A 57,671-nucleotide genomic window follows, 5' to 3' on the forward strand; every position below is an offset into this window, starting at 1 on the left:
AGAGTGGGCGTACGCCGGCATGTATGAGAGTGATGCAGCCAGGGCCGCAACATACGACGCTTGGCTGCATCACTACAATCATCACCGACCCCATACCGGGATCGGTGGTCTCACACCGTCAGATCGTGTTCACAACCTCACGAGGAACTACAGCTAGGCCAGGGGCGCGTCGCACAGGCGCTTGTACCAGGCGATCGCCGACTGGTCGGTGAGCGAGGCCACCTGATCGACCACGGCGCGCCTGGCGGTCGCCTCGTCGGGCGCGGCGCGGAGATCCGCGGCGTAGGCGGGCTCGAGTTCGTGCGCGCCGGTCTCCCACAGGGTGTGCAGCAGCTCGATCAGCAGGCCGCGCTGGCGGCGGTAGGTCGGCTGGCGACGGCCGCTCTGCATCACGAACGCGGCGACCACACCCTTGAGCACCGCGATCTCGGCTCGGATCTCGCGCGGCACGACCACGTCGGCGCCGTAGCGCGCGAGCGGGCGCCCGTCGGCTTCCTCGAGCGTCGCGCCGATCGCGACGCGGGCGAAACGGCCGATCATGTCGCTCGTGAAGTTCTTGAGCTTGGCCTGATCGCGCCGGGAGCCGTCCCAGCGGGTGAGCCAGTTCTCGCTCTCGGACATGCGGTCGAACGCGGCTCCCAGCTCGTCGGCGTCGAAGCTGCCCCCCGCCCACTCCGCGACGGCGCGGATGAGCGCGCCGTGCCCGGAACGGGCGGTGAGGAACTGCGGATCGATGTGCTCGGCCACGATCGCGTCCTCGAAGTCGTGCACCGAGTAGGCGATGTCGTCGGAGAGATCCATCACCTGCGCCTCCACGCACTTGCGGCGCTGGGGCGCGTCCAGCCGCAGCCACTCGAACACCGGAGCGTCGTCGGCGAAGTAGCCGAACTTCGCGCTGCCCGGTTCGGCCTCGGAGAGCGCCCACGGGTACTTGCAGCTCGCGTCGAGCGTGGCGCGCGTCAGGTTGAGGCCCACGCTCTCGCCATCGGGCGCGAAGTGCTTCGGCTCGAGGCGGGTGAGGATGCGCAGCGTCTGCGCGTTGCCCTCGAAACCGCCGAAGCCGGTCATCCACTCGTTCAGGGCCTTCTCGCCGTTGTGGCCGAACGGCGGGTGCCCGAGGTCGTGCGCGAGGCAGGCCGTGTCGACGACGTCCTGCGAGACGCCGAGGGCGACCGCCAGCTCGCGGCCGATCTGCGCCACCTCGAGCGAGTGCGTGAGGCGGTTGCGCGCGAAGTCGACGCCGGCGGTCGGGCTCAGCACCTGCGTCTTCGCCGCGAGGCGCCGCCACCCGCTCGAGTGCAGCACGCGTGCCCGATCCCGGGCGAAGTCGCTGCGGTGGCCGCCGTGATGCTCGGGCACGAAGCGCTCAGCGTCGACGGCCGCGTAGCCCGCCGGGAGCGCGGGATCAGCCACCGTCGGATCCCCCGTCGGTGCGCTCGGCCTCGGCGACGACCGCGCGGGCGGCGCTGTCGCTCGTGCGGCTGTCGAGCCAGCCGTCGGGCAGGTGGACGCGCTTGGGGCTGCCCGCCCGGCCGCGCTGCCCCTCGGCGCCCTCGCCCGGGTAGGGCATCGAGGCGTCCATCGTCGCGAAGATCTCGTCCATCTGCTCGAGCGACTCGACGGCCGCGAGAGCTCGGCGGGTGTCGCCGCCCACCCCGTAGCCCTTGTAGTACCACGCGACGTGCTTGCGGATGTCGCGGCAGGCGCGATCTTCTTCGCCGTCGAAGAACTCGACGAGCAGTTCGGTATGGCGACGCATCGCGTCCATCACGAAACCGAGCGGCGGCCGCGCCATCGAGGCCTCGGCCTCTTCGCGGCTGATCTCGCCCGCCTCGGCGCGGAACGCGGCGGCCAGATCGCCGAACAGCCACGGCCGCCCCAGGCAGCCGCGGCCGACCACGACGCCGTCGCAGCCGGTCTCGCGCACCATGCGGATCGCGTCCTCGGCGGACCAGATGTCGCCGTTGCCGAGGATCGGCACGCTGGTGATCGTCTGCTTGAGCGTCGCGATCGCATCCCAGTCGGCGTGCCCCGAGTAGAACTCGTTGGCGGTGCGGCCGTGCAGCGCTATCGCCGCCACGCCCGCCTGCTCCGCCGCCCTCGCCGCGTCGAGGTAGGTGAGGTGATCGGGGTCGATGCCCTTGCGCATCTTGACGGTGAGCGGAATGTCGCCCGCGGCCTGCACGGCGCCCGTGACGATCGCGTCGAAGAGGTCGCTCTTCCACGGCAGGGCGGAGCCGCCGCCCTTGCGGGTCACCTTGGGCACGGGGCAGCCGAAGTTGAGGTCGATGTGGTCGGCGAGATCCTGATCGACGAGGAAGCGCACCGCCTCGGACACCGTCTTCGGATCGACCCCGTAGAGCTGGATCGAGCGGGGCGTCTCGCTCTCGTGGTGCTTGATGAGGCGCAGCGACGCGGGCGTGCGCTCGACGAGGGCGCGGCTCGTGATCATCTCGCTCACGTACAGACCCGCGCCGTACTCGCGGCAGAGCCGGCGGAAAGCGGTGTTCGTGATGCCGGCCATAGGCGCGAGCACCACGGGCACGTCGAGTTCGAGCGGGCCGATGCGCAGGCGCGAGCCGGTCAGAGTCTGGGAAGTCATATCGGCCCCATTCTCTCATCACTCGGCGAGGCCGCGTCAGCCCTCGGCGGTCGGCTGGTCGACGGCGCCGCCGAAGCGGCGGTCGCGCGCGTGATAGATCTGGATCGCGCGCCACAGCTCCCGCCGCCCGAAATCCGGCCAGAGCGTGTCGAGGAACACCATCTCGGCGTACGCCGACTGCCACAGCATGAAGTTGCTGATGCGCTGCTCCCCCGAGCTGCGCAGGAACAGATCCACGTCCGGCAACTCCGGCACGTAGAGGTGGCGCTCGATCGTGCGCTCCGTGATGCCGCGCGAGCTCAGCCGCCCCGCCTCGACCTCCGCCGCGACCGCCCGCACCGCGTCGGTGAGCTCGTTGCGGCCCCCGTAGTTGACGCACATGGTGAGCGTGAGGCCGGTGTTCTGGGCCGTGGCGCGCTCGGACGCCTTCAACTCGCTGATCACCGACCCCCAGAGCCTGGGTCTGCGGCCGGCCCAGCGCATGCGCACGTTCCACGCGTCGAGCTGGGCGCGGCGGCGGCGCAGCACGTCGCGGTTGAAGCCCATCAGGAAGCGCACCTCGTCGGGCGAACGGCGCCAGTTCTCGGTCGAGAACGCGTACACGCTCAGGTGCTTCACGCCCGCCTGGATCGCGCCGGCCACCACGTCGAGCAGCGCCTGCTCCCCCATGCGGTGCCCCTCGACGCGGGGCAGCCCCCGACGGTTCGCCCATCGCCCGTTGCCGTCCATGACGATCGCGACGTGCTGCGGAGCGGGTCCGGCGAACGCGGGCGGCTGCTCGCCGGTCCAGTCGACCGGGACGAGGCTGTCGGGGGCGTGATGCATGGGGGAAAGTCTATTGGTGCGAGGATCCGAACGCCCGCAGCCCGCGCTCGAGGTGGAACTGCGTGTAGGCCGCCGCGATCCCGGCCGCCTGGCCGCGCTCCCGCTCCCCGCTCGCGAGCGCGGCGTCCCAGTCTCCGGCGAGCAGCGCGGCGAGCAGCGAGACCGAGCCCGGATCGAGCCGCGGCGATCCCGGCAGCCGGCAGTTCTCGCAGGTCACCCCGCCGAGCTGCACCGCGACCGCGGTGTGCGGCCCGGGGGCGCCGCAGTTCACGCACGCGTCGAAACCGGGCGTCCACCCCGCGAGGCTCATCGCCCGCAGCAGGTAGCCGTCGCGCACGAGATCGGCCGGGATCTTCGCCGCGGCGAGCGTGCGCAGCGCCCCCACTAGCAGCGCGTACTGCTCGCGCGACGGGGCCCCCTCGGCCAGGCGCTCGGCGGTCTCGACCATCACGCTGCCCGCGCGGTAGCGATCGTAGTCGGAGCTGATCGCGGGCCCGTAGGCGCCCAGCGTCTCGGCCTGCGTGATGGTGTCGAGCGTGCGCCCCTCGAAGCACTGGATGTCGGCCACCATGAAGGGCTCGAGCCGCGCACCGAACTTCGACGAGGTGCGGCGCACGCCCTTCGCGACGGCGCGCAGCAGGCCCCGTCCGCGCGTGAGCAGCGTGACGATGCGGTCGGCCTCGCCCAGCTTGTGGGTGCGCAGCACGACGCCTTCTTCGCGGTAGAGGGGCACCCGACCATTGTCGCACCCGGCGGTCGTCCGCCGGGTGCCGGCGAGTCGGGATCGCGCCCGCATCCGCGATCCGCGATCCGCCGGGATCCCGGCCGCTCCCCGCCCCGCCGCCGAGGACGCCCTGCGCCGGGCCGGGCGAGTGCGCGAGAATGGACGGGTGCTCGATCAGACGTTCCAGACGCCGCTCGCCGCCGACCTCGTCGCGGTGGCCGCCGGCAGTCTGCAGGGCGCCCTCTTCGCGGCGGGCTTCAAGCGCATCGACCTGCTCGGCGTCGCGTTCATCGGCGTGGCGACCGGCATCGGGGGCGGCCTGCTGCGCGATATGCTGCTCGGCACGACGCCCGCCGCGTTCTCGAACAACCTCTACCTGATCGTGTCGATCGGCGCCGCGTTGCTCGGCATGCTGCTGCCCCGCGTGTTCCGCCGCCTCGACCCGTTCATCTCGGCGCTCGACGCGATCGGCATCGGCATGTTCGGCGCCATCGGCACCACGAAGGCGCTCGCGATGGGGTTGCCGATCGTGCCCTCCCTCTTCATCGGCGTGGTCTCCGCCGTCGGCGGCGGCGCGCTGCGCGACGTGATGCTCAACCTGCCGATCGCCGTGATGCACGTCGGGTCGCTCTACGCGGTCGCGAGCCTGGTGGGGGTGTCGGTGCTCACCGTGCTGTTGGCCTTCGACGTGCCGGTCGTGATCTGCGGCGTCGTGTGCGTGGTCGTGACGACGGCCGTGCGGCTGCTCGCCGTGCGCTTCGGGTGGAGCCTGCCCGAGCAGCGCGCCCTCAGCCGGGTCAAGCTGCGCCGCCAGCGCCAGGTCGAGCAGGTCATCGACGAGGCCCTGCAGACGGGCGCCATCACGCTGCCGATCGTGCTGCCCGATCCCGATCCCGCTGCCGCCCACGACACCGACGACGCTCCCTCCGCCGCCGACGACGCCGGCGATGACTCCGAAGCCGGCGGGCCGCCGCCCGGCCGGCCCCGCCGGCCCCGCCGGTAGGCGCCCCGACGCGCGAAGGGGCGGCACCGCCTCCGCGATGCCGCCCCTTCGCCGCTGCGGGCTCCGCCGCGGGTCTCGTCGCCCTACGGGTGCACGATGATCTTCACCGCGGTCTCGTTGCGATTGATGAGGGTGTCGAAACCCTCGTCGATCAGGTCGTCGAGGGCGATGCGGCCCGTGATGAACGGCTCGAGATCCACCTTGCCCTCCTGCACGAGTTTGATCGTCGCGGCGTGGTCGCGCACGTACGCGATCGTGCCGCGCAGGTCGATCTCCTTGAGCACGAGCTTCTGCATGTCGAGCTGGGCGGGGTTGCCCCAGATCGAGACGTTCACGATCACGCCGGTCGGCTTCACCGCGTCGAACAGCTGATCGAGCACCGCGTTGACGCTGGTGCACTCGAACGCCACGTCGGCGCCGACGCCCCCGGTGATCTCGCGCACGCGGGCGATGAGATCCTCTTGCGAGGGATCGATGACGTGATCGGCCACGCCGGTCTCGCGCGCCTTCGCCTTGCGGGCGTCGCTCAGCTCGCTCATGATGACGGTCACACCCTCGGCCTTGAGCACCGCGGCCACGAGCAGCCCGATCGGGCCGGCGCCGCCCACGAGCGCGACATCGCCGGCGCTCGCGTCCGAGCGGCGAACCGCGTGGTGCGCGACCGACAGCGGCTCGATGAGCGCCGCCTGGTCGAGCGGGATGTCGCCGATCGGGTGCACCCAGCGGCGATCCACCACGATCTTCTCGCTCAGGCCGCCCCCGCCGCCCGCGAGGCCGATGAAGCCCATCTTCTCGCACAGGTGGTAGTTGCCGGCCCGGCAGGGGCCGCACTCGTCGCACACGAAGTACGGCTCGACCACGACCGAGTCTCCGACGGCGAGATCGGCGACCCCTTCGCCGAGGGCGCTCACCGTGCCCGAGAACTCGTGACCGAGGGTGACGGGCGACTCCTCGTGCGACAGCGGGTGCGGATGGCCCGGCGCGGGGCAGAAGATTGGGCCGTCGAGGTACTCGTGCAGGTCGGTGCCGCAGATGCCGCACCAGGCCACGTCGATGGCTACGGCGCCCGGCCGCAGCTCCGGCTCCGGTACCTCCTCGATCCGAATGTCCTTGCGTCCGTGGAAGCGTGCGGCTTTCATCTGGGTTCCCTCCTGATCGCGTGCGCACGGAACCCGAGACGACACCGGCCGATCGACGCCGGCCGCCGAGAGTTCCGTCTGGTGCTGGCCGAACCGGTCGATTCGGTCGCACTCGCCAGTCTACGCCGGTCGTCCGCGCGGAGTTCGGGATCGCGTGGCGCTCGACGGCCGCTCGGGATCGCGTGGCTCGCGGCCGGCCGGCATCGCCGAAGACGCGGGATCAGGACCGCGCGCCGCGCCGTCGTCCGAGCTTCGACTCGGCTTCGCGCCACGCGCGCTGCGCCGGCGTCTCGCCCCCCGGCGCCGCGGCCGAGCGATCGAAGCGCTCCATGCGCGTCGCGGCCCCGCCACGGCCCAGGTGCCAGGCGTGGGTGATCGCGAGTGCGAGCGCGTCGGCCGCGTCGGCGGGTTTCGGCGGGGCCGCCAACCCGAGCAACCGCGTGACCATGGTCGTCACCTGCGCCTTGTCGGCGCTGCCGTAGCCGGTCACCTGCGCCTTGACCTCGTTCGGGGTGTAGAGGGCGACCGGGATCCCGCGCTCCTCGGCGAGATACATGACCACGCCGCTGATCTGCGCGACGCCCATCACACTCGCCACGTTGTCCTGCGCGAACACGCGCTCCAGGGCGATGCCCGCCGGCTTCTCGCCGTCGAGCAGCCGCTCGATGCTCGAGCCGATGCGGTGGATCCTCTCGGGCAGCGGCCTGTCGGCGGCGCTGCGCAGCACCTCGACGTGCTCGAAGGCCACCTTGCGCGAGGCGCCGGCGGTCACGATGCCGACGCCGCAGCGGGTCAGGCCCGGGTCGATGCCGATGATGCGCATGCCGCTCCGTTCGTCGGGTTCGGGATCCCCGGGCCGGTGTCGCACCTGTCGGCGCGCCCGGCCCGGGCGGGTGAACCCCTACTCGTCGTGCTCGAGCTCGGCCTGCACCTCGGGCGACAGGTCGAAGTTCGAGAACACGTTCTGCACATCGTCGCTGTCCTCGAGGGCGTCGATGAGGCGGAACACCTTGCGCGCGGTGTCGGCGTCGATCTCGACCTTCAGGTTCGGCACGAACTCGACGTCCGCCGACTCGTAGTCGATGCCGGCGTCGACGAGCGCGGTGCGGGCGCCCACGAGGTCGCTCGCCTCCGTGAACACCTCGAACGACTCGCCGTTGGGGGTCGGCACGACCTCCTCGGCCCCGGCGTCGAGCACCGCCAGCAGCACGTCGTCCTCGGTGGTGTCGGCGGCCGGCACGGTGAGCACGCCCTTGCGAGCGAAGTTGTAGGCCACGCTGCCGGGATCTGCGAGGGTGCCGCCGTTGCGGCTGAGCGCCGTGCGCACTTCGGCGGCGGCCCGGTTCTTGTTGTCGGTGAGGCACTCGATCATCAGCGCCACGCCATTCGGGCCGTAGCCCTCGTACATGATCGTCGTGTACTCGACGGCGTCGCCCGTGAGGCCGGCGCCGCGCTTGATGGCGCGATCGATGTTGTCGCCGGGCACCGAGTTCTTCTTCGCCTTGTGCACGGCGTCGGCGAGGGCGGGGTTGCCCGAGAGGTCGGCGCCGCCGATGCGGGCGGCGACCTCGATCACCTTGATGTACTTCGCGAAGGCCTTCGCTCGACGCGAGTCGATGATCGCCTTCTTGTGCTTCGTGGTCGCCCACTTGGAGTGTCCGGACACGGGAGCTCCTGTTCCTGTCGGTTGAAGTTCAGTAGGTCATTCTAGGTTCGGCTCAGTCGGCCGGCCCAGGGTCGACCGGCCAGGCGGCCGCGATCGACGCGCGCACATCGCCGAGCAGCTGCGGCAGCGCCTTCGTCTTCGCGACGATCGGGAAGAAGTTGGCGTCCGAGGCCCAGCGGGGCACGATGTGCTGGTGCAGGTGCGCCGCGATCCCGGCGCCCGCGATCTGCCCCTGGTTCATGCCGAGGTTGAAGCCCTCGCACCCCATCACCTCGCGTGCCACGCGCATCGCGGTCTGGGTGAGGGCACCGATCTCGGCGACCTCCTCGGGGGTCGCCTCGTCGTACTGCGAGATGTGGCGGTACGGGCAGACCAGCATGTGCCCGTTGTTGTACGGGAACAGGTTGAGCAGCACGTAGGCGGTCTCGCCGCGCGCCACGATCAGCGCGTCCTCGTCGCTGCTCGCCGGAGCGGCGCAGAACGGACAGTCGCTGCGATCCGGCTGGTGGTGATCCTGCACGTAGACCATGCGGTGCGGCACCCAGAGCCGCTGCATGTCATCGGGGGTGCCGACGGCAGCGGTCTCGCGCAGCGACTCTACTCGGTCCACGCCGTCGACACCTGCTCGTGGGTCTCGATCGCGCGGACGATGCGCTCGATCGCCTCGTCGACGGGCACACCGTTCAACTGCGAGCCGTCGCGGAAGCGGAAGCTCACCGCGCCCGCCGCCCGATCGTCCTCGCCGGCGATGAGCTGGAACGGTACCTTCGCCTTCGTGTGCGTGCGGATCTTCTTCGGCATGCGATCGTCGCCGTGATCGACCTCGGCGCGCACGCCGCGCTCCCGCAGCCGCGCGACGACGCCGTCGAGGTACTCGCCGTACTGCTCGGCCACCGGGATGCCCACCACCTGCACGGGCGAGAGCCACACCGGGAACGCCCCCGCGTAGTGCTCGAGCAGGATCGCGAAGAAGCGCTCCACCGAGCCGAGCAGCGCGCGGTGGATCATCACCGGCTGCTTGCGGGTGCCGTCGGCCGCAGCGTATTCGAGTTCGAACAGCTCGGGCTGGTTGAAGTCGAGCTGCACGGTCGACAGCTGCCAGGTGCGGCCGATCGCGTCGCGGGCCTGCACCGAGATCTTCGGGCCGTAGAACGCCGCACCGCCGGGATCGGCGACGAGCTCGAGACCCGACTCCTCGCCCACCTCGCGCAGCGTCTGTTCGGCGACCGCCCACTGCTCCTCGGTGCCCACCGACTTCTCGGGATCCCGCGTCGAAAGCTCGAGGTAGAAGTCGTCGAGGCCGTAGGCGCGCAGCGTCGCGAACACGAACTCGAGCTGGCGCTTGATCTCGTCCTTCACCTGCTCGTCGGTGACGTAGATGTGCGCATCGTCCTGCGTGAGCCCGCGCACGCGGGTGAGACCCGACAGCGTGCCGCTCTTCTCGTAGCGGTACACCGTGCCGAACTCGGCGAGGCGCAGCGGCAGCTCGCGATAGCTGCGCGCACGCGCCCGGAAGATGAGGTTGTGGAACGGGCAGTTCATGGGCTTCAAGTAGTAGTCCTGGCCCTGCTTGACCACGTGGCCCTCGCCGTCGGTCACCTCGTCGAGGTGCATCGCCGGGAACATGCCCTCCTTGTACCAATTGAGGTGCTGGCTCGTCTCGAACAGCGTGCCCTTGGTGATGTGCGGGCTGTTGACCACCTCGTAGCCGTTCTTCAGCAGCTCGCTGCGCATGAACGTCTCGATCTCGTGGCGGATGATGCCGCCCTTCGGGTGGAACACCGCGAGACCCGAGCCGATCTCGTCGGGGAAGCTGAACAGGTCGAGCTCGACGCCCAGCTTGCGGTGGTCGCGCTTCGCGGCCTCCTCGAGACGGGTCTGGTACTCGCGCAACTCGTCCTTCGTGGGCCACGCCGTGCCGTAGATGCGCTGCAGCATCGGGTTCTTCTCGCTGCCGCGCCAGTAGGCGCCCGCCGAGCGCATGAGCGCCCAGCCGTTGCCGATCACCCGGGTGCTCGGCACGTGCGGGCCGCGGCACAGATCCTTCCAGCACAGCTCGCCGGTCTTCGGATCGACGTTGTCGTAGATGGTGAGCTCTGTTCCGCCGACCTCGACGCTCTCGTTGTCGGAGCCCTGATCCGCACCGCCCTTGAGGCCGATGAGTTCGAGCTTGTACGGCTCGTTCGCCAGCTCCTCGCGGGCCTCGGCCTCGGTCACCACACGGCGCACGAAGCGCTGCCCCTGCTTCACGATCTTCTGCATCTCGGACGAGATCGCCTTGAGATCTTCGGGGGTGAACGGCTCAGCCGGATCGAAGTCGTAGTAGAAGCCGTCGGTGATGGGCGGGCCGATGCCGAGCTTCGCCTCGGGGTTGATGCGCTGGACCGCCTGTGCGAGCACGTGCGCCGCGGAGTGGCGCAGAATGTTCAGCCCGTCCTGCGAGTCGATCGCGACCGGCTCGACCGTGTCCGTCTCGGTGACCGTCGCCGCGAGATCCTTGAGCTCGCCGTTGACGCGCATTGCGACGATCGAGCGATCGGTGAACAGGGAGAAGCCATCGGCCACTGGGGCACACTCCTTCGAGACGGAAGCACTAACCCCACGATTCTAATGGGTGAGGCGCCGCACCCCCTGAAACGACGAAGGCCCCCGATTGCTCGGGGGCCTCCGGCCTGCGGTGGGCGATACCAGACTCGAACTGATGACCTCTTCCGTGTGAAGGAAGCGCGCTACCAACTGCGCCAATCGCCCGCGTGATCCGGATCAGCGATCCGTGCCAACCCGAACGATAATACACGGATCGAGGGGCCTCCGTGCCACCCGCAGAGCGAACCGCGTGATCTCGCGGCTCGCACCCGCGCCGGGGCTCAATCGCTCGGGCGTGTCGTCACCGGGGCGAGGTCGCTGTTGAGCTGCTGGTCGAGTTCCGAGCTGAGCTCGCCCAACTGCTTGAGCTGCGCGCCGAGCCCGTTGTAGTAGTCGATGTCGGCCTGCAGCGTCGCGAGCGTCTGCTCGAGCGCATCCCGTCGCTGCGCGAGCTCGTCGCGAATGCGGTCGAACTCCTCGGGCGCGTCCGAGAACTCGTAGCGCTCGTTGCGGGCGCCGAACTCGGCGGCGTCCTCGTTGAAGCGCCGAACCTCGTCGTCGTACGCCGCCTTGCGCGCCTCGATGTCGCCCCGCAGCGCCGTCATCTCGGTCTCCAGGCTCTCGGCCTGCTGCTGCAGGTCGACGAACACCGAGTGGTACGTCTCGAAGATGTCCACGAGCGCACCCCGATCCTCGAACCACTGCGCGTAGTGCTCCTCGAGCCAATCCGGCAGCTCGCGCACCTCCGTGCCGAGCACCGAGTGCAGCTCGTTCGCGAAGGCCGCCTCCGACAGGTGCTCGTACACCTCCATGCGCTCCCGCAGGCGCGGATCCTGCTCGGCCAGCTCCTCGTACGCCGTGCGCAGCCGCGGGGCGAGCATCGCACGGTCGCCCTCGCCCAGCCGCGCGTAGGTCGCGTGCAGCAGCTCGTGCGCGGCGGTGACCTCGACGATGCCCTCCACCCGATCATCGGTCACGTCGAACAGGTGGATGCGCTCGCCCGTGTAACAGCCGAGCACGTGGCCGTGCTCGGAATGATCGACCTCCGAGCACTGCTCGTTGAAGTTCTGACTGCCGTCGATCGTCGGCTGCGTCGCCAGGAACACGCGTTCACCCGACGAGGTGAGCGCGAGCTCCCCCATCACCTCCACCACCCGAGGATCCGGGTCGAACCCCGCCGCCGCGAAGTGATCGCGGATCTCCTGCCGGTGCGAGAACGCGAACACCGCGGCGGCGGCCACCAGCAGCACGCACAAGAGGCCGATCCCCCGTTTCAGAGCCGACCGCCCGCGCTTCCCCATGCAGATAACGCTAGCGGCACTCCACCCGCCGGGGGTGGATTACCGCCCCGAAAGACGACGAATGAAGAGAAAACGAGACAAAACCCAAGCGGGTGCAGGCGGCGCGCCCGGGCGTCCGGGCCTGATTTGCGTCGCACACCCGACCCGCATATAGTTGTTCAGGTCGCCACGGCAGCGGAAACGCGAAGCGGGGCGATCGTGCGGATGTAGCGCAGTTGGTAGCGCATCACCTTGCCAAGGTGAGGGTCGCGAGTTCGAGTCTCGTCATCCGCTCCAGTGGCCGAGTTCATCTCGGCCGCTTGTGGTGTCAACCACCACCACGGTGGCGTGGCCGAGAGGCGAGGCAGCGGCCTGCAAAGCCGTATACACGGGTTCGAATCCCGTCGCCACCTCGCCGTATAATTCAATAGCCTCAACAGGCGCGATTGGCGCAGCGGTAGCGCGCTTCCCTGACACGGAAGAGGTCACTGGTTCGATCCCAGTATCGCGCACGGCAAGGCCCCTCCTCGGAGGGGCCTTCTTCGTGCGTTCCCCCGGGATCTCGCGCAGTGCCCTCGCGGATCCCGCAAACGCTGGCGCGTTTGCACTGTGGCATCCGCGCTGGTTCGATCCCAGTATCGCGCACGGCAAGGCCCCTCCTCGGAGGGGCCTTCTTCGTGCGTTCCCGCGGGATCTCGCGCAGTGCCCTCGCGGATCTCGCAAACGCTGGCGTGTGTGCCCTGAGAACTCGGTGCTACGCGCGCGTCTCGCGACGCAGCACCAGCTCGAGTTTTTCGAGCAGCAGGTCTGCGTGGTTCGAGGTGAACGGCAGCGGTGGGCGGATCTTGAGTGTGGCCGCGGCCGGGCCGGACGCGCTGATCAGCACTCCTTCGTCGCGCAGGGCGTTCACGACACGAGCCGCGAGTTCGGGGTCCGGGCTGAGCCCGGCGTCGCGGCTGCCCAGGTCGGCCGCCAGGAACAGTCCCGCACCGCGCACATCGGTGATGCGCTCGTAATCGCCCATGAGCGACTGCAGGCCCGAGAGCAGCTCTCCCCCGACCCTGGCGGCGTGTTCGACGAGGCCGTCCTGCTCGATCACGTCGAGCACGGCGGTGGCGGCGGCGATGCTCACCGGGTTGCCGCCGAACGTATTGAAGTACCGCACCTCGGAGCCGAACCTCTCTTGCGCGGCGACCGTGCCGACGACTGCGGAGATGGGTACCCCGTTGCCCATCGGCTTGCCGAGCACGACGAGGTCGGGCACGATGCCGTGGCGTTGAAAGCCCCACCACTCACCGGTGCGCCCGAATCCGGGCTGCACCTCGTCGGCGATGTAGAGCCCCCCGGCATCGTGCACGGCCTGCACGACGGGGGCGAGGAACCCGGCGGGCTCGACCTGCACCCCGTCGCTCGAGAAGACCGAGTCGAGAATAACGGCTGCGACCCCGTGACCGCGTTCGTTGAGGTCGGCGATCGCGGCGCTCACGGAGTCGAGCAGCCGCGTTGCGACCTCGTGGGCAGGTGCGCGCGCGGTGTCGATCGATGGGATGAGCGCGACGTGGTCTCCGACCGGGTTGTTCGGTCCCAGCGACGGCGAGACTTGAGCGGCGGCGTGGGTCGTGCCGTGGTACGCGTGCTCGGTGACGATGAGACCCCGATTGCCGGTGCCGTACCGGGCGGTCCGGATCGCAAGATCGACCGCCTCGCTCCCCGTGCACGCGAAGGTCACCCGCTCGAGAGGGGCGGGAAACTTGGCGACGATGCGCTCGGCGTAGTCGACGACGGGGTCGGTGAGGTAGCGGGTGTGGGTGTTGAGCGTGGCGATCTGGGCGCCGACCGCTGCGGTGACCGCGGGATGACTGTGGCCGATGGCGGGAACGTTGTTGTACGCGTCGAGGTAGTTTTCGAAACCATTTTGCGCGCGGTGAACGGCCTCATCGAGGCGGACTCCGGCGACATCACGATCGCCGGGGTCCGCCTGAGCGAGGCGAGCCCCCAGCGACGCGCCGAGGCGCGACGCACCGCCGCCACCGTCTTCCAGAAGATCCATCTGGTGCAGCGCCGCACGGTGCTGCAGAACGTGTGCGCAGATCGGAAGAGCACNACGACGGGGTCGGTGAGGTAGCGGGTGTGGGTGTTGAGCGTGGCGATCTGGGCGCCGACCGCTGCGGTGACCGCGGGATGACTGTGGCCGATGGCGGGAACGTTGTTGTACGCGTCGAGGTAGGCGCGGCCGTCCATGCCGCGCAGCCAGAGCCCCACTGCGCTCTGCACCGCCACGGGTTCGCGGTAGAAGAGCCGGTAGGAGGGGCCGAGCACGCGGTCGCGACGGTCGAGCAGGCGTTGTGTGGCGGGGTCGAGCCCCGCCCCGGTCGCGGGATCGTATGCGTTCGCCATGTGAACTCCGGACTGCCTGCGCGTGGTGGCCACCGCAACTCCTCTCAGAATAATTGATCATCAATCATTGCCAGGGTGGCATGATTCCCTGCGACCGTCAAGGCGAGCGCGCCCGGGTTGCTCACCACTTCGGATAAGGTGTTGCTCGAACTCCAGCGGAAGGCTCACTGTGACCGAGACGACATCCTCCACGCCGGCGGCGGCCGAACTTGCCGCAGGCCGCATCCGTGAAATGATCTTCGCGGGTTCGATCGCCCAGGGCTCGCGGCTGCGGGAGATCGCGCTCACCGAGATGCTCGGAGTGTCCCGCCGCACGGTGCGCGAGGCGCTCCTGCTGCTCGCGGAGCAGCGACTCGTCGTGCACGAACGGCACCGGGGCGCCATGGTGCGCACGTTCTCAGCGCGTGACGTTCGCGATCTCTACACGGTGCGCCGCACCTTCGAGCTGGAGGGCGCGCGCAACGCGCCCTTCGCCTCGGAGGAGGCCCGCATCCGGCTCACCGCCGCCTTCGAGAGGCTTCGCGAGGCTCTCCACGCCGGCGAATCCCGCCGCACGGTCGCCGCCGATCTGCAGTTCCACGGCGCCGTGGTCGGGCTCACGGGCAGCGACCGGCTCATGGGTTTCTACGAGCAGATGAGCGCGGAGATGGAGATGGTGCTCGTGATGATCCGCGATGACGAGGAAGAGCGCGGCGCCACGGCCGAGCAGCTGGTGAGCGAGCACCAGGTGATTCACGACTCGCTCATGGCGCGCAACGTGGTCGAGGCGCAGCGCGCGGTGCTCGCCCACATCGACATCTACGAGCAGCTCGTGCTCGAGATCCTCTCCGAGGCGACCCTCGCCGCGTAGCTTTGCCCATCAAAGTGATCACCCTCGGGCGTCCCTTGTGTGTATATTGATCACCAATCATGGCTCAATGTTCACCGACGCAAGGACGTTTGCATGACTTCTCGGAATCCTTCACCCCGCACGCTGACCATTCCCCGCAGCGAGTCGACGCGTCTACTGCGCGAGCACTACGGCATCGAGGCGGTGGGGCTCACGCCGCTCCACAGCGAGCTCTCGACCGTGGTCGGCGTCGACCTCGCCGACGGCACACGACGCGTGTTCCGGGCAAGTGCGTCAAGCCCGCGGGAGCTGGTGCTCGCGCACTGGCGGATCGGGGCAGCGGATCGCCTCGACGACTCCGGCATCCCCACCGGCCGCTCGGTGCCGGCGCTCAGCGGCGAGAAGGTGGTGGAGGCGGAGACCTCGGACGGCCCTGCGGCGCTTCACGTCGGGGAATGGCTCGACGGGTTCATGCTGAGCGCTGCGCTTCCGACGCCGTTTCTCATGCGTGCCGTGGGCGAAGCGGCGGCCCGGGTGTCTGCGGGGCTGGCCGATTGGCCGGCCCCTCCGGCCGAGGTGGCGCACCCGTGGGAGCTGCTGCGCACGGTCGAAACGATTCAGGCGACGGTGCATTCGGTGACCGATCCTGCTGCGCGACGGCTGGTCGACGAAGCGCTCGCGCGGTTCACTGCGACGGTGGAGCCGCGCCTGGCGGATCTGCCTCACCAGGTCGTGCATCACGATCTGCACGACTCGAACATTCTCGTGGACACCGCGAGCGAGCGGGTGACCGGCGTGCTGGACTTCGGCGACATGGTGTGGGGGCCGCGAATCGCCGATCTCGCGATTCCCGGCACGCACGGTGCGCGATCCTCCCTCGACCCGACGTCGGCGTTCATCGAGGTCGCGGAGGGGTGGGGGCGCGTCTCCGCGCTGGAGCCGGAGGAGATCGATCTGGTGTTCACCGCGGGGCTCGGTCGGCTCGCGGTGAATCTGAGCGTGTGGACGGATCGCGCGAACACGGAGCGCGCCGAGTACGCGCGGGCGCGTTCGGCACGCACGGCGAAGACGCTGCGGCGCCTGCTCGCCGCGGATGAGGCGACGGTGCGGGCGGAACTCCACCGCCGCCTCGGCCTTCGATAGATCTCCAGTCCCCGGCCCGCTCCCCCGGCGGTGCGGCGGTCACGAGACGGCGCGGGCGGGAATCGCGGGCCGCGCAGCCGCCCCGCGGCCTCAGTGCGGGTACGCCCGCCGCGCAGTGCAGCTCTCAGATCCGAAGATGAGTTTTGTATAGAGCAATTGCCTTGATTGATCATGACTAAATGGTTACGATGATCTCGATTCCTTCGAAGATGAAGGGATGCACCGTTACGCACCTCAGCTCGAGTGCGGAACCAGAAAGGAACCGTCCAATGAAGGCCAAAGCCGCTGTTGTCAACGCCGGAGGCGCAGATTTCGACATCGAGACGATCGTTCTCGACGAGCCGAAGATCGGAGAGGTCCTCATCCGGGTGGTGGCCTCGGGCATCTGCCACACCGATGTCGTTGCCCGTGATCAGGGCTGGACGTGCCCGCTCCCCGCTGTGCTGGGGCACGAGGGCTCGGGCGTCGTCGAGAAGGTCGGCGAGGGCGTCGTCGGTCTTGCGGCGGGCGACCACGTCATCATGACGCCTTCGCACTGCGGACAGTGCGATCAGTGCCGTTCGGGCCGCCCCTTCGTGTGCGAGCGTTTCTTCGAACTGAACTACTACGGCAAGATGGACGACGGCACCTCGCGCCACCACAACGAAGCCGGCGAAGACCTCACCAACTTCTTCGGTCAGGCATCGTTCGGCACCTACACGATCGCGAACTCCCGCTATGTCACGAAGGTGGACAAGGACGTGGATCTCGAGCTGCTCGCACCGCTGGGCTGCGGCGTCGAGACCGGCTCGGGAGCGGTTCTCAACAGGCTCCGCCCGGAGGGCGGCTCGAGCATCGCGATCTTCGGGGCGGGATCGGTGGGCCTCAGCGCGCTCATGGCCGCAGCCGCGGTCGGCTGCGGCACGATCATCGCGGTCGACGTGCTGGAGAGCCGTCTGGAGCTCGCGAAGGAGCTGGGGGCCACGCACGTCATCAACCCCAAAGAGGTCGAGAGCGTGCCCGACGAGATCAAGAGGATTCTGCCGAAGGGTCTGAACTACGCGGTGGAGACCGCCGGTGCTCCGGGCGTGCTTCGGACGGCAGTGGATTCGCTCGGCATCCGCGGTGTCGTTTGTCAGATCGCCGCCCCTCCCCTGGGTCAGCAGGAGACGCTCGACGTCAACGACATCATGCTCTCGAACAAGACGATCACGGGTGTGGTGCAGGGCGACAGCGTTCCCGCAGTGTTCATTCCGCGCCTCGTCGAGCTCCTGAAGCAGGGCAGGCTTCCGCTCGAGAAGATGGTCACCTACTACGACCTGGACGACATCAACCAGGCGGTCGAAGACGGCCTGTCGGGGAAGACCACGAAGGCGATTCTGCGCATGAAGTAGGTCGCCCCGGGCCCTCGCCATCGAGAGAGCCCCGGGCGCCTCCTCCGGGCGCTCGGGGCTTTCCCCGCGGGGCGGGAGGCCCCTAGCGCTTCTTGCGCGAGGCCTTTGCGGCGGTGGCGAGCTCGAGCCCGATCTGGCGCGTGTCGCCACCGGCGAGCGCAGTGGAAACGCGGATGTGCGGGCCGCCGGCCCCGTGCAGCTGGAACGCGCTGCCCGGCGCCACGCCGATGCCCTTCGACGCGAGGTAGACGAGCGCATCGCTCTCCGACCGGACCGGGATCCAGATGTTGAAGCCCCCGCCGCCCGTCACGTGGATGTCGTGCTCGGCCAGCACCTCCAGGATGATCCTCTGGCGCCGCGCGTACTCCTCCTTCGCGAGGAGGAGGCTCTCGGAGCGGCGCTCATCGGAGAGGAGGAGACGCAGGAGGTCCTGGTTCACCCTGCTGATCTCGAACCCGCCCACGCGGCGCCGATGCGCCTCCTGGATGAGCTTCGGCGCCCCGACGAGCACCGCGACGCGGATGTCGGGGTGGATGTCCTTCGCGAACGACCGCATATACACCGTGTGCGCCGGCGCCCACTCGATCGCGGACATGGCCGGCACGGGCAGCAGGTCGCCGTAGTAGTCGCCGTCGAGGATCCACACGTCGTTTCGCTCGCAGAGCTCCGCGATCGCGCGGAGGCGCGCACGAGAGGTGGAGATGCCCGTCGGGTTGTGCACGCGGGGCTGCAGCACGATCGCTTTCGCGCCGTCGCGAATCGCAGCGGCGACCGCGGACAGTACCGGACCCTCGGCGTCGAGGGGCACTGGAACCGGCTGCAGGCGACCGCGCTCGAGCAGGTCGAGATACGGCGCGAACTCGGGTTCGGCGACGATGACCCTGGTCTGAGGCGGCCCCACCACCGAGAATATCTCGAATAACGCACCCAGAATATGGGTGCTGAGCAGGGTGTTGCTGTTCGTCGGGTTCACCGGGAGCACCGAGCGGAGGGCCCGCGCGAGCTCCGGGTCCAGCGCTTCGGCGGGGTAACCGGGGTAGCTCGGTGCTTCGGCGAGTTCGCGCAGTGTCGGTCGGATGTCGACGAGGAGCTCGGGGTCGGGAAAGCCGGTGGACAGATCGAGAGGGAGGTCGGAGCCGACCACGTGCCGAAACTGACGCCACGGGGTCGGTGGCTCGGGATCCACCACGAACGTGCCCTGCCGTCCGCGCGTCTCGAGCAAGCCGTCGGAGACGAGCAACTGCCACGCTGCGCTGATCAATCCCGGGCTGACGTTCAGATGCTGTGCCAGCTGACGCGTCGTCGGAAGCCGCTCATTGGGGGGGATGAGCCCGGAGGAGATCAATTGCGCGACGGTCGCGGAAATACCTTTTGCAGACAGGTCCGTCACCGAATCCACGATGCGCTCTAAGACTTCCATGAGCTAAATCATGTCCGACTGGTGCGGGGATTACAAGCTGAGCGCGTATTGATCAGGACAAAGCTTATTTTTGCTCTTGACAAACAAGTTCGAGTCCGTTTAGCTATCCCACAAGTCATTCCGGCCGGGGCGGCGAAGAGCTCGCCGGCAGCGCTGACAGCCCGTCAGACGAACCGGAGCGCGGATCGACTTGATGCGTCAGCACACCCCGTCGGGCACAGGCTCGACCGGGGCACGACGAAGCGGAGCGCCTCCGGGCGCTGCGCGAGAACCGAGATCACCACCGAGCCGCAAAGCCGCGGCTCCCAGAGAAAGGTGCGCACCGTGGCACACGATTTTACTGTAGCGAAGAGCCCCTGGGGCGAAGACGACGAGATCGGCGCGCTGAACCACATCACGCCGGAGTCCCGCGCCGAGGTCATGAGCCGAGTCGACGGATCGCGCGTGTTCGATCTTTCCTGCGACTACTTCGTCGGCATGCCGACCTGGAGCGCGCTGGGCGACCCGGCCTACCAGATCTACAAGACCCACGACCCGGACGGCGACGTCGTCACGAACCCGATCGGGCTCGACGACGAGGCGAATCGCCTGACGAGCTACACGGGCGACGCGGTTTCCATGTACACCCACTCGGGCACCCACATCGACGCCCTGAACCACTTCGGCTGCCACGGAGAGATCTACAACGGCTACCACGTGCACGAGCACATGGGCAACCGCACGTGGGATAAGTGCGGTGTGGACACGATCCCCCCGATCATCGCCCGCGGCATCATGCTCGACATTCCTGCGCTCAAGGGCGTCGAACAGCTTCCCGCATCGTACGGCATCGGCAGGGACGACCTGCACGCCGCGGCCGAGCGCCAGGGCGTCACCGTTCAGACGGGTGACGTGGTCATCATCCGCACCGGTCGCTTCCAGGAGTGGCCGAACGCCGAGGCCTTCCTGACGGACGAGCCCGGCCTGAACCTCGACGGAGCCAAATGGCTCGTCGAGCAGGGCGCGATGCTCATCGGCGCGGACAACGTCGCGATCGAGCAGATGCCCACGGTGGAGACCAACACCTGGTGCCCCGTGCACATGTACCTCTTCAACGAGGCCGGCGTGCCCGCCATCGAGGTGCTCAACTGCGAAGAGCTCTCCGCGGAGAAGGTCTACGAGTTCGCGTTCATAGGCCTGCACCTCAAACTGCGCGGCGCGTCCGCCTCGCCGATCCGCTGCATCGCCATGCCCTTCGCCGAGACGGCCCGATGAGACTCGGCGCACCGAACGAGGAGCGTCTCCGCCGCTGGATGGAGGCGTTCGCCTCGGCGGATGCCGGCGGCACCCCCGGCGGCGGGGTCTCCCGACCGGCGGCATCCGACGTCGACAGGGTCGCTCGAGATCGTTTCCGCTCCATCGCCGAGGAACTCGGCCTCGAGGTGCGGGTCGACGACGTGGGCAACATGTTCGCCCGCCGATCCGGCCGAGACCCGGAGGCGCTCCCCCTCGTCATCGGATCCCATCTCGACACCGTGGTTCCCGGTGGCCGTTTCGACGGCATCCTGGGTGTCGTCGTGGCGCTCGAGACCGTCGCGCTCATGAACGATGCCGACATGGAGACGCTGCATCCCATCGACGTGGCCAACTGGACCGGTGAAGAGGGCGCGCGTTTCCCGCCATCGATGCTGGGATCCGCCGTCTCCGCCGGTCTGCTCACGGGCGAGGAAGCCCGCGACTGCGTGGACGCTGACGGGATCCGGCTCGGCGACGAGCTCTCCCGCATCGGCTACCTCGGCGAGCCGCGGAACCGGCTGACCGAGTTCTTCGCCGCACTCGAGGTGCACATCGAACAGGGCGTGATCCTCGACGAAGCCGAGCTCGATGTCGCCGTCGTCGAAACGATCCGCGCGGTGCAGTGGTACCGGGTCCGGGTGACCGGCACCGGCGGCCACGCGGGCGGCCCCGGACCGGAGGGCCGCAAGGAGGCGCTGGTCGCAGCGGCGCGCATGATCGCGGCCGGCCGCGACCGGGCGGTCGAGACCGGACGCGTGCGGACCACCGTGGGAACCATTCAGGTGGCGCCGGGATCCAACAACGTGGTGCCGCACGAGGCCACGTTCAACATCGATCTCCGAGATGAGACCGGCGAGGCCGTCGAAGCGTACTTCGCGGGGCTCGCCGAGGTGTTCCGCGGCATCGCCGACGAGGAGGGCGTGCAGGTGGACATCGAACACGTCTGGGGGATCCCCGGCTTGCCCTTCGACGCATCCCTGAAGGAGCTGTTCCGGACGACGGCTGAGGCGCGAGGCATCGAGACGATCTCCATCGACGGCAACATCGGTCACGACAGCGCGAATCTCACGCTGATCGGGCCGACCGCGATGCTGTTCACCCGCACCACGAAGGGGCTGTCGCATCGTGAAGACGAGCATGCGCCGTGGGAGTCGGTGGTAGCGACCGCCGACCTCTTCGCTCAGGCGGCCGCCGTCGTCGCGAACGCAGAAACACTCGAATCCATCGCTGTGGGGAGATGATCTTGAACCAGAAAACCGTAGCCGTCGAAACCGGCATGATCGCGCTGGGCAAACACACCAGGCGTGCCTTCTCCGGCGAGCACACCGTCCTCGCGATCCTCGTGGTGCTCGTAGTGGCGGCATTCGCTATCTCCAGTCCGGTGTTCTTCAGCGTGAGAAACGGCAGTAACCTGGCGAGCTCCATCTCGGTGCTCGCGATTCTCGCCGCCGGCCAGCTGTTCGTCATCATCTCGAACGGCATCGACATCTCGATCGCGGCACAACTCGGGTTCCTCTCGATCGTCGCGATCGACCTCTCCCAGACGATGCCGTACTGGGGAGTCCTCATCGTGGTGATCCTGGCCGGGGCCCTCATCGGTCTGGTCAACGGCGTCATGGTCGCGTGGATCAAGATCTCACCGATCATCACGACGGTGGCGATGCTGCAGGTGCTCTCGGGCCTGAGCTTGCTCATGACGGGCGGGCAGCCTCGCCGAAACTTCGATCCCGTCTATACGGCGCTCGGAACCGGCACGCTGTTCGGCATCCCGAACATCGCGATCCTCGCGATCGTGGTCGTGCTGCTCGGAGGCTTCCTCCTCAACCGCACCACCCTCGGCCGGTACGCCATCGCGATCGGCGGGAACGAGAACGCCGCGTTCCTCTCCGGCATCAAGGTGCAGACGTATACGGCTGCCACCTACGTGCTGAACAGCGTGTTCGTCGCCCTCGCAGCGCTGGCGCTCTCTTCTCGAACGGGTTCAGGCCTCCCCGACCTCGGCGCGGGCATCGAGATCACGACGATCGCCGCCGTGTTCATCGGCGGTGTCGCCTGGGGCGGCGGTCGTGGAACCATGACCGGCGCGGTGCTCGGTGTGCTGCTCATCGGCATCATCGGGAACGGTCTCGACCTCAACTCGGTCAACTCGAACATCCAGATCATCGTCACCGGTCTGCTGATGGCGATTGCGGTCGGCCTCGGCCAGCTGCGAAAGCGGAGGTGATCCCAGTGTCATCGTTCACGATTCGGCTGGACTCGGTCAGCAAGCACTACGGAGAGACGAAAGCCCTCCGCGACGTGTCGCTCGAGTTCCAGAGCGGTGAGGTGCACGCTCTCATGGGAGAGAACGGAAGCGGGAAGTCCACCCTGGTGAAGACGATATCGGGGATCGTGCAGCCTACCCACGGCACCGTCTACCTGAACGATCAGGCGGTGAAGCTGCCGACGCCCCGTGCTGCGATCGATGCCGGGATCGGCACCATCCACCAGGATTCGGCGATCGTCCCCTCTCTCACCGTTGCGCAGAACATCGTGCTGGGCAAGGAGCCGCAGGGCGGGCCGGGCCTGCTGAAGGGTGATCCGCGCACCATCGCGCGCAGGTGGCTCGAAGCGATCCAGGCGGACATCGATCCGGACACTGTGGCCGAGAAGCTCACTGTGGCCGGGCGGCAGCTCGTCGCGATCGCGAAGGCGCTCTCGAACGAGTCGAAGCTGCTCATCTTCGATGAGCCGACCGCCGCGCTGGGCGATGCCGAGACCGAGCACCTGCTCACGCAGATCGGCTCGCTCCGGGCCTCGGGCATCGGCATCGTGTACATCAGCCACCGCATCGCGGAGGTGAAGCGGCTCGCCGACAAGATGTCCGTGCTCAAGGATGGGCAGCTCACCTACTCGGGTACCGGTGGGCTCGAGGAAGACGAGATCATCCGTCTCATGATCGGCCGCGAGCCCGACGCGCTCTTCCCTGAGCTGGCTCCTCCGCGCGAATCGATCGTGCTCCGAGGTGAGAGCCTGGGTACCGCGGACGGGTTCCTCGACGTGCCGGAGTTCACCGTGAGGCACGGCGAGGTCGTCGGAATCGCGGGCCTCGAAGGATCCGGCCGCAACATCCTCGCCCGGCAGATCGCCGGCGTCGAGCGCAGCGAGTCGGGCAGGCTCTTCATCGAGGAGGATGAGATCCGCCGACCGACGCCGTCGAAGTCGGTGAGAGCCGGAATCTCCTTCGTTCCGCCCGAGCGCCGCAATCAGGCGGTCATCGGGGAGTTCTCCGTTGCGAAGAGCATGACCCAGTCCGCGGTCTGGAAGTTCACCTCCGTGGGGATCATCCGATTGCGGGAGGAGCTGAAGCGCGCGCAGGCGGTTCGTCAGGAGATGGGCGTCAAGACCGAAACGCTGCACCAGAGCATCCTCACGCTCTCGGGCGGCAACCAGCAGAAGGTGGTGCTCGCGCGCTCCCTCGTCGCCGAGTCCAAGGTGATGGTCTGCGACGAGCCGACGGCCGGCGTCGACGTCGGTTCGCGAGCGGACATCTACGGCCGCTTCGCGGAGCTCGCGGAGCAGGGGCTCGGGATCGTGCTGTCCTCGTCGGACATGGTCGAGCTCATCGGCATGTGCCACCGGATCGTCGTGATCCGGGAGGGCAAGATCTCCAAGATCATCCCCGCGTCCGAAGCCACAGAGGAGGTGCTGCTCGAAGCGCAGCTCCCCACTTGACCCGCCTGTATTCCCCGACATCCCCTTCCCCGTATACAAAGGAGTATCCCCATGAAAACCGTCAAGCGTAAGCTGCTGATGGGCGCTGCCGCCGCCAGTGTGCTCGCCCTTAGCCTCACCGCCTGTTCCGGCGGCGGAACCGGCAGTTCCGATTCACTCAGCGACAACGAGGTTCCCGATGTCGGTCTGATCAACGAGTACGTCCTCCCGGAGGTCCCCGAGACCGGTGAGACCTACCGCGCCTCGGTGTTCGTGGCCCAGCAGGAGCAGGGCGACGCCATCTCGTTCACCGAAGCGATGAAGGCCTTCGGCGCGGAGCACGGACTGGAGGTCGACGTCTACGACGCGGGCGGATACGCGCAGATCGACAAGCAGATCAACCAGATCCAGACCGCCATCGCGACGGATCCCGACATCCTGCTCGTGTGGGCTACCGACCCGAACGCCGTGGTCCCGGTGCTGGAGGAGGCCGGCAAGCGCGGAATCCCCGTCATCAACTGGGTGCTGAACACCGCATACGAGGATGCCGTCACCACGATCAACACCGATTGGGTGGCGGAATCCAAGAAGCTCACGACCGCGATCGGCGAGTACCTCGGCGGCGAGGGCAAGCTCATCACCGCCTACGGAGGCTGCGGCGGCGAGTATCAGCGTGACCTGCAGACGGGAAGCGAGGAGGCCGCTGCCGACATGCCCGGTCTGGAGATCGCCGTCGCGGAGTGCCCGCCGGACTTCGACCCCTCGAAGGTGCAGACGATCGTCGAGAACGGGATCGCCGCAAACCCCGAGATCAACGGCGTCCTCACCTCGGTGATGTCGCAGTCGGTCGGCGCCGTGAATGCGATCCGCGCCGCAGGTGCACAGGATCAGGTCGTCGTGGGCTCCGGCATCATCACCTCCTGCGAGGATGTCGATCTCATCAAGAGCGGGCAGGTGCCGATCGTCTCCGGCCTTCCCGCCGCATACATCGGCGAGCTCGGCGCCACGATCGCGCTTCGCATCCTCGCCGGTGAAGAGGTCGACGAGCTGTACTCGGTTCCGAACAACATCTACACCGCGCAGAACATCGACGACGCAGATCTCACCTACGATCTGACGCCGCAGTTCCTCGAGGGCTGCTGACAGGACCGAGCCTGCGAGCTCACACGGGCAGAGCGGACGGGAATCCTCCCGTCCGCTCTGCCCGTGTGGTGGGAGGGGGCTGTCGCGCGCGGCGCTCTACTCGGCGGAGTTCATGCGCTGGCGCTCGCGCTGTCCGTGCGTCAACCTCCTGATGTCGACGTCCGAGTCGAAGCTCGAACCGAGCGCACCCGCCACGGTGCCGAGTGACGCGCTCAGCACGGCGATGTCGACGTAGTTCGAGAAGCGGGCCTTCGAACCGAGCACCTGGCCCATGAAATCGGGGTCGATCACGATGAGCGCGCTCAGCAGGATGATCACCACGAGCGACGCGTAGAGCGCCAGCACGCAGAGCACCAGGGTCAGCACCGTAGAAAGGTTGTAGAGCAGGATCACCTCGGTGACGCTCGCGTGGCTCGGCCGGTCCCAGAGCCGGTTGCCGATCAGCAGCCACGCCACGATCACGCAGATCGCGAGCAGACTGATGACCGCCAGCCGGAACGGGCTGAGCGCCGCGGACATCTGCCAGATCGAGTTGTAGAAGACGCCGAACGCGCCGGCCGCGGCGGCGGCCGCGAGCGCGCTCGACAGCTTGGGCACGATCCGCCACGGATCGTTCGAGAGCACCATGCCGATCACGGTGCGCGCTCCCCCGGCCAGCCGGTGCGCCTGCAGCAGCTGGCTCGAGTTGTCGGCGCTCCCCCGCCACTGCGCCCAGCCGATGCGGTGCCGAGCGTGATCCTGTGCGCCTGGATCCGAACGCATCTGCCGCACGCACGACACCAGGGTTCGCAGCAGGCGGCTGCCCGTCGCCCCTGCACCGAGGGTGGGCAGCGAGACTATGGCGACGTCGTCGGAGACGAGAACCTCGGCGACGAGCGGCCTGCCGTGGCGGTGACGCGGGATCTCGGTGACCATGAGGATCACGTCGACGTGCTCGTACTCGGTCGAGAGCTGTTTGACGTCGGAGACGTCGAGGGTGTCGTCGGGGTCGATCCGGATCAGTTCCGTGCGGGCGTGCACCCCGACCGGGGCGCCGAGCAACCGTTCGAGCTGTGCTTCGAGCCGTTCTCGGATGCGGTCGACGCGGCGCGAGGGCAGCCCGGGGTCGGCGACGACGAGTACGCTCCACTGGTCGGAGCGCGGGCGCAAACGAGGATCCCCGCGACTCCCGTCCGGGAGCCGCGGGGATCCATCGCGGCGGAGACTACCGATCGAAGACATCCTTCGCGGCGTCCTTGGCCTTCGCGGCGGCGTCCTTGATGTCGCCCTTCGCCTGATCGGCCTTGCCCTCGGCGACCTTCTCGTCGTCGCCGGTCACGTTGCCCAGGGCCTCCTTGGCCTTGCCCTTCGCCTTGTCCATTCCGGCAGACAGCTTGTCCGATGCACTCATGTGGAGCCTCCTTCGTGTTGACGCCCCCAACTCTTCCAGCGCGAGCGGATCGGCTCCAGGGGCTTGCTTGCCCGGCTCATCTGTGCAATACGCGCGGACGACGCAAGGGGGCGGACGACGTCTGTCCCCGCCGTCGGGCCCCGTCCCCTCGCGGCGCGAAGGTGGGGGCGCCCACCGGCTACGCTCGAAGCGTGAAACCCGAGATGAAGTCGGCCGCGCGCAGCGCGGAGCGCAAGACTCCGCTGCGCGTGCTCGCCCGCGGCGGCTACGTCGCGAGCGGCCTCATCCACCTGCTCATCGGCGGCATCGCGTTCGCGCTCGCGTGGAGCGGGCGCGGCGAGACGGATCAGGCGGGCGCCCTCACCGCGATCGCCTCGGCCCCGCTCGGGTTCGCGGCGCTGTGGGCCGTCGCGGTGCTGCTGTGGGCGCTCGGCGTTTACCACGGCATCCACGGCGTCGCCCTGCGCATCGAGCATCGACCGAAGCGGTGGGCGCGGCGGGTGGCCGAGTGGGGGCAGGCCGCGCTGTTCATCGCGATGGGGGTCGTCGCCGCCGCGGTCGCGGTCGGCGCGCGCCCGGATCCCGATTCGAGCGCGCGCGAGGCCAGCCGGGGGCTCCTCACCTTCCCGGGCGGGCCCGTGCTGCTGGGGTTGATCGGTGCGGGCGTGGCGGTCGGCGGGATCGCGTGGATCGTGATGGGGGTGCGACGCAGCTTCCGCAACCGGGTCACCCTGCCGCCCGGCGCCCCCGGCACGGCTATCGCCGCGATCGGAGTGCTCGGCTTCGTGGTGAAGGGCATCGCGCTCGCGGTCGTGGGCGTGCTGCTCGTCGAGGCCGCCCTGCAGCGGAATCCGCGAGCCGCAGGCGGCCTCGACGCCGCGATCGAGTCGCTGAGGTCCTTGCCGCTCGGCGGTGCGATGGTCGCCGTCATGGCGGTGGGGTTCACGGCGTACGGAGTGTTCTGCGTGTTCCGCGCCCGTTACGCCGATCTGTAGACGTCGGCGAGGCCCGCGTCGGGACCCATCGGCCTCGTGGTGCCCCGATGCGGTCGCTAGCGCTGATCCCGGCGAAAGGGAACCCCCTTTCGCGGCGCGCGCCGGCGCGCCTACGGTGGGCCCATGACTGCATCGCTGACGGCTCTGATGATCAACTGCACGCTGAAGCCCTCGCCCGGTCTGTCGAGCGGGGACGTGCTCGGTGGCCAGGTGATGACCGCGCTCGAGCGGCGAGGCGTCGCCGTCGACACGGTGCGGGCGGTCGACTCTCGCATCCTGCCCGGCGTCGAAACCGATATGGGCGAGGGCGACGAGTGGCCGCGCATCCGCAGGGCCGTGCTCGACGCCGACATCCTGGTCTTCGTCACGCCGACGTGGCTCGGCCAGCACTCGAGTGTGGCGCAGCGGGTGCTCGAGCGGCTCGACGCCGAGTTGAGCGAGACCGACGAGACCGGGCGTCCGATCCTGTTCGATCGGGTCGCGATCCCCGTCGTCGTGGGCAACGAGGACGGCGCCCACCACATCACGGCGATCCTTGCGCAGGCGCTCGGCGATGTCGGCTTCACGATCCCTGCGCAGGCCTCGGTGTACTGGAACGGCGAGGCGATGCAGAAGACCGACTACCGCGAACTCGACTCGACGCCCGATCCCGTCGCCTCGGCCGTCGAGACCGCAGCCGCGAACGCGGCGCATCTCGCGGGGCTGCTGCGTCGCGACCCGTACCCCGCGTAACCTGCGTCGCCGGCGCGCGGCCGGGCCGCTGCGGCTAGGCTGACCCGCATGTCACTCGCACGCCCCGCGCTCGTCTCATCCTCACCTGTGGCGGCGCCCGTCGCTGCGCCTGCGGTGGGGGCCGCGCGAGTACTGGCGGGGGCGACCGTCGTCGTCGTGCTCGGGTACGGCTACATCGAGGGCATCGGCCACGACCGAACGAACCCCCTCGACTACTTCGGGTACTTCACCAACCTCACGAGTCTGCTGACCAGCGGGATCCTCATCTCCTGCGGGCTTCGCACGATTCGGGGCCGGCCCGCAGACGCTCGGCTCGTGCTCGCACGGGCCGCCTCGATCGCCTGCATGATCGTGGTCGCCGTCGTCTACAACGGGATCGTGCCCGGCACGGCCGCCGCTCCCCCGTGGGTGAGCGCGACCCTGCATGCGGCGCTGCCGATCGCGGTGGTGCTCGACTGGCTGCTCGTCGGAGACCGGCCGCCGCTCTCGTGGCGTTTGATCTGGATCGTGCTGCCCTATCCGCTGCTCTGGCTCGCCGTGGTGCTCGTGCGGGGCGCCACCGACGGTTGGGTGCCCTACGGGTTTCTGCTGCCCGAGCGGGGCGCGGCATCGCTCGCGGTCACGGCGGCGGGGCTGCTGGCGATGCTGCTCGTCGGCGCGGCCGCGGTCTGGGGCGGAAGCCGCCTCACAGGCGTTCGCGGGGCGCTGAGACGATAGCGTCGGCGAGGACCCCGGCATCCCCCACAGGGCGGGGCCCTCGAGTGCCTCTCTGCTACTCGTTGCCGATCTTGCCGTCGAGGTTGTCGCGCAGCTCGGAGACCTTGTCGCTGTGCTTGCCCCCGGTGACCTTGTTCGCGAGGCCGGCCGCGCCGTCGAGGATCTTGTCGCTGATGCCCTCGGCCTGCTCGCTCTTCAGCGCCTCATCGATCTTGTCTGCGTTCTGCTTCGCGAACTCCCCGGCCTTGCCCGCCAGCCGGGAGGCCTGCTTGCCCAGATCCTCGATGCCCATGTCCGATTCCTCTCGTCGCGCTCCGACCGATTCGTCGCGTTGCCGCCATTATGGCGCGCGACGAGCCCGACCGACAGAGGGTCGACCGAGAATCAGCCGCGAATGCCGTGCCGACGCATCACGGCCTGCACCGCGGGCGCGAAGCGCTCCCGCGGCAGCACATGCCCCTCGCGACGCATGCCGCTGTCGGTGATGCGCAGCACGCGCTCTGGCGAGAGGAAGCTCTCCCGCCCCTGGCTGTCCCAGCCGCCCGTGCCGACCGAGACGAAGTCGCGGTGCGCTTTCGTGCTCAGATAGCAGCCGGCCGTGGTGTCGCCGTCGATCCGCGCGATGATCAGCACCGGGCGATCCTTGCCGCGCCCGTCGTTCTCCACGTACGGCACCCAGGTCCACACGACCTCACCAGGGTCGGGATCGCCGTCTGGATGCGGCTCGTAGCTCGGACGCAGGGCGCCGATCTCGTGCGGCGTCAAATCTCGGGTCGCGTCCGCGCCGTTGCGGCCCGGGCTGTCCTCCAGACCGAGCGCCGGCGACGCGGCGTCCGAGCCGCGGCGCGCAGCGCGCAGCGTGGCGGGCCTGCCGCGCGATCCGCGCCCCCGATCCGATCCCGGCCGCCGCTGCGAACCGATCAGCGCGTCGGCCACGGCGCGCGCGATCCCGCGCAGCAGTCCGCGGCCCGATGCCCCGCCAGCCACGCCGCCGCCCTACGCCTCGAGCTCGCTCGAGGTGAGCGCATTGAGACGGGACATGCAGCGCAGATACTTCTTGCGGTAGCCGCCGTCGAGCATGCCGCCGCCGAAGACCGACGTGAGCGGCACGCCCGTCGCCCGGATCGGGATCTGCGCGTCGTACACGCGGTCGATGAACGCGACGAAGCGCAGCGCCGCAGACTGATCGGTGAGCTCGTGCACGTCGCGCAGGCCGATGCACTGCACGCCGTCGAGCATGCCGACGTAGCTCGACGGGTGCACCGTCGCGAGGTGCGCGATGAGCTGCTGGAAGTCGTCGTCGGTCATGCGTTCGCCCGAGGCGGCCACGTCGGCCAGGGCGAACCGGTACGCGTCGACGTCGAGCGCGACGGCGTCTCCCTCGATGTCGCGCTGACGATAGTCGACGCCGTCGATGCGCACCGTCGTGAAGCGGTCGGCCATCGCCTGGATCTCGCGCATGAAGTCGGCGGCGGCGAAGCGGCCCTCGCCCAGCGCGTTCGGGGGCGTGTTCGATGTCGCGATGAACCGCGAGCCGGTCGAGGTGAGGTCCTTGATCAGCCTCGTCATGAGCATCGTGTCGCCCGGATCGTCGAGCTCGAACTCGTCGATGCAGATGAGGCGCGCGCCCTGCAGCACGCCGAGCGCTCCGTCGTACCCGAGTGCACCCACCAGCGCCGTGTACTGGATGAAGGTGCCGAAGTACTTGCGACCCGCCGTCGCGTGCCACGCCGCCGCGAGCAGGTGCGTCTTGCCGACGCCGAAACCGCCGTCGAGGTACACGCCGGGCTTGGCGGGCGCGCTCTGCCGCGGCTCGGTCTGCTTCTTGCGCCCGAAACCGAAGAAGCCGCCGCGGGCCGCGGGCGGCTCGGGCTCGGTGAACGAGCGCAGCAGGCTTCGCGCCTCCTCCTGCGACGGGTACTCGGGATCGGGCCGGTACGAGTCGAATGAGGCGTGATCGAACTGCGGCGGCGGAACGAGCGTCGCGACGAGCTCGGCGCCCGAGATATTCGGATGCCGGTCGATGAGACGAGCGGAGCTGTGCTGGGGGTCGGAAGACATCGTGGGCAAGTCTACCGCTGCCGCGGCCGCGCGCTGCCGCCTGAGCGCGGTGACCTGCTGCGATTCGACGGCGGTCCGGCCGCCGTTCAGCCGCGCCAGGCCGGCCGGGGCAGCGCTCGCGCGAACTGCTCGGTCGCGCGCTCCCAGCGCTCGGGGTCGACGTTCCACAGCTTCACGTGCTCGCCGCGCTTCTGCAGTCGCAGCTGCACGAGATCGGGCCGCGCCGCCGCGAGGCGCTGCGCGCCGCTGCACGGCACGAAGCTGTCCTGCTCGCTCGCGTGCACGAGCACCGGCACCTGCAGCTCGCGTCCGAAGGCCGCGGCATTCAAGCCGTCGAATGCGATCCCGCCCGCCTCGCCGCCGCGCACGCGCCCCTGCCAGAGCAGGCGGATGCCGAGCTCGGCGACGAGCTTCGGCGCGCGTCTGCCGGCCGCGTGGTAGCGCAGCAGCTCGTCCCAGTCGATGGCCGGCGAGTCGAGGATCAGGCCGTCGATCGCGTCGCGGTGCTCGCCGCGGGTCGCGGAGACGAGCGCGGCCGTGCCGCCCATCGACCATCCGAACAGCGTCACCCGCTGCGCTCCGCGGCGACGGGCCTCGGCGATCGCCGCGTCGACGTCGCGGGCCTCCGAGACCCCCACGCCGTAGCGTCCGTACGCGCCGCTCGGGGCGCCGGGGTCGTTGCGGTAGCTGATCACGAGGCTCGTGATGCCGGCGCGCGCGAGCGGCGCCACGCCGCGAAGCGTCTCCTCCGGAGGGGCGCCGCGTCCGTGCACGTGCACCGCCCAGCGCTTCTTGCGAGTGCGAGGCGGGTGCACGATCCACGCCTCGGCGTCGCCGAGCTCGGTGGGGTACTCGATGCGCTCGGTCGCGTATCCGAGTTCTTCGGGTGCGACGTACCACCAGCCCGCGAGGCGCGCCCGCATGCCCTCGCGGGGCGCACCGCGGTCCACCCGCAGCAGTTCGCGCATCGTGCCCTCGGGTCCCGAGGAGAGCACCGGCCCGAGGCGGGCGTGGCCGGCGCCGCCGTCGAAGACCAGCGAGTAGCGGCCCGGCAGGTCGCAGTCGACGCCCCGCAGTCGGGCCACGGTCGCCGAACCGCTGCGCTGCAGGCCGACCAGCGTGACCGGCGACTCGGCCTCGCGCTCGGGCGTCACCGCCATGCGGGCCAGCGCGACGCCGCCCGCCACCACTCCCACCGCGCCGACCGCCGCCGCTCCGGCCGCGAAGCCGAGCGCACGAGCCGCGTTGCGCTGCCAGTTCTCCATGAGCCGCTCTCCTCTCCCGCGATCCGCCCTGCACGGCGTGGCATCGCGAAAACCCTCACAGCAAACTCTAGTGTTCCCCTTGTGATGGCAAGGATTGGTCTGCAGTCGGTCGACTTCGAGGTCGCTGCCGCTCAGATCCGCGGCGCTCGGCTGCGCAGCGAGCTCGTGACGCAGGAGATCCCGGCTCCCGAGAGGATCGCACCCCGATCGATCGCCATGGCGGCGGGCGTGGCGCGGGGCCCGCGGCGCGGCCTCTCCCCCGACGGCACCATCGACTCGCACTACGGCGCGGGTCGTCTCGTGCTCATGCACGACCCCGAATCGGCCGAGGAGTGGGGCGCACCGTTCCGCATCGTCTGCTTCGCGCAGGCCCCGCTCGAGGTCGAGATCGGCGTCGACCCCTTCATCTCCGACGTCGCCTGGTCGTGGCTCGTCGACGCACTCGACTCGCGCGGCGCCGAGTACACCTACCTGTCGGGCACCGCCACGAAGACGCTCTCGAGCGGTTTCGGCACGCTCGAGGCGCAGGGGGACGCCGCCCAGATCGAGCTGCGCGCGTCGTGGACCCCGCTCGGCGCGGACTTCGGCGCGCACGCCGAGGCCTGGTCCGAACTGCTGTGCCTGCTGGCCGGGCTGCCCCACGGAGCGGGCGAGTGACCGTGGTCGAGCAGTCCGAACTCGACACCGACTGGTCGCTCGTCACCGACGAGGCGGCTCTGGAGCGCGCCGCCGACGCCCTCGCATCGGGCGCGGGCCCCGTCGGCGTCGACGCCGAGCGGGCATCCGGCTTCCGCTACGGCTCGGACGCCTACCTCGTGCAGGTGTTCCGGCGCGGCGCCCGCCCGTTCCTGTTCGACCCCACCGAGCTCGAGACCTTCGCACCTCTGGCCGAGGCCATCGGTGACGAGGAGTGGATCCTCCACGCCGCGAGCCAGGACATCCCCTGCCTCAGCGCGATCGGCCTGCAGCCCACCCGCCTCTTCGACACCGAGCTCGCCGCGCGACTGCTCGGCTACGAGCGGGTCGGCCTCGGCGCGATCGTGGAGTCGCTGCTCGGGATCAGCCTCGAGAAGGCCCACTCGGCCGCCGACTGGTCGCAGCGCCCGCTGCCCGAGCCCTGGCTCGAGTACGCGGCCCTCGACGTGGCGCTGCTGCCCGACCTGCGAGACGCCGTCGCCCAGGATCTCGAGGCGCAGGGCAAGACCGAGTTCGCGCTGCAGGAGTTCGAAGCCGTGCGCACCCGCCCCGACAAGCCCCGCGGTCCGGAGCCCTGGCGCAAGCTCTCCGGCGGCCACGCTCTGCGCTCGCCCCGTGCGCTCGCGATCGCACGCGAACTGTGGCTGGCGCGCGACGAACTCGCTCGCGAGCGCGACGTGGCGCCCGGCCGGCTGATCCCCGACTCCTCGATCGTGGCGGCCGCCGCGGCGAACCCCCGCTCGAAGGGCGACCTCGCCCGATTGCAGACCTTCCGTGGCCGAGCCAGCCGCCCCGAGATCGACCGGTGGTGGCGGGCGATCCTGAACGGCAAGACGACCGAGGATCTGCCGGGGCCGAAGCCGCGGGATCCCGATTCCATGCCCCACCATCGCGGGTGGCCGCAGCGCCATCCCGAGGCCGCTGCGCGGCTCGCCGCAGCCCGGGGAGCCCTCGAGGCCGAAGCCGAGCGGCAGCGCATCCCCCTCGAGAATCTGCTGACGCCGGACACCCTGCGGCGGGTCGTGTGGAGCCCGCCCGGAGATCGCTCGACCGCCGCAGTGGCACTGCGTCTCAAAGAGTTGGGCGCCCGTGACTGGCAGATTGGCATCACTGCACCAATCATTGCCGCCGCTTTTGTGGACCTCGCATAAGAAGTCGCACTGTGGTGCTCGGAATTGCGGCGATCACGCACTCCCCCTTCCCTCGGTGAGACTCCGTCTCTAGGATGGTTGAGACGCAGATCACACACCTGATGGAGGCACAGTGGCCGCAATGAGAGAAGTCGTGTTCGTCGACGGGGTGCGCACCCCGTTCGGTCGCGCCGGCGAAAAGGGAATGTACGCGGGGACCCGCGCCGACGACCTGGCGGTCAAGGCGCTGCAGGGACTGATCGAGCGCAACGAGGCGCTTCCGCTCGACCGCATCGACGATGTGGGCATCGCGGCGACCACGCAGCAGGGCGACCAGGGGCTCACCCTGGGCCGCACCGTCGCAATGCTCGCGGGCCTGCCCGTCACCGTGCCGGGCTTCGCGCTCGACCGCATGTGCGCCGGCGCCCTCACCGTCGCCTCGTTCATGGGCGCGGCGATCGGCTCGGGCCAGTACGACCTCGCGATCGCCGGCGGGGTCGAGCACATGGGGCGGCACCCCATCGGCCTCGATGCCGACCCGAACCCCCGATTCGTGGCCGAGAAGCTCGTGAGCCCGGACGCCCTCAACATGGGCATCACCGCCGAGCGGCTGCACGACCGCTTCCCCGAGCTCACCAAGGAGCGCGCCGACCGCTTCGGCATGCTGAGCCAGCACAAGGTGCAGGCTGCGTACGACCGCGGCGACATCCAGGCCGACCTCGTGCCCGTCGCCACCCGCTCCGAGAGCGGCTGGGGCGTCGCCACCGAAGACGAGGGCCGTCGTCCGCAGACCACCATGGAGGGCCTCGCCGGCCTGAAGACTCCGTTCCGACCCCACGGCCGCGTCACCGCCGGCAACGCCTCCCCGCTCACCGACGGCGCCACGGTCTCGCTGCTCGCTGGCGCCGACACCGCCAAGGAACTGGGACTCGGCGCCAAGATGCGCCTCGTCGGCTTCGCCTTCGCCGGCGTGCAGCCCGAGGTCATGGGCCTCGGCCCCGTGCCGTCGACAGAGAAGGCGCTGAAGCGAGCCGGGCTCACCGTCGACGACATCGGCCTCTTCGAGCTCAACGAGGCCTTCGCGGTGCAGGTGCTCTCGTTCACCGACCACTTCGGGATCGCCGACGACGACCCGCGCGTCAACCCCTGGGGTGGCGCCATCGCGTTCGGCCACCCGCTCGCGGCCTCCGGCGTGCGCCTCATGATCCAGCTCGCGCGCCAGTTCGAGCAGCGTCCCGACGTGCGCTACGGCGTGACCGCCATGTGCGTCGGCCTCGGCCAGGGCGGCACCGCCATCTGGGAGAATCCTCACTTCGACGGCAAGAAGGGCAAGAAGTAATCGCCATGACCGACTACAGCAAGATCGATTTCTCGCCGATCATCGACGCCTCGGCCGACGAGGTCGTCACCGAATCGTACGTGCGCGACGTCGCACTGCCCTCGGGCGGCGCGCTCGCCCTCATCACCCTCGACAACGGTCGCGACCACACGCGCCCCAACACACTCGGACCCCGTACCCTGCAGGGCCTCGAGCGCGTGCTCGACGAGCAGCGCGATCGGGCCGCCGCGGGCGAGATCCGCGCCGTCGCGGTCACCGGCAAGCCGTTCATCTTCGCCGCGGGCGCCGACCTCTCGAAGGTCTCCACGCTCGCCACCGAGCAGAACGCGCGCCTCATGGCGCAGTACGGGCACCGAGTCCTCGGCAAGCTGGGCAAGCTCGGCGTGCCCTCCTTCGCCTTCGTCAACGGTCTCGCGCTCGGCGGGGCTATGGAGATCGCGCTGGGCTGCGACTACCGCACGCTCGACTCGTCGGCTGCGGCACTCGCGTTCCCCGAGGTCTTCCTCGGCATCATCCCCGGCTGGGGCGGCGCCACCCTCGTGCCGAACCTCATCGGCATCGAGAACGCCCTCGAGATCATCGTCTCGAACCCGCTCAAGAACAACCGCATGCTCAAGCCGAAGCAGGCCTACGAGATGGGCCTCTTCGACGCGATGTTCGGCGCGGCCAGCTTCCTCGAGCGCTCCGTCGCGTGGGCCGACGGCGTGATCGAGGGGCGCGTCAAGGTCGACCGGCCCCACGCGCCCGGCAAGCTCGAGCGCCTCACCAAGTGGCCAGCCGCGATCAAGATCGCGCGCGACACCCTCAAGGCGCGCATCGGCACCGCGGCGAAGGCGCCCTACGTCGCCCTCGACCTGCTCAGCGCGGCGAAGGACAACGACATCGAGCGCGGCTTCGAGCGCGAAGACGACGCGCTCGCCCAACTGATCTCGAGCGACCAGTTCGCGGCCTCCATCTACGCCTTCGACCTCGTGCAGAAGCGCGCGAAGCGGCCCGCGGGCGCCCCCGACCGCGAGCTCGCCCGCCCCGTCAAGAAGGTGGGCGTGATCGGCGCCGGTCTCATGGCCAGCCAGTTCGCGCTGCTCTTCGCCCGCAAGCTGCGCGTGCCCGTGCTCATCACCGACCTCGACCAGGCGCGCGTCGACAAGGGTCTCGAGTACATCCGCGGCGAGATCGACAAGATGCACCAGAAGGGCCGGCTCTCGTCCGACGACGCCAACCAGGTGAAGGCGCTCGTGAGCGGCACCACCGACAAGGCGCTCTACGCCGACTGCGACTGGGTGATCGAGGCCGTGTTCGAAGAGCTCGGCGTGAAGCAGCAGGTGTTCGCCGAGATCGAGCCGATCATCTCCCCCGAAGCCATCATCGCCACGAACACCTCGTCGCTGTCGGTCGAGCAGATCGGCGCGAAGCTCGCCCATCCCGAGCGGCTCGTGGGCTTCCACTTCTTCAACCCGGTCGCGGTGATGCCCCTCATCGAGGTCGTCAAGGTGCCCGCCACCGACGACGCGGCGCTGGCGACCGCGATGTCCGTCGCGAAGAAACTCGGCAAGAGCGCCGTGATCACGGCCGACCGCCCCGGCTTCGTGGTGAACCGCCTGCTCGCGAAGGTGATGGGCGAGGCGGCACGCGCGCTCGACGAGGGCACCCCGATGCCGGTGGTCGAGCGCGCACTCGCGCCGATCGGCCTGCCCATGGGCCCGTTCGAGCTCATCGACCTCGTCGGCTGGAAGGTGGCGGCGCACGTGCAGGACACCATGGTGCACGCGTTCCCCGACCGGTTCTACGCCTCGGAGAACCTGCACCGGCTGGCCGAGGTCGACGAGCCCCTCGTCAAGACCAAGCACGGCAAGGTCGAGGATCTGTCGAAGGCGGGCAAGAAGGCCGTCACGCTCGGCAAGACCGCGGCGAGCGAGGAGGAGATCCTGCGCCGCGTCGAGGACGAGCTCGCGAACGAGATCAAGATCATGCTCGACGAGGGTGTGGTGGCCGCGGCGGAGGACATCGACCTGTGCCTCATCCTCGGCGCCGGGTGGCCGTTCCAGGCGGGCGGCGCGACCCCCTACCTCGATCGCGTGGGCGCGAGCGAGCGCGCGTTCGGCGGGGTGTTCCACGAGCCGCGCATCCAGGGCGCCCGCTAGACGCCTCCGTGTGCCTGAGGCCCCTGTTCGGATCATCCGGGCAGGGGTCTCGGCCGTGCCGCGCGCGGCAGGTATCCGACTCGCGCTACTCGGGGCGGGCGATCGGGATACGCTTGCCCCGCACCTGATCCGCGACCGCCGCGGCGATCTGCTCAGCCGTGAGCCCCGCATCGTGCAGCAGCTCGTCGCGAGAGGCGTGCTCGGGGAACGCGTCGGGTGTGCCCAGCTCGCTCACCGCCGTGTCGACGCCGGCGTCGCGCAGCGCCTGCCTGATCCGAGTGCCTACACCGCCCACGCGAATGCCGTCCTCGATGCTGATGAGCAGACGGTGACCGCGCGCGAGGTCCGTGACCGACTGCGCCACCGGCACCACCCAGCGCGGGTCCACGACCGTCGACGTGATGCCCTGCTCGGAGAGGATTGCGGCCGCGTCGAGCGCGACGCGCGCCATCGGGCCGACCGTGACGAACAGCACATCGGTCGACGACGTATCGGTCGACGCGGGACCCGTCTCGGCGGCGCGTTCGGAGGTGCCCGGCTCGAGCAGCACGTCGACGCCGTCGTCGAGTCGGCGCAGCGCCGGCAGCGGCTCCCCTACCGCGCCCTTCGGGTAGCGGATCACCGTGGGGCTGTCGTCGACCCGCACGGCCTCGCCCAGCAGCTCGCGCAGGGACGCCTCGTCACGCGGAGCGGCGATCCTGATGCCCGGCACGATCTGCAGCGTGGCGAGATCCCAGACGCCGTTGTGGCTCGCACCGTCGGGGCCCGTGACGCCCGCCCGATCCAGCACGAAGGTGACACCCGCCCGATGCAGGGCGACGTCCATGAGCAGCTGGTCGAAAGCGCGGTTCATGAAGGTCGCGTAGATCGCGACGACGGGGTGCAGACCGCCGTAGGCGAGGCCGGCCGCGCTCGTGACCGCGTGCTGCTCGGCGATGCCGACGTCGTAGACGCGAGCCGGGTGCTTCTCTGCGAGCAGATCGAGGCCCGTGGGGGCGAGCATCGCCGCGGTGATGCCGACGACGCGGTCGTCGGCCTCGGCCAGCTCCACGATGCGCTCGCGGAACACCGACGTCCAGCTCGCGCCCGACGACGCCTGCACCGGCACGCCGCTGTCGGGGTCGATCTTGCCGACCGAGTGGAACTGATCGGCCTCGTCGTTCTCGGCGGGCGCGTATCCGCGACCCTTCTCGGTGATGACGTGCACCAGCGTGGGCCGGCCGTAGCCCTTCGCCTGCCGCAGCCCCTCCTCGACCGCCTCGAGGTCGTGCCCGTCGATGGGGCCGACGTATTTGATGTCGAGGTTCGCGTAGAGATCCTGGTTGCCGGAGGCGCGGCTCGCGATGCCGCGCATCGCGCCCCGGGTGGCCCGGTAGACGGTGCGGCCCGGAGCGCCGAAGGCGGAGAAGAACTTCTCGCTGCCCTCTTGCAGGTCGCGGTAGCTCGATGAGGTGCGCACCCCGTTGAGGAAGCGGGCCATGCCGCCGATCGTGGGCGCGTAGGAGCGCCCGTTGTCGTTGACGACGATCACGAGGTTGCGGTCGTTGTCGTCGGTGATGTTGTTGAGCGCCTCCCACGTCATGCCGCCGGTGAGGGCGCCGTCGCCCACGACCGCGACCACGTGCCGGTCGTGCTGCGAGGGGTCGGACTGCGCGCGGCGGGCAAAGGCGCGCGAGATGCCGTCGGCCCAGCTCAGCGAGCTCGACGCGTGGGAGCTCTCGACGATGTCGTGCTCGCTCTCGGCGCGCTGGGGGTAGCCCGCGAGGCCGCCCCGCTGGCGCAGCTGCGAGAAGTCCTTGCGGCCCGTCAGCAGCTTGTGCACGTAGCTCTGGTGGCCGGTGTCGAAGACGATGGGATCGCGGGGCGACTCGAACACCCGGTGGATCGCGATCGTCAGCTCGACGACGCCGAGGTTCGGGCCGAGGTGGCCGCCGGTCTTCGCGACCTCGGCGATGAGGAACTCGCGGATCTCGGCCGCGAGCGTGCGGCACTGCTCCGGCGTCAGCGCGTCGAGGTCGCGGGGGGACTCGATTCGATCCAGGATCGCCACTCGCCACCTCCGCTGTCGGTTCCGGCGGGATGCGCCGGGCATCCCCTCAGTCTACCGCGCCCGACCATGGCGGAAGCCCGCCCCCGCCCGTGCGAACCGATCCGGTTCGGGGGCGGAAGCGGGCTTCCAGCGTGTCGCTCGGCCTGGATGGCTCAGACGTCTGGGCGCAGCCCGGACGGCATGAGCTCAGACGCCTGGGCGCAGCCCAGACGGCATGAACTCAGACGCCTGGGCGCAGCCCAGACGGCATGAACTCAGACGAGCGAGCGCAGCACGTACTGCAGGATGCCGCCGTTGCGGTAGTAGTCGGCTTCACCCGGGGTGTCGATGCGCACCACGGCGTCGAAGGCGACCTGCGAACCGTCGGCCTTCGTCGCGGTGACCTGCACGGTCTTCGGGGTGACGCCCTCGTTGAGCTTCTCGACGCCCGTGATGTCGAACGTCTCGGTGCCGTCGAGGCCGAGGCTGTCGGCGCTCTCGCCCTGCGGGAACTGCAGCGGCAGCACGCCCATGCCGATGAGGTTCGAACGGTGGATGCGCTCGAAGCTCTCGGTGATGACGGCCTTCACTCCGAGCAGGCTGGTGCCCTTCGCGGCCCAGTCGCGCGACGAGCCCGAGCCGTACTCCTTGCCGCCGAGCACCACGAGCGGCACGCCGGCCGCCTGGTAGTTCTGGCAGGCGTCGTAGACGTAGGCCTGGGGGGCGCCCTCTTGGGTGAAGTCGCGGGTGAAGCCGCCCTCGACCCCGGCGCCGTTGTTCTCGGCGGCGAGCAGCTGGTTGCGGATGCGGATGTTCGCGAAGGTGCCGCGGATCATGACCTCGTGGTTGCCTCGGCGCGAGCCGTAGGTGTTGAAGTCGCGCGGCGCGATGCCGTTTGCCACGAGGTACTGGCCGGCCGGCGTCTCGGCCTTGAAGCTGCCCGCGGGGCTGATGTGGTCGGTGGTGACCGAGTCGCCGAGCTTCAGCAGCACGCGGGCGCCCGAGATGTCGCGCACGGGCTCGGGCTCGGGCTGCATGCCGTCGAAGTACGGGGCCTTGCGCACGTAGGTCGACTTCTCGTCCCACTCGAAGGTGTTGCCGGTGGGCGTGGGCAGCGACTTCCAGTGCTGGTCGCCGTCGAACACCGTGGCGTACTTGCTGTTGAACATGTCGGAGTCGATCGACGCGTCGGCGATCTTCTGCACCTCGACCGGGTCGGGCCAGATGTCGCGCAGGAAGACGTCGTTGCCCTCGTCGTCCTGGCCGAGCGGCTCGGCGTCGAAGTCGAAGTCCATGGTGCCGGCCAGCGAGTAGGCGACCACGAGCGGCGGGCTCGCGAGGTAGTTCATCTTGATGTCGGGGTTGATGCGGCCCTCGAAGTTGCGGTTGCCCGAGAGCACCGCGGTGACGGCGAGGTCGTTGTCGTTGACCGCGTTCGAGATCTCCTCGTTGAGGGGGCCCGAGTTGCCGATGCAGGTCATGCAGCCGTAGCCGACGAGGTAGAAGCCGAGCGCCTCGAGGTCGTCGCGCAGGCCCGACTTCTCGTAGTAGTCGGTCACGACCTTCGAGCCGGGGGCGAGGGTGGTCTTGACCCACGGCTTCGCCGTGAGGCCCTTGGCGACGGCGTTGCGCGCGAGCACGCCGGCCGCGAGCATCACCGAGGGGTTCGAGGTGTTGGTGCACGAGGTGATCGAGGCGAGCGTGACCGCGCCGTGGTCGATCTCGAACTCGTTGCCCGCCTGGTCCTTGACCTTGGCCGGGTTCGCGGCCTGGGCGTAGTTCTTGAGGTCGGTCTCGAACTGGGTCTTCGCGCTGGTGAGCTCGATGCGATCCTGCGGGCGCTTCGGGCCGGCGATCGACGAGACCACGGTCGAGAGGTCGAGCTCGAGGTACTCGCTGAACTGGGGTTCGCGCGACGGGTCGTGCCACATGCCCTGGGCCTGCGTGTAGGCCTTCACGAGCTCGATCTGCTCATCGGGGCGGCCGGTGAGGCGCATGTAGTCGAGCGTGACGTCGTCGACGGGGAACATCGCCGCGGTCGAGCCGAACTCGGGGCTCATGTTGCCGATGGTGGCGCGGTTGGCGAGGGGCACGGAGCCGACGCCCTCGCCGTAGAACTCGACGAACTTGCCGACCACGCCGTGCTTGCGCAGCATCTGGGTGATGGTGAGCACGACGTCGGTGGCGGTGACGCCCGCCGGGATCTGGCCCGAGAGCTTGAACCCGACGACGCGCGGGATGAGCATCGAGATGGGCTGGCCGAGCATTGCGGCCTCGGCCTCGATGCCGCCGACGCCCCAGCCGAGCACGCCGAGGCCGTTCTCCATCGTGGTGTGGGAATCGGTGCCGACGCAGGTGTCGGGGTAGGCCTGCGTGACGCCGTCGACATCGCGGGTGAAGGTGACTCGGGCCAGGTACTCGATGTTGACCTGGTGCACGATGCCGGTGCCCGGGGGCACGACCTTGAAGTCGTCGAAGGCGCCCTGGCCCCAGCGGAGGAACTGGTACCGCTCGCCGTTGCGCTGGTACTCGATCTCGACGTTCTTCGCGAAGGCGTCTGCGCGACCGTAGACGTCGGAGATCACCGAGTGGTCGATCACGAGCTCGGCCGGCGCGAGCGGGTTGATCTTGTCGGGGTCGCCGCCCAGATCGGTGACGGCCTCGCGCATGGTGGCGAGGTCGACGACGCAGGGCACGCCCGTGAAGTCCTGCATGATCACGCGGGCCGGGGTGAACTGGATCTCGGTGTCGGGCTCGGCCGCGGGATCCCAACCGCCGAGCGCCTCGATGTGCGCGCGGGTGACGTTCGCGCCGTCCTCGGTGCGCAGCAGGTTCTCGAGCAGCACCTTGAGGCTGTAGGGCAGGCGCTCGTGGCCCGGTACCCGATCGATCCGGAAGATCTCGTATTCCTTCTCGCCGACGGCGAGGGTGCTCTTCGCACCGAAGCTGTTGACCGCTGCCATTGCAGTTCCTCCACTCATGTCCCGACACGCCGCATCCGGTGGGATGCTCAAAATATCTCGATGTCGAGATAATTCTACACCGGATTCGGGCGCGCTCAGGACACTCTACCGGAGGCGTCTCCCCAGTCTCCGCGCCGTTTTCGCGCGGCTAATCATCAGATGATGTGGCGCTGTCCGGCGCGTCGCCCAGTGCCGCCGAGACGCGGCTCAGCACGAGCCAGGTCAGGATCGCGGCGAGCGCGAACAGCGGCACGCCCATGAGCAGCCGGGCGAGTCCCAGCGCGTCGACGGCGGCCGTATCGCCGCCCTGCGCCGCGAAGTAGAGCGGCAGCTGCACGGCGAGCCGCGCGCCGAAGGCCGCGATCCAGAACACGGTGCAGAGATTCGCAGCCCGCCGCAGCACCGGCACGCGCCGCCACTCGGTGAGCGAGCCCCGCAGGAAGCCGAGCAGCAGCCCGATCAGGGGCCACCCCACGAGCAGCGACACGGAGTGCGCGACGATCCACGCGGCGTTGATCCAGAACCCCGGCAGGTAGTAGTCCTCGCCGCGTCCGGTGAACAGCGTCACGCCCACGCAGACGAGCACGCCGATCAGCCCGGACAGTGCTGCCTGCACCGGCTCGCGGCGGACCAGGCGCCAGCCGAAGGCGACGAGCGCGAGCGCGAGCGGAGCGATCGCCGAGATGCGCGCGTCGCGCGTGACGACGAAGACGCCGAGGTAGAGGGTCGCCGGAACGAGCGTCTCGGCGATGCCGCGCCAGCCACCGATCGCCTCGAGCACGCCGCGGGCCGACACGGCCTCGCCGTGCAGACCCGCATCGACGACGCCGCCCAGGCCGCCGCGGCCGTTCGGCGCACGACCCGCCGGCTCGCGCGGCGCATCGGCATCGGCGTCGCGCTCGCCCGGCGCGTCGGCGGGTCGGTCGTCGCTCACGCCTGCTGAGCCCCGCCCTGGGCGGGAGGGGTCTGGCGCTGAGCCTGCACACCGGCGGGAACGCGCAGCGGCAGCAACTCGCTCGGGGGCATCGGCTGCTCGCCGCGCACCACCACGAGTTCGCGGAACAGATCGATCACGCGCTCGCGCGTGTCGGCGTCGACCGCGGCCTGGCCCATGATGACGCCGCGCAGCATCCAGCGGGGACCGTCGACCGCGACGAAGCGAGCCACGCGCGTACCGCCGCCCTGGTCGGCCGGCACCGGCGTCCGAGCGACCAGCTCGGTGCCGAGCGGGCCGTCCTCCTCGACGAGCGACGCGCCCTGCGACGCCATCTGCTGCGCCAGGTCGGCTCGCACCCCGTGCCACAGGCCAGTGCTCTTCGGAGCGGCGAACGCCTGCACCTGCAGCAGCGATTCCGCGTAGTCGAGCGACACGGCGACGACGCGGTTCGCACGCTCGTCCACCTCGAGCCGCAGCTGCAGACCCTCCCGCGGGGCCACCTTGATGCCGCCCAGGTCGACGTACGGACGCATCGCCGGAACCTCGCTCGCGTCGAAGGGCCCCGCCTCCGCCCGATCCTCGGGCGCCGACTTCGAATCGTCGATCCGGGGCGTCTGCGGCTCGCTCAGCTCGATCTCGTCGGCCTGTCGTTCTTCGCTCATAGTCGGAACACTCCTTGTTCGCGCCCGTTCCGCCGGGCCTCTGCGTCTGATTGTGCGGGCACGGCCTCAGCCGCGCACGCCCGTCGATCCGAAACCCGCCTCGCCGCGCACGCTCGACGGCAGCTCCTCCACCGGCACGAACACCGCGCGGGACACCGGCGTGATGATCAGCTGCGCGATCCGATCGCCGGCCTCCACGCGGAACGGCTCATGCCGATCCGTGTTGAGCAGCGTCACCTTGATCTCGCCGCGGTACCCCGCGTCGACGGTGCCGGGCGAGTTCACCACAGTGATGCCGTGCTTCGCGGCGAGCCCGCTGCGGGGCACCACGAACGCGGCGTACCCCTCGGGAAGCGCGATCGCGACGCCCGTGCCGATCAGCGCCCGCTCCCCCGGCTGCAGCACCGCCGACTCGGCGGCGAACAGATCCGCCCCCGCATCATCGGAGTGCGCGTACCGGGGCGGCACCTCGGCTCGGATGGGGATCTCTACGACATCGGTCACCCGGACAGGCTACCGGATCGTGCCGGGAACGCCGTGAGCTGCGGCGCCCCGCACTCGGCGTCCTCGACGGTGCGCACGAGGATAATGGGGGTATGACGAGTCGATCCGCAGCAGAGACCACCGCCCGCCCCTATCGTGAGCGGCTCCTCCCCGGCATCGGCCTCTACATCGCGCTGCTGCTGCTGGTTCCGGCCGTCGCTCTCGTGCTCACGCCCATCAACTCGGATATGGCCCTGCCCGTGGGCGTCGTCGTGTACCTCATCGTCGCCGGCGCGGTCACCCTCATGTGCCCCGTCGTCGCAGTGCAGAACGGTCGGCTCGCCGCGGGGCGCGCCGAGATCCCCGTGCAGCAGCTCGGAGGCATCGAGCTGCTCGGATCCGAGGGCATGCGAGCGGCCATCGGGCCCGGCGTCGACGCGCGCAGCTACCTCGTTGTGCGCGGTTGGATCCACCGCGGCGTGCGCATCGAGAACATCGACCCGGCCGATCCGGCGCCGTTCTGGATCATCACCACGCGGCACCCGCAGAAGCTCGCAGAAGCTATCGAGGCCGCGAAGGCCTGAGGGCGCGAGAGCCGAGCCGTCGGCCCATCGGGATCGCTTCGCCGATTCGAGATGCGGCGTTCCATCCGGCTCCTCGACAGGTCGCGAAGCGGATCATCCGCTGACGGCCCACTCGGGTGCGGACTCGCGGGGCAGCGGCCCCGGCGCGGAATGCACTGAATCGCCTGCGGCGGTGGCCGCAGCGGCTCGAGCGCACAACCCTGGCGGGTTTTGGCTTCAGCTCAAGCCGCGATTCAGCCCGCGCATTCCGCGCACACCGGGCCGAGGTCGGTCTCCTCGGCCATCTGCGAGCGATGACGCACCAGGAAGCAGCTCACGCAGGTGAACTCGTCGTCCTGCTGCGGCAGCACGACCACGTCGAGCTCGACGTCGGACAGATCCGAGCCGCCGATGTTGAAGCTCGGGTTGTCGGCATCCTCTGAATCGATGCCTGAGGCCCCCTTCGCGGGTCCGCGTTCCTTCAGAGCCTCGATCGACTCGGCTTCTTCCTCGGACTTGCGCGGGGCGTCGTAATCGGTGGCCATTCTCTCCTGCATTCCCGTGCCGCGGGAGCGGCACCTCATCGTTCGAGCGGCCATAGTCTGCCCTACGATCGCGGTCGGACGCAAACTCTTCGGCTCGGAGTTCTCTGTGCGCGAAGTCGGGCCCGCCAACGACTCCGCGGATTCTTGAGCACGCGCCGAGTCAATACCCTCCGGTGCCGCCGTTCTGTGGCAGCCTGGTTCGCGACTCACGAAGGGATGCGCCGATGGACGAACTGCGCTTTGTGCGACGCGAAGAGCGCTCGCTGGTCGTTGCGAACGATGCCGGCGAGGAGTTCCGCCTCGTCGTCGACGACGCCGTGCTCAGCGAGATGCGGCACCTGGGTCGCCGCGAACGCGACACCTCCCGCGTGCGACCCCGAGAGATCCAGGCGCTCATCCGCGCCGGCAAGACCCGTTCCCAGGTCGCCCAGCTGACCGGCCTCGACGAGTCCGACATCGAGCGCTACGAGGAACCCGTGATCGCCGAGCGCAACTACGTGCTCGAGCGCGCCCACGCGGTGCCCGTGCGCACCGATGTGGACGATGACGGCGATCAGCGCTTCGGGGCGGTCATCGCCGAGCGCCTCATCGCGCTCGGCTCGGATACGAGCGAGTGGTCGTCGTGGCGCGATCCCGAGACCGGCTGGATGATCGCCCTCGAGTTCATCTCCCGCGACGTCGCCCATCGTGCGGTCTGGTCGTTCGAGCACCGCAAGGGGGTGCTCTCACCCGTCAACCCCGACGCCGTCAACCTGTCGAAGCAGGGCGACGTGGGAGACCGCCTCATCCCGAAGCTGCGCGCCGTGGACAACGGAGAGGCGTCGCCCCGGTTCGACTCGGGAGCGTTCGACGGCTCGCCGACCGCCGACCCTGAGGGGATCGAGGAGGCCGATGGAACCGCCGACGATGCGCCGGCCGCCGACCTCGCGGCGCCGCTCTCGGACGCCAACGCCGAGTACCAGCGCCGCCGCGAGATCGATCAGCGGGCCATCAAATCGGAGTCCTCGGACTCGGATCTGAGCCAGACCGCGGACCTGCTCGACGCGCTCCGCAAGCGTCGGGGCGAGCGGGATCGCAGCCGCGGCGCTGTCGAGGAGCCGCTCGAGCTGCCCACCCCCGTCGAGCCCACGAAGCAGTCGGCCCCGCCCGCGGATCCCGATCCTGCGCCGGCCGCGCCGCGCAGCATCTGGGGAGCTGCGGGCGTGTCGGGAGGTCCGGATCGCGCCGGCGCCGATCGCGGTGGCGCGCCGCAGGACGCACCGGCCCGCGAGGGGCAGCGCGACACCCGCGACCGCAAGGGCGACAAGAGCGAGCCGGCCGAGAACGAGCGAGGCGGCCGGAAGGGGCGCGCGTCGATCCCGAGCTGGGACGACATCCTCTTCGGCACCCGCAGCGACGAGGATCCGGCCTAGCTCCCGGCGTCGATCGGCTGAGCCGTCGCCACGGCCGAGGCGAAGCCGCTGCCGTCGAGGGCGCCCGCGACCGCCAGCGGCACGCCCCGCTCGTCCTCGCTGAACGAGCCGTGCTGCCCCACCATGTCGAGCGAGCGCGGATCGTCGGCGGTGCTGTAGTAGGCGACCTGCTTGCGCGCGGCGATCACCACGTCCCCGATCCGCGGGGCCACCTCCGGATCCACCGATCCGAAGCACCCCGAGGCGATCGCCTCTTCGCGCGTCGCCACCCAGGCACGCGCTCCCTCGGCCTGCGCCCAGCTGCGGGCGACAGCGCCGGCGTCGGCCCCGGCGCGCAGGAAGAGGGAGCGGAAGCGCGGTTCTCCCCCGACCTCGGCGACATCGGCGAACAGCTCGGGATCGGCGTCGAGCATCACCTGCTGGTGGGGCCCGACGTCGACGATGCCGTGATCGGCGGTGACCACCACGCCCACGTCGGCGGGAAGGCCGCGCAGGAACCCGTCGAGCTCGGCGTCCAGGCGCTCGAGCCGCCGCACCCAGGCGTCGCTCTGCCACCCGTGCTCGTGGGCGGCCTTGTCGAGCTCGTCGACGTACAGGTAGGCGACGATCGGGTCGCCGGCCCGCAGTAGCCGGGAGGCGACCGCGAAGCGATCCTCGATGCGCTGGCCGGGATGGTACTCCGCGCCGGTGAGGATCGCCTCCGTCAGGCCGCCCGTCGCGTGCGCCGGGCGGCCGATCGCGACCGGCCGCGCTCCGATGGCCCGCGCGATGCCGAACAGCGGCGCGGCGCGCTGCCAGACGGCGCGATCCTCGATGCCGTCCCAGTCCTTCAGCGTCGTCACGAGCCCGAGCCTCGGGTGACGGATGCGGTAGCCGATCAGACCGTGCGCCCCGGGCAGGCGGCCCGTCGTGAGAGTGGTCAGCGCAGCGCCCGTCGTCGACGGGGCCACCGTCTCGATGCGGCGCCTCGGCAGCCGCGCGAGCGTCGGCGCGTGGCCCTCGCGCGCGTTCAGATTGGCGTGGCCCAGGCCGTCGACGACGACCATCACGAACGATCGGAGGCGCGGCAGGCGGCTCGCGTCGGGGATCGGCACGCCCGGCGCCGCTTCGAGCGCCGCACGCGGGTCGATGCCGAGCCCCAGGGCGACCGTCGAGATCCCGCTTGGCAGAATCGCGGCCAGCCTCGCACCGTTGTCGGCGGTCGTCGGTAGCATGATCTCCATTATGACGGAATCCCGAAGTGAGGGCCCCCACGAGACGGCGGGGGAACGCATCGAAGACATCGACATCTCGCAGGAGATGGAGGGATCGTTCCTCGAGTACGCGTACTCGGTGATCTACTCCCGCGCCCTGCCCGACGCCCGCGACGGTCTCAAGCCCGTGCAGCGGCGCATCCTGTTCATGATGCAGGACATGGGCCTGCGCCCCGAGAAGGGGCACGTCAAGTCGGCCCGAGTCGTCGGCGAGGTCATGGGCAAGCTGCACCCGCACGGCGACGCCTCCATCTACGACGCGCTCGTGCGGCTCGCGCAGGGCTTCGCGATGCGCCTGCCCCTCGTCGACGGCCACGGCAACTTCGGCTCGCTCGACGACGGCCCCGCCGCCTCACGCTACACCGAGGCCCGCCTGGCCGGCGCCGCGCTCGCCATGACCGACGCCCTCGACGAAGACGTCGTCGACTTCGTCCCCAACTACGACAACCAGATCATGCAGCCCGACGTGCTGCCCTCAGCCGTCCCCAACCTGCTGGTCAACGGCGCGAGCGGCATCGCCGTCGGCATGGCGACCAACCTCGCCCCGCACAACCTCATCGAGGTGGTCGACGGAGCGAAGCACCTGCTGCACCACCCCGAGGCGACCGTCGACGAGCTCATGGAGTTCATCCCCGGCCCCGACCTGCCGGGCGGCGGCATCATCGTCGGCCTCGACGGTGTCAAGGACGCGTACCGCACGGGCCGCGGCGCGTTCCGCACCCGCGCCAAGGTGTCGGTCGAGCAGCTCGGGCCGCGCCGCACGGGCCTCATCGTCACCGAACTGCCCTACCTCGTCGGCCCCGAGCGCGTGATCGAGAAGATCAAGCAGGGCGTCGAGGCGAAGAAGCTCTCGGGCATTTCCGACGTGGCCGACCTCACCGATCGCAAGAACGGTCTGCGCCTCGTCATCACCCTCAAGACCGGCTTCTCGCCCGAAGCGGTGCTCGAGCAGCTCTACCGCTACACGCCGCTCGAAGACTCGTTCAGCATCAACTCCGTCGCCCTCGTGAAGGGCCAGCCGCAGACCCTCGGCCTGCGCGAGATGCTGCGCGTGTTCCTCGACCACCGCATCTCGGTGATCACCCGGCGCAGCGAGTTCCGGCTGAAGAAGCGCCGCGAGCGGCTGCACCTCGTCGAGGGCCTGCTCATCGCGATCCTCGACATCGACGAGGTCATCCAGCTCATCCGCACGAGCGACGACGCCGAGACGGCGCGCACGCGCCTCATGCAGGTGTTCGACCTCTCGGAGCCGCAGGCCGAGTACATCCTCGAACTGCGCCTGCGCAGGCTCACCAAGTTCTCGCGCGTCGAGCTGGAGGCCGAGCGCGACGAGCTGCGCGCCGAGATCGAGGCGCTGCTCGAGATCCTCGGCAGCGACGAGAAGCTGCGCGCCGTGGTCGCCGAGGAGCTCGATCAGGCGGCCGAGGCCTTCGGCACCCCGCGTCGCACCGTGCTCACGGGCGCGGTGGCCCGCCCCGCCCGAGCCACCGCCGCGGCGACGTCGCTCGAGGTCGCCGATAGCCCCTGCACGGTGCTGCTCTCTGCGACGGGCCGCGCGCTGCGCATCGATCGGGATCCCGAAGCCCCCGAATCGCCGCGCTCGGCGTCGCGGGCGACCAAGCACGGCGCGATCCTCACCCGCGCCGACGGCACGGTGCGCGGCGAGTTGGGCGCGATCCTCTCCGACGGCACGCTGCACCGCTTCACCCCCGTCGACCTGCCGCTCGTGCCTGCCGCGTCGGTCGCCTTCTCCGCCGGCGTGAAGATCGCCGACTACCTCGGCCTCACCGACAAGAAGCTGCGAGTCGTCGGCCTCGTGCCGCTCGACACCGGCACGCCGGTCGGACTCTTCACGGAGCAGGGCACGGTGAAACGGGTCGTGCTCACCGATCTGCCCGCGAAGCCCGCGTTCGAGGTGATCGGGCTCAAGGCGGGCGATCGCCTCGTCGCCGCCTTCGCCGCGCCCGACGACTCCGAGTTCGCGGTCGTGACGAGCGACGCCCAGCTGCTGCGCTTCCCAGCCTCGGCCGTGCGCCCCCAGGGCCGCCCGGCCGCCGGCATGGCGGGCATCCGTCTCGGCGCCGAGGCCCGGGTCGTGTTCGCCGGCGCGGTGCCCGAGGGGGCCGATGCCCGGGTCGTCACGGTGGCCGACAGCTCGATCACGCTGCCCGGCACCGACGTCGCCACGGCGAAGGTGACCGAGTGGTCCGAGTTCCCCCCGAAGGGCCGCGGCACCGGCGGCGTGCGCGCGCAGCGCTTCCTCAAATGGGAGGATCAGATCGCCTGCGCCTGGGTGGGCACCGGCGAGCCCCGCGCTCTCGCCGCGGACGGCGCGGCGCGCAAGCTGCCGACCGAACTCGGCAAGCGCGACGGCTCCGGCCAGCCGATCGACGGCGCCGCCGCCTACGTGGGCGTCGCCCCGTAGACGGTCGCCGATCCGCCGCTCACAGCGCGACGAGCACCACACCCGCCACCACCACGGTCGCGGCGACGAGGCGCAGCGCGGGCCGGCTCTCGCGGTGCCGGAACGCCCCGTAGAGGCCCACCAGCACGACGCTCACCTCGCGCACGGGAGCGACGAGCGAGACGGGCGCGAGCGTGACCGCGGTGAGCACGAGCACGTAGGCGAGCGGCGAGAGCAGACCGAACGCGAGCAGACGCATCCGGTTGAGTCGCAGCTCGGCGCGCAGGCGGGCGAGCGCGCCACGTCGCCCCTCGAGCAGCAGCAGCGCGGTGAAGAACGGGATCTCGGCGAGGCTGCAGCCCACCATGAACGCGACGGGCGCGATGCCGAGCTCCGTGACGGCGTGCGCGTCCCAGACCGTGTAGGCCGCGATCCCGACCCCGGTGAGCAGGCCGTACACGAGCCCCGGATCGAGCCGGCGCCGTCGCTCACCGGGCGCCGAGCGGCCCACCACGCCGAACGCCACCACACCCCCGATCACGAGTGCCACGCCGACGAGCGCGAGCGACCCCGGGCGCTCGCCGAGCACCGCGACCGCGACCAGCACGGTGAGGATCGGTCCCGTGCCCCGCGCCGTCGCATAGACCGTCGAGAGGTCGCCGTTGGCGTAGCCGCGCTGCAGCACGAGCATGTAGAGCACGTGCAGCAGACCCGAGACTCCGACCCCGAGCAGCAACGATCCGGGCGTCGCCGCACCCAGCCCGCCCGTGAACGGAACCGCGACCGCCCACAGCACCGCGCTGCACACCGCACCCCACCAGAGGAACGGCAGGCCCGAGCGGCTCGATCCGTGCGCGATGATGTTCCAGGCGGCGTGCGTGACCGCCGCGCCGAGAACGAGCAGGAGGGGTACGAGCGGCATGGCAGAACCTTCTGCCCGATCGCGAACGGCGCGACGGGCGAGGTTCCTCCGGGCTTTTGTCCTGTCAGATGACGCCGGATCACGGAACCCGGCGTGGCGCCGCTCGGACCAGGCGGGCGATCGGCTCTCGCCGCCGCCCCGGAACCCTAGACGCTATCGCCACCAGCCTAGCAGCGGCGCGCCCCGGCGGCCCCGGCCGTGCGCTGCACCGGGTTCCTGCGCCCTACGCGTCGATGCGTTCGCGATCGAGATCGTCGGCGTTCTCGACGATGAACTCCTTGCGGGGCGCGACCTCGTTGCCCATCAGCAGCTCGAACACCTTCGAGGCCGCCTGCGCATCCTCGACCCGTACGCGTCGCAGCGTGCGCTGGGAGCGATCCATCGTCGTCTCGGCGAGCTGATCCGCATCCATCTCGCCGAGGCCCTTGTAGCGCTGGATCGGCTCCTGGTACTTCTTGCCGCGGCGGCGCAGGTCGGCGAGCAGCGCGTTCAGCTCGCGCTCGCTGTACGTGTAGACGACGTCGTTCGGCTTGCGCCCGGCGTTCTGCACGATCACCCGGTGCAGCGGGGGCACCGCCGCGTAGACGCGGCCCGCCTCGAGCATCGGGCGCATGTAGCGGAAGAACAGCGTGAGCAGCAGGGTGCGGATGTGCGCGCCGTCGACGTCGGCGTCGCTCATGAGGATCACCTTGCCGTAGCGCGCCGAATCGATCTCGAAGTCGCGGCCCGAACCCGCGCCGATCACCTTGATGATGGCGCCGCACTCGGCGTTCGAGAGCATCTCGGCGACGGAGGCCTTCTGCACGTTGAGGATCTTGCCGCGGATCGGCAGCAGCGCCTGGAACTCGCTGTCGCGCGCAGGCCGCGCGGTGCCGAGAGCGCTGTCGCCCTCGACGATGAACAGCTCGGTCTCGGCCACGTTCTTCGAACGGCAGTCGATGAGCTTCGCCGGCAGCGAGGAGCTCTCGAGCGAGCTCTTGCGGCGCGCGGTGTCGCGCTGGGCGCGCAGCGCGATGCGCGCCTTCATCTCGGAGACCATCTTCTCGAGCAGGGCGCCCGTCTGGGTCTTGTCGTCGCGCTTCGTCGAGGCGTAGCGCTGCTCGAGGCCCTTGACGATCGCGCGGGAGACGATCGAACGCACGGCGGCGGTGCCCAGCACCTCCTTGGTCTGCCCCTCGAACTGCGGCTCGGGCACGCGCACGGTCACGACGGCGGTGAGGCCGGTGAGGATGTCGTCCTTGTCGGGCCGGTCGCTGCCGGCCTTGAGCTTGCGCGCGTTCTGCTCGATCTGCTTGCGGAAGAAACGGGTGAGCCCCTGCTCGAAGCCGCTCAGGTGCGTGCCGCCCTTCGGAGTCGCGATGATGTTGACGAAGCTCTGCACCTCGGTGTCGTAGCCGGTGCCCCAGCGCAGCGCGATGTCGACCTCGCAGTGGCGCTCCACCTCGCGCGACACGAGATGACCCGTCTGCTCGTCCATCACCGGCACGGTCTCCGTGAAGGTGTCGGAGTCGGTGATGCGCCAGGTCTCGGTGAGAGGTGCGTCGACCGCGAGGAAGTCGACGAACTCGGAGATGCCGCCCTCGTACTCGAAGCGGTGCACGGGCGCTTCGCCCGTCTCGCCGAGCGACTCGGGTCGGCGGTCGGTGATCTCGATGGCCAGCCCGGGCACGAGGAACGCGGTCTGACGCGCGCGCCGGATGAGCGACTCGGGCTCGAAGCGGGCCGATGCCAGGAAGATCTGCGGATCGGCCCAGTAGCGCACGCGGGTGCCGGTCACGCCCTTCTTGACCTTGCCGATCACGCGCAGCTCCGACGACTCCTCGAACGGCGCGAACGGGGCGTCGGGGCCCTCGCCGTGGAAGACGCCCGGCTCGCCGTGCCGGAACGACATCGCCCACGTCTTGCCGTCGCGGTCGACCTCGACGTCGAGCCGCGACGAGAGGGCGTTCACGACGGACGCGCCCACGCCGTGCAGCCCGCCGGAGGAGGCGTAGCCGCCGCCGCCGAACTTGCCGCCGGCGTGCAGCTTCGTGTAGACGAGTTCGACGCCCGAGAGGCCGCTCTTCGGCTCGATGTCGACGGGAACGCCGCGGCCGTTGTCGGAGACGGTCACGCTGCCGTCTTCGTGCAGGGTGATGCCGATCGCCTTGCCGTGGCCCGCGAGCGCCTCGTCGACCGAGTTGTCGATGATCTCCCAGAGGCAGTGCATGAGGCCGCGCGAATCGGTCGTGCCGATGTACATGCCGGGACGCTTGCGCACCGCCTCGAGGCCTTCGAGAACGGTGAGGTGCCGCGCGGAATAGCTGGACTCCGCTGACGTGGACGTCGCCGCCCCGGTCGCTGAACGCTCCGATGCCACTGTGGGGATCTCCTCTGTTCGATGGACGCATCTACCCTAGGGCAGACCGCCGACACCGACGGCCTAGCCGCCCGGCGAGTGCGGATCCCGGGTTCTGCTCGCTACGCGTACAGCGAACCCGCCGCCCGAGCCGCGCGAAACCGGTCGGGGCGTGCTTGGATAGAGGTGTATCGATTGATCGGACGAACGGGAGGATGCCATGACGACGCTCGAGCAGGATCGTGCGACCGAGGTCGAGGCAGCGGATCGCCCGCTCAGCGCTCTGGACCGCTGCGACAGTTGCGGCGCCCAGGCATATGTGCGAGTGATGCTGAACGGCAGCGAACTGCTGTTCTGCGCTCACCACGCCCACAAGCACGAGGCGAAGCTGCGCCCGATGGCCGAGGTGTGGCACGACGAGAGCCACCGCCTGGGGGCCTGAGCTTCCCCGCAGAACTGAGAAGCGCCGCCCCTCGAAGCATTTCGAGGGGCGGCGCTTCTGTCGTGAGCGGGGCCGCGCGGCCTACTCCAGGTAGTCCCGCAGCTGCTGCGACCGCGAGGGGTGGCGCAGCTTCGCCATCGTCTTCGACTCGATCTGGCGGATGCGCTCACGGGTCACGCCGAAGGTGTCGCCGATCTGGTCGAGCGTCTTCGGCATGCCGTCGCCCAGGCCGAAGCGCATGCGGATCACACCCGCCTCGCGCTCCGAGAGGGAGTCGAGCAGCTGCTCGAGCTGCTGCTGCAGCATCGTGAAGCCCACCGCGTCGGCCGGCACGACCGCCTCGGTGTCCTCGATGAGGTCGCCGAACTCGCTGTCGCCGTCTTCACCGAGCGGCGTGTGCAGCGAGATCGGCTCGCGGCCGTACTTCTGCACCTCGACGACCTTCTCGGGGGTCATGTCGAGCTCGCGGCTCAGCTCTTCCGGGGTGGGCTCGCGGCCCAGATCCTGCAGCATCTGCCGCTGCACCCGGGCGAGCTTGTTGATGACCTCGACCATGTGCACGGGGATGCGGATGGTGCGCGCCTGATCGGCCATCGCGCGGGTGATGGCCTGACGGATCCACCAGGTGGCGTAGGTGGAGAACTTGAAGCCCTTGGTGTAGTCGAACTTCTCGACAGCGCGGATGAGGCCGAGGTTGCCCTCCTGGATCAGGTCGAGGAACTGCATGCCGCGGCCGGTGTAGCGCTTAGCGAGCGAGACCACCAGGCGCAGGTTCGCGCCGAGCAGGTGGCTCTTCGCGCGCTGACCGTCGCGAGCGACCCACTTGAGCTCGCGCACGAGCTTCTTCGGCAGGTTCTTCTCGGTGGCGAGCTTCTCCTCTGCGAAGAGGCCGGCCTCGATGCGCATCGCGAGCTCGACCTCCTCTGCGGCGTTGAGCAGAGCGACCTTGCCGATCTGCTTGAGGTAGTCCTTCACGGGGTCGGCCGTCGCACCCGGGATCGCGGTGGTGACCGTGGGCACGTCCTCTTCGTCGGAGGCCTTGAGCACGATCGCACCGGTGGGGAGCGGCTCGGTCACCGCGGGCGCGGGCTTCTCCTCCTCCGCCGCCTCGGGGGTCTCCTCCTCGGACTCGGAGTCGACCTCGTCGAGGAGGTCGTCCTTCTTCTTCGCGGCGCGACGAGTGGCCGGCTTCTTGGCGGCGGCCGTCGTCTTCTTCGCCGCGGTCGTCTTCTTCGCGGTGGTGCTCTTCTTCGCGGCGGCCTTCTTCGGCGCCGCGGTCTCGGCGGTCTCCTCCGCCGCGGCGACCTGCTCGGCCGCCTCGGAATCCTTCTTCGCCGCCTTCGCGGACGTCGCACGAGTCCTGGTCGTGGATGCAGTTGCCACGCAGCCGCCTCTCTGTCTGGTGTCTCCGCCGGAGCCGTCGATGGCATCGACGAGTGCTCACAGCATGAAAACCCATGTCAAGCCCGTTGTATTCCCTCGGAGGGGGAAACGCTGGATTGAATGGGTTACGACCTCTATTATTGCATGCCGCGCGACCCCGGGCTGACCGTCGCCCGCGCGGGCTCAAACAGCGCCGTCGGCGCCGTTCTCGTCGTCTGCGGCGTTCTCGGCGTCGCCGCCGTTCTCGGCACCCGTTCCGGAGCCCGGCTGCCGCTCGGCGAGGAAGCGCTCGAGCTCGCTGGCGAGCTGCTCGGCGGTGGGAATCATGCCGTCCTCGCCGATGAGGGGCGACCGGATCGTCTGATCGTCCATGTACGCGTCGTAGCGCTCCTCGAGCGTGCGGACCATCTCGACGGACTCGTGATTCGCCGCGATCTGCTCGTCGACCTGCGTCATGAAGCGGCGGGAGGCGTCCCGCACCGAGTCGGTCGCGAGGATGAGGCCGGTCGCGGACATGATGCCGTCGAGCGCCGCGTAGAGCGCCTCGGGGTACTCGGTGTTCGCCAGATAGTGAGGGATCAGCAGCGCGAAGCCGACGACCTCCTCCCCCAGGCTGTGCAGGCGGTACTCGAGCACATGGGCGGCGGAGGCCGAGAGCCTGGTGGTGGGGCGCCAGACCGAGCGCTCCTCGATGAGGTCGTCGCGCGTGCCGCTCACCGTCATCGATACCGGCCGGGTGTGCGGCACCGGCATCGGAAGCGCGTGCGACCAGACCGTGGTCGAGACCTCGAACTCGTGCACGAGCATCAGCACCGCGTCGATGAACTGCTCCCAGCGGAAGTCGGGCTCATAGCCGCTGAGCAGCAGGAAGGGTTTGCCGAGCTCGTCGTGCACGAGGCTCAGCAGCAGTTCCTCGGGCGAGTAGTCGATCAGGTGGTCTTCGTCGAAGGTGATGACGGGGCGGCGGGCGCGGTAGTCGAGCAGCAGATCGGCGTTGAAGCGCAGCAGTTCCTCGGGCTCGTAGCGATTCCAGAGGTACTCCTCGAGCTGCGAGATCGCCCCGCCCGCGTCCGTCAGCCCCTGCATGGCGACGACGAGCGGAAGCCCGCGGGGGACCCGCGCGCGTCGCTCGGCGTAGTCTGCGGAGAAGATCGGATCGGTCACACGTCCATCCTACGAAGGCGGGCACGCTGCGCGCCTGTTCCCCGTCACGCCCATAGCGAACCCGCCTGCGGAGCGCAACGGCCCGCCGTGCGGCGCCTGGCCGGGTGTAGGCTGGACTCAGTGCGCCCGACACCACCAACGGGCCGCCGAGACACATTGCGAACACCCCGAGGGAGATCCCACTTGGCCGATCAGCAGTTTGACATCGTCGTTCTGGGCGGCGGCAGCGCCGGCTACGCAGCCGCCATCCGGGCGAAGCAGCTCGGCTTCAGCGCCGCCGTCATCGAGAAGGACAAGCTCGGCGGCACCTGCCTGCACCGCGGCTGCGTGCCCACCAAGGCACTGCTCCACTCGGCCGAGATCGCCGACGTGGCCCGCGAGGGCGAGGCGTACGGCGTGCTGTCGAGCGTCTCCGGCGTCGACATCGCCGGCGTGACCCGCTTCCGCGAGAACCTCGTGGCCGGCAAGTTCAAGGGCCTGCAGGGGCTGCTCAAGGCGAACGGCATCACCGTCATCGCGGGCGAGGGCCGTCTGGTCTCCCCCACGACCGTGCAGGTGGGCGACGACCGTGTGATCGGCAAGCACGTCGTGCTCGCGACCGGCTCCT

51 protein-coding genes and 4 tRNA genes (1 of these 55 running past the window's edge) are annotated in these 57,671 nt (G+C 69.7%); 25 read left to right on the forward strand and 30 right to left on the reverse strand.

Annotated elements, in window-relative coordinates:
• Positions 1-157: integrase core domain-containing protein (locus tag H490_RS31410; RefSeq protein WP_152424138.1), on the forward strand; the 157-nt coding region annotated here is incomplete at its 5' end.
• Here the strand turns inward: H490_RS31410 and H490_RS16510 are convergent.
• The 4 genes from H490_RS16510 to recO are packed head-to-tail and all read right to left on the reverse strand — an operon-like array spanning position 154 to position 4,160.
• The gene (locus tag H490_RS16510; RefSeq protein WP_017882491.1) at positions 154-1,413 is read right to left on the reverse strand and encodes a deoxyguanosinetriphosphate triphosphohydrolase; all 1,260 of its coding nucleotides are present in this window, start codon (positions 1,411-1,413) and stop codon (positions 154-156) included. The two genes, H490_RS31410 and H490_RS16510, sit on opposite strands and share 4 nt — an antisense overlap.
• Positions 1,406-2,602, reverse strand: coding sequence for a tRNA dihydrouridine synthase DusB (gene dusB / locus H490_RS16515; protein ID WP_017882492.1), 1,197 nt, complete (start codon positions 2,600-2,602; stop codon positions 1,406-1,408). Before dusB ends, H490_RS16510 begins: the two co-directional genes overlap by 8 nt.
• Before the next feature lie 36 nt (positions 2,603-2,638).
• Complete coding sequence (locus H490_RS16520) at positions 2,639-3,427, reverse strand: isoprenyl transferase (RefSeq protein WP_017882493.1); 789 nt, start codon at positions 3,425-3,427, stop codon at positions 2,639-2,641.
• Positions 3,428-3,437: 10 nt separating this feature from the next.
• Entirely contained in the window at positions 3,438-4,160 is a 723-nt protein-coding gene (recO, locus tag H490_RS16525) for a DNA repair protein RecO (protein WP_031289426.1), read from the reverse strand.
• A 157-nt stretch (positions 4,161-4,317) separates the two neighbouring features.
• Here recO and H490_RS16530 point away from each other — a divergent pair, with 157 nt between their 5' ends.
• Positions 4,318-5,154, forward strand: a complete 837-nt coding sequence (locus tag H490_RS16530; protein ID WP_051066110.1) for a trimeric intracellular cation channel family protein — start codon at positions 4,318-4,320, stop codon at positions 5,152-5,154.
• Positions 5,155-5,237: 83 nt separating this feature from the next.
• Here the strand turns inward: H490_RS16530 and H490_RS16535 are convergent, their stop codons facing one another.
• From H490_RS16535 to H490_RS16565, 7 genes are all read right to left on the reverse strand, one after another.
• Positions 5,238-6,293 carry a 2,3-butanediol dehydrogenase gene (locus H490_RS16535; RefSeq protein ID WP_017882496.1) on the reverse strand — a complete coding sequence of 352 codons (1,056 nt, stop codon included), beginning with the start codon at positions 6,291-6,293 and terminating at the stop codon, positions 5,238-5,240.
• Positions 6,294-6,513: 220 nt separating this feature from the next.
• Positions 6,514-7,116, reverse strand: coding sequence for a crossover junction endodeoxyribonuclease RuvC (ruvC, locus tag H490_RS16540; protein ID WP_017882497.1), 603 nt, complete (start codon positions 7,114-7,116; stop codon positions 6,514-6,516).
• 78 nt (positions 7,117-7,194) lie between these two features.
• A complete protein-coding gene (locus tag H490_RS16545) occupies positions 7,195-7,959 on the reverse strand; it encodes a YebC/PmpR family DNA-binding transcriptional regulator (protein ID WP_017882498.1) in 765 nt (254 codons plus the stop codon).
• Positions 7,960-8,011: 52 nt separating this feature from the next.
• The gene (locus H490_RS16550; RefSeq protein WP_081611553.1) at positions 8,012-8,515 is read right to left on the reverse strand and encodes an HIT family protein; all 504 of its coding nucleotides are present in this window, start codon (positions 8,513-8,515) and stop codon (positions 8,012-8,014) included.
• A gap of 41 nt (positions 8,516-8,556) precedes the next feature.
• Entirely contained in the window at positions 8,557-10,479 is a 1,923-nt protein-coding gene (thrS, locus tag H490_RS16555; RefSeq protein WP_238560271.1) for a threonine--tRNA ligase, read from the reverse strand.
• A 158-nt stretch (positions 10,480-10,637) separates the two neighbouring features.
• Positions 10,638-10,710, reverse strand: a tRNA-Val gene (locus tag H490_RS16560).
• Positions 10,711-10,826: 116 nt separating this feature from the next.
• Positions 10,827-11,846: a hypothetical protein gene (locus H490_RS16565; RefSeq protein WP_017882501.1), complete on the reverse strand. Its 1,020-nt coding sequence runs from the start codon at positions 11,844-11,846 to the stop codon at positions 10,827-10,829.
• 200 nt (positions 11,847-12,046) lie between these two features.
• Here H490_RS16565 and H490_RS16570 point away from each other — a divergent pair.
• From H490_RS16570 to H490_RS16580, 3 genes are all read left to right on the forward strand, one after another.
• A tRNA-Gly gene (locus H490_RS16570) sits at positions 12,047-12,122 on the forward strand.
• Between the two features lie 45 nt (positions 12,123-12,167).
• Positions 12,168-12,238 (forward strand) — tRNA-Cys (locus tag H490_RS16575).
• A 27-nt stretch (positions 12,239-12,265) separates the two neighbouring features.
• A tRNA-Val gene (locus tag H490_RS16580) sits at positions 12,266-12,337 on the forward strand.
• A 242-nt stretch (positions 12,338-12,579) separates the two neighbouring features.
• On the opposite strand, the gene H490_RS16585 is transcribed toward H490_RS16580, so the two are convergent.
• Positions 12,580-13,875, reverse strand: coding sequence for an aspartate aminotransferase family protein (locus H490_RS16585; RefSeq protein WP_017882502.1), 1,296 nt, complete (start codon positions 13,873-13,875; stop codon positions 12,580-12,582).
• Positions 13,876-14,391: 516 nt separating this feature from the next.
• Here H490_RS16585 and H490_RS30870 point away from each other — a divergent pair.
• From H490_RS30870 to H490_RS16595, 3 genes are all read left to right on the forward strand, one after another.
• On the forward strand, positions 14,392-15,072 hold the full coding sequence (locus H490_RS30870) for a GntR family transcriptional regulator (protein WP_128386864.1): 681 nt from the start codon (positions 14,392-14,394) through the stop codon (positions 15,070-15,072).
• 93 nt (positions 15,073-15,165) lie between these two features.
• Positions 15,166-16,194 carry a phosphotransferase gene (locus tag H490_RS16590; protein ID WP_081611550.1) on the forward strand — a complete coding sequence of 343 codons (1,029 nt, stop codon included), beginning with the start codon at positions 15,166-15,168 and terminating at the stop codon, positions 16,192-16,194.
• Between the two features lie 269 nt (positions 16,195-16,463).
• The gene (locus tag H490_RS16595; RefSeq protein WP_017882505.1) at positions 16,464-17,567 is read left to right on the forward strand and encodes an NAD(P)-dependent alcohol dehydrogenase; all 1,104 of its coding nucleotides are present in this window, start codon (positions 16,464-16,466) and stop codon (positions 17,565-17,567) included.
• 82 nt (positions 17,568-17,649) lie between these two features.
• Here H490_RS16595 and H490_RS16600 read toward each other — a convergent pair whose 3' ends face one another.
• Positions 17,650-18,987 (reverse strand): PLP-dependent aminotransferase family protein, encoded by a 1,338-nt coding sequence (locus H490_RS16600; RefSeq protein WP_081611551.1) that lies wholly within the window; start codon positions 18,985-18,987, stop codon positions 17,650-17,652.
• Between the two features lie 324 nt (positions 18,988-19,311).
• Here H490_RS16600 and H490_RS16605 point away from each other — a divergent pair, with 324 nt between their 5' ends.
• From H490_RS16605 to H490_RS16625, 5 genes are read left to right on the forward strand one after another with little or no spacing between them, the layout of a single operon-like run.
• Positions 19,312-20,241 carry a cyclase family protein gene (locus H490_RS16605; RefSeq protein WP_238560270.1) on the forward strand — a complete coding sequence of 310 codons (930 nt, stop codon included), beginning with the start codon at positions 19,312-19,314 and terminating at the stop codon, positions 20,239-20,241.
• On the forward strand, positions 20,238-21,503 hold the full coding sequence (locus tag H490_RS16610) for a M20 family metallo-hydrolase (RefSeq protein ID WP_069187440.1): 1,266 nt from the start codon (positions 20,238-20,240) through the stop codon (positions 21,501-21,503). Before H490_RS16605 ends, H490_RS16610 begins: the two co-directional genes overlap by 4 nt.
• A gap of 2 nt (positions 21,504-21,505) precedes the next feature.
• Entirely contained in the window at positions 21,506-22,486 is a 981-nt protein-coding gene (locus H490_RS16615) for an ABC transporter permease (protein WP_193743365.1), read from the forward strand.
• A gap of 5 nt (positions 22,487-22,491) precedes the next feature.
• On the forward strand, positions 22,492-23,976 hold the full coding sequence (locus H490_RS16620) for a sugar ABC transporter ATP-binding protein (RefSeq protein WP_017882510.1): 1,485 nt from the start codon (positions 22,492-22,494) through the stop codon (positions 23,974-23,976).
• A gap of 51 nt (positions 23,977-24,027) precedes the next feature.
• A complete protein-coding gene (locus H490_RS16625) occupies positions 24,028-25,098 on the forward strand; it encodes a sugar ABC transporter substrate-binding protein (protein WP_017882511.1) in 1,071 nt (356 codons plus the stop codon).
• A 96-nt stretch (positions 25,099-25,194) separates the two neighbouring features.
• Here the strand turns inward: H490_RS16625 and H490_RS16630 are convergent, their stop codons facing one another.
• Positions 25,195-26,247: a hypothetical protein gene (locus H490_RS16630; RefSeq protein WP_017882512.1), complete on the reverse strand. Its 1,053-nt coding sequence runs from the start codon at positions 26,245-26,247 to the stop codon at positions 25,195-25,197.
• Positions 26,248-26,302: 55 nt separating this feature from the next.
• Positions 26,303-26,488, reverse strand: coding sequence for a CsbD family protein (locus H490_RS16635; protein ID WP_031289432.1), 186 nt, complete (start codon positions 26,486-26,488; stop codon positions 26,303-26,305).
• 191 nt (positions 26,489-26,679) lie between these two features.
• Here H490_RS16635 and H490_RS16640 point away from each other — a divergent pair, with 191 nt between their 5' ends.
• The 3 genes from H490_RS16640 (at position 26,680) to H490_RS16650 (ending at position 28,932) form a co-directional block, all read left to right on the forward strand.
• Entirely contained in the window at positions 26,680-27,483 is an 804-nt protein-coding gene (locus tag H490_RS16640) for a DUF1206 domain-containing protein (protein ID WP_128386860.1), read from the forward strand.
• Positions 27,484-27,606: 123 nt separating this feature from the next.
• Positions 27,607-28,215 (forward strand): flavodoxin family protein, encoded by a 609-nt coding sequence (locus H490_RS16645; protein WP_031289434.1) that lies wholly within the window; start codon positions 27,607-27,609, stop codon positions 28,213-28,215.
• Between the two features lie 48 nt (positions 28,216-28,263).
• Entirely contained in the window at positions 28,264-28,932 is a 669-nt protein-coding gene (locus H490_RS16650; RefSeq protein ID WP_152424140.1) for a Pr6Pr family membrane protein, read from the forward strand.
• A 55-nt stretch (positions 28,933-28,987) separates the two neighbouring features.
• Here H490_RS16650 and H490_RS16655 read toward each other — a convergent pair whose 3' ends face one another.
• From H490_RS16655 to H490_RS16670, 4 genes are all read right to left on the reverse strand, one after another.
• Positions 28,988-29,224: an Rv0909 family putative TA system antitoxin gene (locus H490_RS16655; protein WP_017882517.1), complete on the reverse strand. Its 237-nt coding sequence runs from the start codon at positions 29,222-29,224 to the stop codon at positions 28,988-28,990.
• A 92-nt stretch (positions 29,225-29,316) separates the two neighbouring features.
• Positions 29,317-29,919, reverse strand: a complete 603-nt coding sequence (locus H490_RS16660; RefSeq protein WP_017882518.1) for a hypothetical protein — start codon at positions 29,917-29,919, stop codon at positions 29,317-29,319.
• 9 nt (positions 29,920-29,928) lie between these two features.
• Positions 29,929-30,993, reverse strand: coding sequence for a cell division protein ZapE (zapE, locus tag H490_RS16665; RefSeq protein ID WP_031289439.1), 1,065 nt, complete (start codon positions 30,991-30,993; stop codon positions 29,929-29,931).
• A gap of 86 nt (positions 30,994-31,079) precedes the next feature.
• Positions 31,080-32,258, reverse strand: coding sequence for an alpha/beta hydrolase family protein (locus tag H490_RS16670; RefSeq protein ID WP_017882520.1), 1,179 nt, complete (start codon positions 32,256-32,258; stop codon positions 31,080-31,082).
• Positions 32,259-32,342: 84 nt separating this feature from the next.
• On the opposite strand from H490_RS16670, the gene H490_RS16675 reads away from it, so the two are divergent.
• From H490_RS16675 to H490_RS16690, 4 genes are all read left to right on the forward strand, one after another.
• Positions 32,343-32,915, forward strand: a complete 573-nt coding sequence (locus H490_RS16675; protein ID WP_017882521.1) for a DUF3000 domain-containing protein — start codon at positions 32,343-32,345, stop codon at positions 32,913-32,915.
• A complete protein-coding gene (locus H490_RS16680; RefSeq protein WP_017882522.1) occupies positions 32,912-34,105 on the forward strand; it encodes an HRDC domain-containing protein in 1,194 nt (397 codons plus the stop codon). Before H490_RS16675 ends, H490_RS16680 begins: the two co-directional genes overlap by 4 nt.
• Positions 34,106-34,226: 121 nt before the next feature.
• Positions 34,227-35,423 carry a thiolase family protein gene (locus H490_RS16685; protein WP_416371685.1) on the forward strand — a complete coding sequence of 399 codons (1,197 nt, stop codon included), beginning with the start codon at positions 34,227-34,229 and terminating at the stop codon, positions 35,421-35,423.
• Between the two features lie 5 nt (positions 35,424-35,428).
• Entirely contained in the window at positions 35,429-37,564 is a 2,136-nt protein-coding gene (locus tag H490_RS16690; protein WP_017882524.1) for a 3-hydroxyacyl-CoA dehydrogenase NAD-binding domain-containing protein, read from the forward strand.
• 85 nt (positions 37,565-37,649) lie between these two features.
• Here H490_RS16690 and dxs read toward each other — a convergent pair whose 3' ends face one another.
• The 5 genes from dxs to dut form a co-directional block, all read right to left on the reverse strand.
• Positions 37,650-39,614, reverse strand: coding sequence for a 1-deoxy-D-xylulose-5-phosphate synthase (dxs, locus tag H490_RS16695; protein ID WP_017882525.1), 1,965 nt, complete (start codon positions 39,612-39,614; stop codon positions 37,650-37,652).
• 254 nt (positions 39,615-39,868) lie between these two features.
• Positions 39,869-42,556 (reverse strand): aconitate hydratase AcnA, encoded by a 2,688-nt coding sequence (gene acnA, locus H490_RS16700; protein WP_017882526.1) that lies wholly within the window; start codon positions 42,554-42,556, stop codon positions 39,869-39,871.
• 148 nt (positions 42,557-42,704) lie between these two features.
• On the reverse strand, positions 42,705-43,490 hold the full coding sequence (locus tag H490_RS16705; protein WP_017882527.1) for a DUF3159 domain-containing protein: 786 nt from the start codon (positions 43,488-43,490) through the stop codon (positions 42,705-42,707).
• Positions 43,487-44,155: a DUF3710 domain-containing protein gene (locus H490_RS16710; RefSeq protein ID WP_017882528.1), complete on the reverse strand. Its 669-nt coding sequence runs from the start codon at positions 44,153-44,155 to the stop codon at positions 43,487-43,489. The genes H490_RS16705 and H490_RS16710 overlap by 4 nt, the downstream gene beginning before the upstream one ends.
• A gap of 66 nt (positions 44,156-44,221) precedes the next feature.
• Complete coding sequence (gene dut, locus H490_RS16715; protein ID WP_017882529.1) at positions 44,222-44,659, reverse strand: dUTP diphosphatase; 438 nt, start codon at positions 44,657-44,659, stop codon at positions 44,222-44,224.
• A 92-nt stretch (positions 44,660-44,751) separates the two neighbouring features.
• Between dut and H490_RS16720 the strand changes: the two genes are divergently transcribed.
• The gene (locus H490_RS16720) at positions 44,752-45,222 is read left to right on the forward strand and encodes a DUF3093 domain-containing protein (RefSeq protein ID WP_017882530.1); all 471 of its coding nucleotides are present in this window, start codon (positions 44,752-44,754) and stop codon (positions 45,220-45,222) included.
• 233 nt (positions 45,223-45,455) lie between these two features.
• Here the strand turns inward: H490_RS16720 and H490_RS16725 are convergent, their stop codons facing one another.
• Positions 45,456-45,746 (reverse strand): DUF4193 family protein, encoded by a 291-nt coding sequence (locus tag H490_RS16725; protein WP_017882531.1) that lies wholly within the window; start codon positions 45,744-45,746, stop codon positions 45,456-45,458.
• Positions 45,747-45,970: 224 nt separating this feature from the next.
• On the opposite strand from H490_RS16725, the gene sepH reads away from it, so the two are divergent.
• Entirely contained in the window at positions 45,971-47,158 is a 1,188-nt protein-coding gene (gene sepH / locus H490_RS16730) for a septation protein SepH (RefSeq protein WP_017882532.1), read from the forward strand.
• Here sepH and H490_RS16735 read toward each other — a convergent pair.
• A complete protein-coding gene (locus tag H490_RS16735; RefSeq protein ID WP_041204840.1) occupies positions 47,155-48,372 on the reverse strand; it encodes an alkaline phosphatase family protein in 1,218 nt (405 codons plus the stop codon). The genes sepH and H490_RS16735 overlap by 4 nt on opposite strands.
• Positions 48,373-48,382: 10 nt before the next feature.
• Here H490_RS16735 and H490_RS16740 point away from each other — a divergent pair, with 10 nt between their 5' ends.
• A complete protein-coding gene (locus tag H490_RS16740) occupies positions 48,383-50,836 on the forward strand; it encodes a DNA gyrase/topoisomerase IV subunit A (protein ID WP_017882534.1) in 2,454 nt (817 codons plus the stop codon).
• A 19-nt stretch (positions 50,837-50,855) separates the two neighbouring features.
• Here H490_RS16740 and H490_RS16745 read toward each other — a convergent pair whose 3' ends face one another.
• Both H490_RS16745 and H490_RS16750 read right to left on the reverse strand, forming a co-directional pair.
• Positions 50,856-51,737: an EamA family transporter gene (locus H490_RS16745; RefSeq protein ID WP_017882535.1), complete on the reverse strand. Its 882-nt coding sequence runs from the start codon at positions 51,735-51,737 to the stop codon at positions 50,856-50,858.
• Positions 51,738-51,960: 223 nt separating this feature from the next.
• Positions 51,961-54,096: a DNA gyrase/topoisomerase IV subunit B gene (locus tag H490_RS16750; protein ID WP_017882536.1), complete on the reverse strand. Its 2,136-nt coding sequence runs from the start codon at positions 54,094-54,096 to the stop codon at positions 51,961-51,963.
• A gap of 199 nt (positions 54,097-54,295) precedes the next feature.
• Here H490_RS16750 and H490_RS16755 point away from each other — a divergent pair, with 199 nt between their 5' ends.
• A complete protein-coding gene (locus H490_RS16755) occupies positions 54,296-54,517 on the forward strand; it encodes a hypothetical protein (RefSeq protein ID WP_017882537.1) in 222 nt (73 codons plus the stop codon).
• Between the two features lie 81 nt (positions 54,518-54,598).
• Here the strand turns inward: H490_RS16755 and H490_RS16760 are convergent, their stop codons facing one another.
• Positions 54,599-55,900 (reverse strand): RNA polymerase sigma factor, encoded by a 1,302-nt coding sequence (locus H490_RS16760; RefSeq protein WP_017882538.1) that lies wholly within the window; start codon positions 55,898-55,900, stop codon positions 54,599-54,601.
• A gap of 183 nt (positions 55,901-56,083) precedes the next feature.
• Positions 56,084-57,064: a proteasome assembly chaperone family protein gene (locus H490_RS16765; protein ID WP_017882539.1), complete on the reverse strand. Its 981-nt coding sequence runs from the start codon at positions 57,062-57,064 to the stop codon at positions 56,084-56,086.
• Between the two features lie 183 nt (positions 57,065-57,247).
• Here H490_RS16765 and lpdA point away from each other — a divergent pair, with 183 nt between their 5' ends.
• On the forward strand, positions 57,248-57,671 hold the 5' portion of the coding sequence (gene lpdA, locus H490_RS16770; protein ID WP_017882540.1) for a dihydrolipoyl dehydrogenase. The gene runs 950 nt beyond the window's last position; 424 of the gene's 1,374 nt are visible here — the first part of the coding sequence; the start codon lies at positions 57,248-57,250; its stop codon lies off the right edge, out of view.

It is taken from the genome of Leucobacter sp. UCD-THU (assembly GCF_000349545.1).
In the GTDB taxonomy this organism is placed as follows: domain Bacteria; phylum Actinomycetota; class Actinomycetes; order Actinomycetales; family Microbacteriaceae; genus Leucobacter; species Leucobacter muris.

Bases quoted from the DNA above. Each gene is read 5' to 3' on its own strand.
- dusB (WP_017882492.1), bottom strand. From the start codon at position 2,602: ATGACTTCCCAGACTCTGACCGGCTCGCGCCTGCGCATCGGCCCGCTC.
- H490_RS16520 (WP_017882493.1), bottom strand. From the start codon at position 3,427: ATGCATCACGCCCCCGACAGCCTCGTCCCGGTCGACTGGACCGGCGAG.
- H490_RS16535 (WP_017882496.1), bottom strand. From the start codon at position 6,293: ATGAAAGCCGCACGCTTCCACGGACGCAAGGACATTCGGATCGAGGAG.
- ruvC (WP_017882497.1), bottom strand. From the start codon at position 7,116: ATGCGCATCATCGGCATCGACCCGGGCCTGACCCGCTGCGGCGTCGGC.
- H490_RS16550 (WP_081611553.1), bottom strand. From the start codon at position 8,515: ATGCAGCGGCTCTGGGTGCCGCACCGCATGGTCTACGTGCAGGATCAC.
- thrS (WP_238560271.1), bottom strand. From the start codon at position 10,479: ATGCGCGTCAACGGCGAGCTCAAGGATCTCGCGGCGACGGTCACCGAG.
- H490_RS16565 (WP_017882501.1), bottom strand. From the start codon at position 11,846: ATGGGGAAGCGCGGGCGGTCGGCTCTGAAACGGGGGATCGGCCTCTTG.
- H490_RS16585 (WP_017882502.1), bottom strand. From the start codon at position 13,875: ATGGATCTTCTGGAAGACGGTGGCGGCGGTGCGTCGCGCCTCGGCGCG.
- H490_RS16590 (WP_081611550.1), top strand. From the start codon at position 15,166: ATGACTTCTCGGAATCCTTCACCCCGCACGCTGACCATTCCCCGCAGC.
- H490_RS16595 (WP_017882505.1), top strand. From the start codon at position 16,464: ATGAAGGCCAAAGCCGCTGTTGTCAACGCCGGAGGCGCAGATTTCGAC.
- H490_RS16600 (WP_081611551.1), bottom strand. From the start codon at position 18,987: ATGGAAGTCTTAGAGCGCATCGTGGATTCGGTGACGGACCTGTCTGCA.
- H490_RS16610 (WP_069187440.1), top strand. From the start codon at position 20,238: ATGAGACTCGGCGCACCGAACGAGGAGCGTCTCCGCCGCTGGATGGAG.
- H490_RS16625 (WP_017882511.1), top strand. From the start codon at position 24,028: ATGAAAACCGTCAAGCGTAAGCTGCTGATGGGCGCTGCCGCCGCCAGT.
- H490_RS16635 (WP_031289432.1), bottom strand. From the start codon at position 26,488: ATGAGTGCATCGGACAAGCTGTCTGCCGGAATGGACAAGGCGAAGGGC.
- H490_RS16645 (WP_031289434.1), top strand. From the start codon at position 27,607: ATGACTGCATCGCTGACGGCTCTGATGATCAACTGCACGCTGAAGCCC.
- H490_RS16650 (WP_152424140.1), top strand. From the start codon at position 28,264: ATGTCACTCGCACGCCCCGCGCTCGTCTCATCCTCACCTGTGGCGGCG.
- H490_RS16655 (WP_017882517.1), bottom strand. From the start codon at position 29,224: ATGGGCATCGAGGATCTGGGCAAGCAGGCCTCCCGGCTGGCGGGCAAG.
- zapE (WP_031289439.1), bottom strand. From the start codon at position 30,993: ATGTCTTCCGACCCCCAGCACAGCTCCGCTCGTCTCATCGACCGGCAT.
- H490_RS16670 (WP_017882520.1), bottom strand. From the start codon at position 32,258: ATGGAGAACTGGCAGCGCAACGCGGCTCGTGCGCTCGGCTTCGCGGCC.
- H490_RS16675 (WP_017882521.1), top strand. From the start codon at position 32,343: ATGGCAAGGATTGGTCTGCAGTCGGTCGACTTCGAGGTCGCTGCCGCT.
- H490_RS16685 (WP_416371685.1), top strand. From the start codon at position 34,227: ATGAGAGAAGTCGTGTTCGTCGACGGGGTGCGCACCCCGTTCGGTCGC.
- H490_RS16690 (WP_017882524.1), top strand. From the start codon at position 35,429: ATGACCGACTACAGCAAGATCGATTTCTCGCCGATCATCGACGCCTCG.
- acnA (WP_017882526.1), bottom strand. From the start codon at position 42,556: ATGGCAGCGGTCAACAGCTTCGGTGCGAAGAGCACCCTCGCCGTCGGC.
- H490_RS16710 (WP_017882528.1), bottom strand. From the start codon at position 44,155: ATGAGCGAAGAACGACAGGCCGACGAGATCGAGCTGAGCGAGCCGCAG.
- H490_RS16720 (WP_017882530.1), top strand. From the start codon at position 44,752: ATGACGAGTCGATCCGCAGCAGAGACCACCGCCCGCCCCTATCGTGAG.
- H490_RS16725 (WP_017882531.1), bottom strand. From the start codon at position 45,746: ATGGCCACCGATTACGACGCCCCGCGCAAGTCCGAGGAAGAAGCCGAG.
- sepH (WP_017882532.1), top strand. From the start codon at position 45,971: ATGGACGAACTGCGCTTTGTGCGACGCGAAGAGCGCTCGCTGGTCGTT.
- H490_RS16735 (WP_041204840.1), bottom strand. From the start codon at position 48,372: ATGCTACCGACGACCGCCGACAACGGTGCGAGGCTGGCCGCGATTCTG.
- H490_RS16740 (WP_017882534.1), top strand. From the start codon at position 48,383: ATGACGGAATCCCGAAGTGAGGGCCCCCACGAGACGGCGGGGGAACGC.
- H490_RS16745 (WP_017882535.1), bottom strand. From the start codon at position 51,737: ATGCCGCTCGTACCCCTCCTGCTCGTTCTCGGCGCGGCGGTCACGCAC.
- H490_RS16755 (WP_017882537.1), top strand. From the start codon at position 54,296: ATGACGACGCTCGAGCAGGATCGTGCGACCGAGGTCGAGGCAGCGGAT.